General features: G+C 68.9%; 50 protein-coding genes, 1 tRNA gene, 2 pseudogenes and 1 riboswitch (1 of these 54 only partly in view). Of the genes and pseudogenes, 27 read left to right on the top strand and 26 right to left on the bottom strand.

Going from position 1 to position 56,460, the window contains the following annotated elements; translation table 11 throughout:
* The 3 genes from P1P75_RS02735 to P1P75_RS02725 form a co-directional block, all read right to left on the bottom strand.
* Positions 1–328: the 5' portion of an alanine racemase gene (locus P1P75_RS02735; RefSeq protein WP_150471842.1), read on the bottom strand. It extends 704 nt beyond the left edge of the window; the window shows 328 of its 1,032 coding nt (coding positions 1–328); its start codon is at positions 326–328; the stop codon falls past the left edge of the window.
* A 92-nt stretch (positions 329–420) separates the two neighbouring features.
* Positions 421–1,542: a peptidoglycan bridge formation glycyltransferase FemX gene (femX, locus tag P1P75_RS02730; RefSeq protein ID WP_073491227.1), complete on the bottom strand. Its 1,122-nt coding sequence runs from the start codon at positions 1,540–1,542 to the stop codon at positions 421–423.
* A gap of 211 nt (positions 1,543–1,753) precedes the next feature.
* A complete protein-coding gene (locus P1P75_RS02725; RefSeq protein WP_150471841.1) occupies positions 1,754–2,065 on the bottom strand; it encodes a hypothetical protein in 312 nt (103 codons plus the stop codon).
* Between the two features lie 288 nt (positions 2,066–2,353).
* Here P1P75_RS02725 and rpsF point away from each other — a divergent pair, with 288 nt between their 5' ends.
* The 4 genes from rpsF (at position 2,354) to rplI (ending at position 4,120) form a co-directional block, all read left to right on the top strand.
* Positions 2,354–2,644 carry a 30S ribosomal protein S6 gene (rpsF, locus tag P1P75_RS02720; RefSeq protein ID WP_006604399.1) on the top strand — a complete coding sequence of 97 codons (291 nt, stop codon included), beginning with the start codon at positions 2,354–2,356 and terminating at the stop codon, positions 2,642–2,644.
* 80 nt (positions 2,645–2,724) lie between these two features.
* Complete coding sequence (locus tag P1P75_RS02715; protein ID WP_319251421.1) at positions 2,725–3,339, top strand: single-stranded DNA-binding protein; 615 nt, start codon at positions 2,725–2,727, stop codon at positions 3,337–3,339.
* A gap of 79 nt (positions 3,340–3,418) precedes the next feature.
* Positions 3,419–3,655: a 30S ribosomal protein S18 gene (gene rpsR / locus P1P75_RS02710; protein WP_020130672.1), complete on the top strand. Its 237-nt coding sequence runs from the start codon at positions 3,419–3,421 to the stop codon at positions 3,653–3,655.
* An 18-nt stretch (positions 3,656–3,673) separates the two neighbouring features.
* Positions 3,674–4,120, top strand: coding sequence for a 50S ribosomal protein L9 (gene rplI / locus P1P75_RS02705; protein ID WP_086767017.1), 447 nt, complete (start codon positions 3,674–3,676; stop codon positions 4,118–4,120).
* 166 nt (positions 4,121–4,286) lie between these two features.
* On the opposite strand, the gene P1P75_RS02700 is transcribed toward rplI, so the two are convergent.
* Positions 4,287–5,624, bottom strand: a complete 1,338-nt coding sequence (locus tag P1P75_RS02700) for an MATE family efflux transporter (protein ID WP_319251419.1) — start codon at positions 5,622–5,624, stop codon at positions 4,287–4,289.
* 460 nt (positions 5,625–6,084) lie between these two features.
* Between P1P75_RS02700 and dnaB the strand changes: the two genes are divergently transcribed.
* Positions 6,085–7,560, top strand: coding sequence for a replicative DNA helicase (gene dnaB / locus P1P75_RS02695; RefSeq protein ID WP_150471836.1), 1,476 nt, complete (start codon positions 6,085–6,087; stop codon positions 7,558–7,560).
* A 110-nt stretch (positions 7,561–7,670) separates the two neighbouring features.
* On the opposite strand, the gene P1P75_RS02690 is transcribed toward dnaB, so the two are convergent.
* Positions 7,671–8,234, bottom strand: coding sequence for a dihydrofolate reductase family protein (locus P1P75_RS02690; protein WP_319251417.1), 564 nt, complete (start codon positions 8,232–8,234; stop codon positions 7,671–7,673).
* Between the two features lie 293 nt (positions 8,235–8,527).
* Here P1P75_RS02690 and P1P75_RS02685 point away from each other — a divergent pair, with 293 nt between their 5' ends.
* Positions 8,528–9,913 (top strand): serine hydrolase domain-containing protein, encoded by a 1,386-nt coding sequence (locus P1P75_RS02685; protein WP_319251415.1) that lies wholly within the window; start codon positions 8,528–8,530, stop codon positions 9,911–9,913.
* Positions 9,914–10,006: 93 nt separating this feature from the next.
* Here P1P75_RS02685 and P1P75_RS02680 read toward each other — a convergent pair whose 3' ends face one another.
* Together P1P75_RS02680 and P1P75_RS02675 are read right to left on the bottom strand one after the other, a co-directional pair.
* A complete protein-coding gene (locus P1P75_RS02680) occupies positions 10,007–10,459 on the bottom strand; it encodes a GNAT family N-acetyltransferase (protein WP_319251413.1) in 453 nt (150 codons plus the stop codon).
* Positions 10,460–10,468: 9 nt separating this feature from the next.
* Positions 10,469–10,933, bottom strand: a complete 465-nt coding sequence (locus tag P1P75_RS02675; RefSeq protein WP_086771883.1) for a MarR family winged helix-turn-helix transcriptional regulator — start codon at positions 10,931–10,933, stop codon at positions 10,469–10,471.
* Positions 10,934–11,076: 143 nt separating this feature from the next.
* Between P1P75_RS02675 and P1P75_RS02670 the strand changes: the two genes are divergently transcribed.
* Together P1P75_RS02670 and P1P75_RS02665 are read left to right on the top strand one after the other, a co-directional pair.
* Positions 11,077–12,285 carry an MFS transporter gene (locus tag P1P75_RS02670; protein ID WP_319251410.1) on the top strand — a complete coding sequence of 403 codons (1,209 nt, stop codon included), beginning with the start codon at positions 11,077–11,079 and terminating at the stop codon, positions 12,283–12,285.
* 97 nt (positions 12,286–12,382) lie between these two features.
* Complete coding sequence (locus P1P75_RS02665) at positions 12,383–12,808, top strand: heme-binding protein (protein WP_319251408.1); 426 nt, start codon at positions 12,383–12,385, stop codon at positions 12,806–12,808.
* Between the two features lie 71 nt (positions 12,809–12,879).
* Here the strand turns inward: P1P75_RS02665 and P1P75_RS02660 are convergent, their stop codons facing one another.
* Entirely contained in the window at positions 12,880–13,746 is an 867-nt protein-coding gene (locus P1P75_RS02660) for a GNAT family N-acetyltransferase (RefSeq protein ID WP_319251406.1), read from the bottom strand.
* Between the two features lie 176 nt (positions 13,747–13,922).
* Between P1P75_RS02660 and P1P75_RS02655 the strand changes: the two genes are divergently transcribed.
* A complete protein-coding gene (locus P1P75_RS02655) occupies positions 13,923–14,555 on the top strand; it encodes a haloacid dehalogenase-like hydrolase (protein ID WP_319251404.1) in 633 nt (210 codons plus the stop codon).
* Between the two features lie 1,168 nt (positions 14,556–15,723).
* On the opposite strand, the gene P1P75_RS02650 is transcribed toward P1P75_RS02655, so the two are convergent.
* The 5 genes from P1P75_RS02650 to P1P75_RS02630 form a co-directional block, all read right to left on the bottom strand.
* Complete coding sequence (locus P1P75_RS02650; RefSeq protein WP_150471826.1) at positions 15,724–16,206, bottom strand: NUDIX domain-containing protein; 483 nt, start codon at positions 16,204–16,206, stop codon at positions 15,724–15,726.
* A gap of 88 nt (positions 16,207–16,294) precedes the next feature.
* Positions 16,295–17,203, bottom strand: a complete 909-nt coding sequence (locus P1P75_RS02645; protein ID WP_319251402.1) for a LysR family transcriptional regulator — start codon at positions 17,201–17,203, stop codon at positions 16,295–16,297.
* A 228-nt stretch (positions 17,204–17,431) separates the two neighbouring features.
* A complete protein-coding gene (locus P1P75_RS02640; RefSeq protein WP_319251400.1) occupies positions 17,432–18,577 on the bottom strand; it encodes a cystathionine gamma-lyase in 1,146 nt (381 codons plus the stop codon).
* Positions 18,574–19,065, bottom strand: coding sequence for a low molecular weight protein-tyrosine-phosphatase (locus tag P1P75_RS02635; RefSeq protein WP_319251398.1), 492 nt, complete (start codon positions 19,063–19,065; stop codon positions 18,574–18,576). The genes P1P75_RS02640 and P1P75_RS02635 overlap by 4 nt, the downstream gene beginning before the upstream one ends.
* Positions 19,066–19,072: 7 nt before the next feature.
* Entirely contained in the window at positions 19,073–19,450 is a 378-nt protein-coding gene (locus P1P75_RS02630; protein WP_319251396.1) for a phage holin family protein, read from the bottom strand.
* Positions 19,451–19,498: 48 nt separating this feature from the next.
* On the opposite strand from P1P75_RS02630, the gene P1P75_RS02625 reads away from it, so the two are divergent.
* From P1P75_RS02625 to P1P75_RS02610, 4 genes are all read left to right on the top strand, one after another.
* Entirely contained in the window at positions 19,499–19,816 is a 318-nt protein-coding gene (locus P1P75_RS02625) for a cupin domain-containing protein (RefSeq protein ID WP_086771894.1), read from the top strand.
* Positions 19,817–19,989: 173 nt separating this feature from the next.
* On the top strand, positions 19,990–20,202 hold the full coding sequence (locus P1P75_RS02620; protein ID WP_086771895.1) for a DUF5326 family protein: 213 nt from the start codon (positions 19,990–19,992) through the stop codon (positions 20,200–20,202).
* Between the two features lie 192 nt (positions 20,203–20,394).
* A complete protein-coding gene (locus P1P75_RS02615; RefSeq protein ID WP_319251394.1) occupies positions 20,395–21,261 on the top strand; it encodes an IclR family transcriptional regulator C-terminal domain-containing protein in 867 nt (288 codons plus the stop codon).
* Between the two features lie 98 nt (positions 21,262–21,359).
* On the top strand, positions 21,360–21,806 hold the full coding sequence (locus P1P75_RS02610) for an SsgA family sporulation/cell division regulator (protein ID WP_073491265.1): 447 nt from the start codon (positions 21,360–21,362) through the stop codon (positions 21,804–21,806).
* Positions 21,807–21,972: 166 nt separating this feature from the next.
* Here the strand turns inward: P1P75_RS02610 and P1P75_RS02605 are convergent, their stop codons facing one another.
* A complete protein-coding gene (locus P1P75_RS02605) occupies positions 21,973–23,739 on the bottom strand; it encodes a YibE/F family protein (protein WP_319251392.1) in 1,767 nt (588 codons plus the stop codon).
* A 71-nt stretch (positions 23,740–23,810) separates the two neighbouring features.
* Positions 23,811–24,000, top strand: a riboswitch (TPP riboswitch).
* Between P1P75_RS02605 and thiC the strand changes: the two genes are divergently transcribed.
* From thiC to P1P75_RS02590, 3 genes are all read left to right on the top strand, one after another.
* Positions 23,993–25,807, top strand: a complete 1,815-nt coding sequence (gene thiC, locus P1P75_RS02600) for a phosphomethylpyrimidine synthase ThiC (RefSeq protein WP_319251390.1) — start codon at positions 23,993–23,995, stop codon at positions 25,805–25,807. (Overlaps the previous riboswitch by 8 nt.)
* Before the next feature lie 143 nt (positions 25,808–25,950).
* Positions 25,951–27,054, top strand: a complete 1,104-nt coding sequence (locus P1P75_RS02595) for a hypothetical protein (protein ID WP_319251388.1) — start codon at positions 25,951–25,953, stop codon at positions 27,052–27,054.
* 351 nt (positions 27,055–27,405) lie between these two features.
* Positions 27,406–28,821, top strand: coding sequence for a VWA domain-containing protein (locus tag P1P75_RS02590; protein WP_319251386.1), 1,416 nt, complete (start codon positions 27,406–27,408; stop codon positions 28,819–28,821).
* Positions 28,822–28,909: 88 nt separating this feature from the next.
* Here P1P75_RS02590 and P1P75_RS02585 read toward each other — a convergent pair whose 3' ends face one another.
* The 3 genes from P1P75_RS02585 to P1P75_RS02575 form a co-directional block, all read right to left on the bottom strand.
* Complete coding sequence (locus P1P75_RS02585; protein ID WP_319251384.1) at positions 28,910–29,785, bottom strand: hypothetical protein; 876 nt, start codon at positions 29,783–29,785, stop codon at positions 28,910–28,912.
* A 193-nt stretch (positions 29,786–29,978) separates the two neighbouring features.
* Complete coding sequence (locus tag P1P75_RS02580) at positions 29,979–31,061, bottom strand: metallophosphoesterase (protein ID WP_319251382.1); 1,083 nt, start codon at positions 31,059–31,061, stop codon at positions 29,979–29,981.
* A gap of 648 nt (positions 31,062–31,709) precedes the next feature.
* Positions 31,710–32,822, bottom strand: a complete 1,113-nt coding sequence (locus P1P75_RS02575; RefSeq protein ID WP_319251380.1) for a LacI family DNA-binding transcriptional regulator — start codon at positions 32,820–32,822, stop codon at positions 31,710–31,712.
* Between the two features lie 437 nt (positions 32,823–33,259).
* Here P1P75_RS02575 and hisC point away from each other — a divergent pair, with 437 nt between their 5' ends.
* The 5 genes from hisC (at position 33,260) to P1P75_RS02550 (ending at position 41,854) form a co-directional block, all read left to right on the top strand.
* Positions 33,260–34,339, top strand: coding sequence for a histidinol-phosphate transaminase (gene hisC, locus P1P75_RS02570; protein ID WP_319251378.1), 1,080 nt, complete (start codon positions 33,260–33,262; stop codon positions 34,337–34,339).
* A gap of 200 nt (positions 34,340–34,539) precedes the next feature.
* Entirely contained in the window at positions 34,540–36,045 is a 1,506-nt protein-coding gene (locus tag P1P75_RS02565) for a cytochrome ubiquinol oxidase subunit I (RefSeq protein WP_319251376.1), read from the top strand.
* 21 nt (positions 36,046–36,066) lie between these two features.
* Positions 36,067–37,071: a cytochrome d ubiquinol oxidase subunit II gene (gene cydB / locus P1P75_RS02560; protein WP_319251374.1), complete on the top strand. Its 1,005-nt coding sequence runs from the start codon at positions 36,067–36,069 to the stop codon at positions 37,069–37,071.
* Positions 37,072–37,130: 59 nt separating this feature from the next.
* Complete coding sequence (gene cydD, locus P1P75_RS02555) at positions 37,131–40,628, top strand: thiol reductant ABC exporter subunit CydD (RefSeq protein WP_319251372.1); 3,498 nt, start codon at positions 37,131–37,133, stop codon at positions 40,626–40,628.
* A gap of 155 nt (positions 40,629–40,783) precedes the next feature.
* Positions 40,784–41,854, top strand: coding sequence for a M23 family metallopeptidase (locus tag P1P75_RS02550; RefSeq protein ID WP_319251370.1), 1,071 nt, complete (start codon positions 40,784–40,786; stop codon positions 41,852–41,854).
* A gap of 7 nt (positions 41,855–41,861) precedes the next feature.
* On the opposite strand, the gene P1P75_RS02545 is transcribed toward P1P75_RS02550, so the two are convergent.
* From P1P75_RS02545 to P1P75_RS02525, 5 genes and pseudogenes are all read right to left on the bottom strand, one after another.
* Positions 41,862–42,743 (bottom strand): HAD hydrolase family protein, encoded by an 882-nt coding sequence (locus tag P1P75_RS02545; RefSeq protein WP_319251368.1) that lies wholly within the window; start codon positions 42,741–42,743, stop codon positions 41,862–41,864.
* A 102-nt stretch (positions 42,744–42,845) separates the two neighbouring features.
* The gene (locus P1P75_RS02540) at positions 42,846–43,748 is read right to left on the bottom strand and encodes an LLM class flavin-dependent oxidoreductase (RefSeq protein ID WP_319251366.1); all 903 of its coding nucleotides are present in this window, start codon (positions 43,746–43,748) and stop codon (positions 42,846–42,848) included.
* Positions 43,749–43,857: 109 nt separating this feature from the next.
* Entirely contained in the window at positions 43,858–44,406 is a 549-nt protein-coding gene (locus P1P75_RS02535; protein ID WP_319251364.1) for an RNA 2'-phosphotransferase, read from the bottom strand.
* 235 nt (positions 44,407–44,641) lie between these two features.
* The gene (locus tag P1P75_RS02530) at positions 44,642–46,423 is read right to left on the bottom strand and encodes an SDR family oxidoreductase (RefSeq protein ID WP_319251362.1); all 1,782 of its coding nucleotides are present in this window, start codon (positions 46,421–46,423) and stop codon (positions 44,642–44,644) included.
* A gap of 2 nt (positions 46,424–46,425) precedes the next feature.
* Positions 46,426–47,274 (bottom strand): annotated as a pseudogene (locus P1P75_RS02525) (M24 family metallopeptidase).
* A 237-nt stretch (positions 47,275–47,511) separates the two neighbouring features.
* Here P1P75_RS02525 and P1P75_RS02520 point away from each other — a divergent pair.
* From P1P75_RS02520 to P1P75_RS02495, 6 genes are all read left to right on the top strand, one after another.
* Positions 47,512–48,477, top strand: a complete 966-nt coding sequence (locus P1P75_RS02520) for an ABC transporter ATP-binding protein (RefSeq protein ID WP_319251468.1) — start codon at positions 47,512–47,514, stop codon at positions 48,475–48,477.
* Entirely contained in the window at positions 48,467–49,375 is a 909-nt protein-coding gene (locus P1P75_RS02515; protein WP_319251360.1) for an ABC transporter permease, read from the top strand. Before P1P75_RS02520 ends, P1P75_RS02515 begins: the two co-directional genes overlap by 11 nt.
* Positions 49,372–50,283 carry an ABC transporter ATP-binding protein gene (locus tag P1P75_RS02510; RefSeq protein WP_319251358.1) on the top strand — a complete coding sequence of 304 codons (912 nt, stop codon included), beginning with the start codon at positions 49,372–49,374 and terminating at the stop codon, positions 50,281–50,283. Before P1P75_RS02515 ends, P1P75_RS02510 begins: the two co-directional genes overlap by 4 nt.
* Positions 50,284–50,293: 10 nt before the next feature.
* The gene (locus tag P1P75_RS02505) at positions 50,294–51,013 is read left to right on the top strand and encodes an ABC transporter permease (protein ID WP_319251357.1); all 720 of its coding nucleotides are present in this window, start codon (positions 50,294–50,296) and stop codon (positions 51,011–51,013) included.
* A gap of 125 nt (positions 51,014–51,138) precedes the next feature.
* Positions 51,139–51,459 carry a hypothetical protein gene (locus P1P75_RS02500; protein ID WP_319251355.1) on the top strand — a complete coding sequence of 107 codons (321 nt, stop codon included), beginning with the start codon at positions 51,139–51,141 and terminating at the stop codon, positions 51,457–51,459.
* 327 nt (positions 51,460–51,786) lie between these two features.
* Positions 51,787–51,871: transfer RNA gene (locus P1P75_RS02495), tRNA-Ser, on the top strand.
* Positions 51,872–52,164: 293 nt separating this feature from the next.
* Here the strand turns inward: P1P75_RS02495 and P1P75_RS02490 are convergent.
* The 4 genes and pseudogenes from P1P75_RS02490 to P1P75_RS02475 all read right to left on the bottom strand — a co-directional run.
* Positions 52,165–52,980, bottom strand: coding sequence for an HAD family hydrolase (locus tag P1P75_RS02490; protein ID WP_319251353.1), 816 nt, complete (start codon positions 52,978–52,980; stop codon positions 52,165–52,167).
* Positions 52,977–54,254, bottom strand: coding sequence for a serine--tRNA ligase (serS, locus tag P1P75_RS02485; RefSeq protein ID WP_319251351.1), 1,278 nt, complete (start codon positions 54,252–54,254; stop codon positions 52,977–52,979). The genes P1P75_RS02490 and serS overlap by 4 nt, the downstream gene beginning before the upstream one ends.
* 601 nt (positions 54,255–54,855) lie before the next feature.
* A complete protein-coding gene (pheA, locus tag P1P75_RS02480; protein WP_319251349.1) occupies positions 54,856–55,788 on the bottom strand; it encodes a prephenate dehydratase in 933 nt (310 codons plus the stop codon).
* A gap of 94 nt (positions 55,789–55,882) precedes the next feature.
* Positions 55,883–56,377 (bottom strand): annotated as a pseudogene (locus P1P75_RS02475) (Dyp-type peroxidase); the annotation flags it as partial.
* Positions 56,378–56,460: the final 83 nt, after the last annotated feature.

The raw sequence follows: 56,460 nt of genomic DNA, 5'->3' as shown, positions 1-56,460 counted from the left end.
CACGCGCACCCACGAGGCCGTAGACGCCGTCGATGGACGACACCGACCGCACGACCCGGTCGGGCAGCGGGACGGGCTCCTCACCGCGCCGGTACGGCGTCAGCACCAGCAGATCACCGCCGAAGAAGTCCTTGATGCGCGCGGCCTCGTAGGTCGTGCCGACCGCGAGGATGTCCGAGCCCAGCCGGGTGGCCTCCTCGGCCAGTCGCTCGTGCCCGAAGCCGTAGCCGTTGCCCTTGCAGACCGGGACGAGGCCCGGGAACTGCTCCTGCACGTGCTTGTGGTGCGCCCGCCAGCGCGCGGTGTCGACGTAGAGCGTGAGCGCCATGGCCGGACCTGGAACCTTTCTCGTGGCTGCGGTGATTCAGAGGTGGGGAAGCTGTCGAGACGTATGACGCCATCGAAGCAGCTGACGGGTGCTCAGCGACGGGACATGTAAATGTCGAGCGCCTTGTGGAGCAGCTTGTTCAGCGGGAAGTCCCACTCGCCCAGGTACTCGGCGGCCTGTCCACCCGTGCCGACCTTGAACTGGATCAGGCCGAACAGATGGTCCGACTCGTCCAGGGAGTCGGAGATGCCGCGCAGGTCGTAGACGGACGCGCCGAGTGCGTAGGCGTCGCGCAGCATCCGCCACTGCATGGCGTTCGAGGGGCGGAACTCGCGGCCGATGTTGTCGGAAGCGCCGTAGGAGTACCAGACGTGCCCGCCGACGATGAGCATCGTCGCCGCCGAAAGGTTCACGCCATTGTGGCGGGCGAAGTACAGGCGCATCCGGTTGGGGTCCTCGGTGTTGAGGGCCGTCCACATGCGCTGGAAGTACGACAGCGGGCGGGGCCGGAAGTGGTCGCGCACCGCCGTGATCTCGTAGAGCCGCTGCCACTCCTCGAGGTCGTGGTAACCGCCCTGGACGACCTCGACACCGGCCTTCTCGGCCTTCTTGATGTTGCGACGCCAGAGCTGGTTGAAGTTCCGGTGGACCTCTTCGAGGGAACGGTTCGCCAGCGGCACCTGGTAGACGTAACGCGGCTGGACGTCGCCGAAGCCGGCGCCACCGTCCTCGCCCTGCTGCCAGCCCATCCGGCGCAGCTTGTCGGCCACCTCGAAGGCCCGCGGCTCGATGAAGTCGGCCTCGATGTCTCGAAGTCGCTTCACATCCGGGTTCTGGATGCCCGCCTTGATGGAGACGGCCTCCCAGCGCCGGATGATCACCGGCGGTCCCATCTTCACCGAAAAAGCGCCCTGCTGCTTGAGGTGCGCGAGCATCGGTTCCAGCCACTCGGTCAGATTCGGGGCGTACCAGTTGATGACCGGGCCCTCGGGCAGATACGCGAGGTAGCGCTTGATCTTGGGAAGCTGGCGGTAGAGGACGAGGCCCGCACCGACGAGCTCGCCGGTCCTGCCGTCGAACCAGCCGAGGCTCTCCGACCGCCACTCGGCCTTGACATCGGCCCAGGCCGGAACCTGCATGTGGCTCGCCGACGGCAGGCTCTGGATGTATGCCAGATGCTGCTCGCGGCTGATCGTCCTCAGGGTCAGGCTCATTCGGGGCGCTCCTCGGGCTGGTGTGTCCCCATGGGTACAGGGGCTCCGGCTCTCGCGCCGAAGCCTACTGCGCCTAGCGAGCGCCCTGACTGGGCCTACGGCACCTTCGCCCCGGCCGTGAGGACGGCCGGGGCGTTCCGACGGGGCGGAGCCGGTGCGGTGCGGCTCCTTCCGCCGACGATGCCGGTGACGCCGGACCGGCTTCGTCAGGTCACCAGAGGCCGCCGAAGAGGCCGCCGTGCGCCATGCCGAGGAAGAAGCCGATGCCGGAGGCACCGAGGCCCAGGATCAGGCCGAAGCGTTCACGGGTGGTCTCGGAGATCCACTGTCCGTAAGCGCCGGTGAAGATCCCTACCAGGCCGGCCCACGAGCTGAGCAGGTGGAGGCTGTGGAACATCGCCGTGATGAAGGCCACCGCCCCCAGGACCAGGGTGACGGCCATGAGGGTGTCCTGGAGCGGGTGGGGCCTGTCGTCGGTGGCGAAGAGAGAGCCGGCGGTGTTGGGTCGCAATGCCTGTGCCATGAGGCACCTCCTGCGGAGAGTGGCGCATCGTAGCGCCATACACACCCGATGGGTACAGATTGACGCCCTCCCCGGCCGGATTTCAACCGGAAGCCGGTGTGCAGGTAGTCTGTACCCTCTGCACCGGTGTCTGCCCAGGCAACTGCCAGGGAATCCGCCCACCTGAGAGCGGGAGCGTCGCGACGCGACCTCCGATTGTCAGTGGCGGCCGATACCGTTGCGCACGCATCACAACCCTCCTGCCACGGAACGACCGTGGCCGCTGAGTCCAAAGGAGGTGGGTTCCACATGCGTCACTACGAAGTGATGGTCATCCTCGACCCCGATCTCGAGGAGCGCGCTGTCTCCCCGCTGATCGAGAACTTCCTCTCCGTTGTCCGTGAGGGCAACGGAAAGGTGGAGAAGGTCGACACCTGGGGCCGTCGTCGTCTCTCGTACGAGATCAAGAAGAAGCCCGAGGGCATCTACTCGGTCATCGACCTTCAGGCTGAGCCTGCGGTCGTCAAGGAGCTCGACCGCCAGATGAACCTGAACGAGTCGGTCCTCCGGACCAAGGTCCTCCGCCCCGAGACCCACTGAGCTTTCCCGCTCAACTGGTCTCGGGATTCGAGTAGCAGCACTAGCAGCCAGCAGCAGCAAACCCGCCGAGAGGTTCCCCCATGGCAGGCGAGACCGTCATCACGGTCATCGGCAATCTTGTCGACGACCCCGAGCTGCGCTTCACCCCCTCAGGTGCGGCGGTCGCGAAGTTCCGTGTCGCGTCCACTCCCCGCACCTTCGACCGCCAGACGAACGAGTGGAAGGACGGCGAAAGCCTGTTCCTGACCTGCTCGGTCTGGCGTCAGGCGGCGGAGAACGTCGCTGAGTCGCTCCAGCGAGGCATGCGCGTCCTCGTGCAGGGCCGGCTGAAGCAGCGGTCCTACGAGGACCGCGAGGGTGTCAAGCGCACGGTCTACGAGCTGGACGTCGAAGAAGTCGGTCCCAGCCTGCGTAACGCCACGGCCAAGGTCACCAAGACCACCGGCCGCGGTGGTCAGGGTGGTGGCGGTGGCTTCGGCGGAGCCGGTGGTGGCGGCGCCCAGGGTGGCGGCAGCTGGGGTGGAAACTCCGGCGGCGGTCAGCAGGGCGGTGGCGCTCCCGCCGACGACCCGTGGGCGACCGGCGCTCCCGCCGGTGGCAACCAGGGCGGCGGCAGCGGTGGCGGCGGCTGGGGTGGAAGCTCCGGCGGCAGCGGCGGTGCTGGTGGCGGCTACTCGGACGAGCCCCCCTTCTAGGCCTCGGGCCCGGTTCTCCGGGCCTGTCGGGTCGAGGGCGGGTCGTATCCCAACTTCTTGATCACACAGGAGAATCACCATGGCGAAGCCGCCTGTGCGCAAGCCGAAGAAGAAGGTCTGCGCATTCTGCAAGGACAAGGTCACGTACGTGGACTACAAGGACACGAACATGCTGCGGAAGTTCATTTCCGACCGTGGCAAGATCCGTGCCCGCCGCGTGACCGGCAACTGCACGCAGCACCAGCGTGACGTCGCCACGGCCGTGAAGAACAGCCGTGAGATGGCGCTGCTGCCCTACACCGCCCAGGCGCGATAAGGGAAGGGTGACCGAAAAATGAAGATCATCCTCACCCACGAGGTCTCTGGCCTCGGTGCCGCCGGCGAAGTCGTCGACGTCAAGGACGGCTACGCTCGCAACTACCTGATCCCGCGGAACTTTGCGATCCGCTGGACCAAGGGCGGCGAGAAGGACGTCGAGCAGATCCGTCGTGCTCGCAAGATCCACGAGATCCAGACCATCGAGCAGGCCAACGCGGTGAAGGCCCAGCTCGAGGGCGTCAAGGTCCGCCTGGCGGTCCGCTCCGGCGACGCCGGCCGTCTCTTCGGTTCCGTCACCCCGGCCGACATCGCTTCGGCGATCAAGGCTTCCGGTGGCCCCGAGGTCGACAAGCGCCGCATCGAGCTCGGTTCGCCGATCAAGACCCTGGGCGCGCACGACGCGTCCGTGCGTCTGCACCCCGAGGTGGCCGCCAAGGTCAACCTCGAGGTCGTCGCGGCCTGATCGCTGCGTTCGGCTTGTAGAGCCGAGAAGGGGCCGCATCCTCCAAGGGTGCGGCCCTTTCCGTATGCCCGGCTCCATCGTGAGGGCATTGGATCCATCGGGTTGGCGCTGTGATGTTTCACGTGAAACACCGTTTTACATGACACACCGGTTTCACGTGAAACGGTCAGCGGCTCGCGCCGGTGACCAGCCAGCGTCCCGAACGGGTACGCAGCCAGAGAGTCAGCATGCGCACCACCATCATCAGCGTCATCGCTCCCCACAGCGCGGTGAGGCCTCCCCCGAGAGCGGGGACCAGTAGGGCCACCGGAGCGAAGACCGCCAGCGTGAGCACCATCGCCCAGGCGAGGTAGGGGCCGTCTCCCGCGCCCATCAATACGCCGTCCAGCACGAAGACGATGGCACAGACCGGCTGTGACAGGGCCACCACCAACAGGGCGGGCAGGGCGGCATCCATGACCCCTGGGTCCCCGGTGAAAAGCGGCAGGAACAGCGGCCGGGCCAGCACGACGAGCAGGGCCAGCACGACACCCACGGCAATGCCCCACTCGACCATACGGCGACAGACGACCCGGGCGCCCTGGGGGTCGTTGGCCCCGAGGTAGCGCCCGATGATCGCCTGTCCGGCGATGGCGATGGCATCGAGGGCGAAGGCCAACAGGCTCCACAGTGACAGGACGATCTGATGTGCCGCGATGTCCGTGTCGCCGAGGCGGGCGGCAACGGCGGTGGCGATCATCAGCACGGCCCGCAGGGACAGGGTGCGCACCAGCAGGGGCACTCCGGCCCGGGCCGAGGCCCGGATGCCGACGGCGTCCGGGCGCAACGAGGCGCCATGCCGGCGGGCACCTCGGATCACCACGAGGAGGTAGACGGCGGCCATGCCGCACTGGGCGATGACCGTGCCCCAGGCGGAGCCAGCGATGCCGAGATCCGCGCCGTAGACGAGACCGACATTCAGCAGGGCGTTGGCGAGGAAGCCACCAATAGCGACGTAGAGCGGGGTCCTGGTGTCCTGGAGTCCCCGGAGAACGCCGGTTGCGGCGAGGACGACCAGCATGGCCGGGATACCCAGAGCCGAGATGCGCAGATAGGTGATCGCATACGGGGCGGCCGTTTCGGAGGCGCCGAAGAGTTCCACGAGGGAGGGGGCGCTGGGCAGCACGAAGGTGATCACGGCAGCGCCGAGCAGCAGTGCCAGCCAGATGCCGTCCATGCCCTGGCGGATGGCTGCCGGGAGATCGCCGGCGCCCACGCGGCGTGCGACGGCTGCCGTGGTGGCGTAGGCGAGGAAGACGAAAATGCTGACGGCTGTGGTGAGGAGGGCGGAAGCCACACCGAGTCCGGCGAGTTGAGCGGTGCCGAGATGGCCCACGATGGCGCTGTCGGCCAGGACGAAGAGGGGCTCGGCGACGAGCGCGCCGAAGGCCGGGACGGCCAGTGCGACGATCTCTCGATCGTGCTGTCGCCGGGTGGCCTTGGGGATCGTGGGAGCCGGTGTCATGGCCACCAATCTAATCGTCCACAGGTAAGAGATGCAATCACCTAATGACCCTTACTTGGTGACTCCCTGTGTGTGCTCCCCTGCACCCTTCGCGGCGATCTTGGCCCGACTGGGAAAGTTTTTCTTCTGCACAGCCGGTGGACGAGAAACCTGCTGGTCAGTGAGTTAGAAGGAGAGCTGGAGAGTGCTTGTTCACAGGGCTGTCCACCGGGTCGTGCACAGGTTTTGCGCAGTTCTCCACAGCATCCGGGCCGTCGTCCACATGCCCTGTGGATAACCAGATTGGCTGACGTCCCTCGCGGGCCTACCGTGGTCCGGCGCCCGCTCCGTTCGTCGACCGTGAAAGTCTCACAAAACCGACGCGCCCGAACCGGAGTTGGGCCTCTTAGTTGTCAGTGCCGTGCCGTAGAAATATGGGGCGCGGCTAGGTCCGCTCCGCGGACGGGAGGAGGTGGCTCGGTTGAGCATTTCCGAGCCCTTGGACGATCCGTGGGCCGACAGCGGTCCCAGTGATCGTCTGCCCCCCTCACGTCGGCGCGACGGGGGCCGCGGGAGGGACGAACAGCACGACCGAGGCCGGGACAGCGGCGAGTGGGACGGGGGCGGGACGCCCTTCGAGCGAGTGCCGCCCCAGGACCTCGACGCCGAGCAGTCGGTACTCGGCGGCATGCTCCTGTCCAAGGACGCCATTGCCGACGTCGTCGAGATCCTCAAGGGCCACGACTTCTACAAACCGGCGCACGAGACGATCTACCAGGCTGTCCTCGACATCTATGCCAAGGGCGAACCGGCAGACCCCATCACGATCGCCGCCGAGCTCACCAAGCGCGGCGAGATCAACAAGGTCGGTGGCGCCTCGTATCTGCACACGCTCGTCCAGACCGTGCCGACGGCAGCGAACGCGGAGTACTACGCGGAGATCGTGCACGAGCGCGCGGTCCTGCGCCGCCTGGTCGAGGCCGGCACCCGCATCACCCAGATGGGATACGCGGGCGACGACGACGTCGACGAGATCGTCAACCGTGCCCAGGCCGAGATCTACGCTGTCACCGAGCAGCGCACCAGCGAGGACTACCTGCCGCTCGGCGACATCATGGAGGGCGCCCTCGACGAGATCGAGGCGATCGGCTCGCGCAGCGGCGAGATGACCGGCGTGCCCACAGGCTTCACGGACCTGGACTCGCTCACCAACGGGCTGCACCCCGGCCAGATGATCGTCATCGCGGCCCGGCCCGCCATGGGTAAGTCCACGCTCGCCCTGGACTTCGCCCGTGCGGCCTCCATCAAGCACAACCTGCCCAGCGTCATCTTCTCTCTGGAAATGGGGCGTAACGAGATCGCGATGCGCCTGCTGTCCGCCGAAGCGCGTGTCGCCCTGCACCACATGCGCTCCGGCACGATGACGGACGAGGACTGGACGCGACTGGCCCGCCGGATGCCTGAGGTGTCCTCCGCGCCGCTCTACATCGACGATTCGCCGAACCTGTCGATGATGGAGATCCGCGCGAAGTGCCGACGGCTCAAGCAGCGCAACGACATCAAGCTCGTGATCATCGACTACCTGCAGCTGATGCAGGCCGGTGGCTCCAAGCGCTCCGAGAGCCGTCAGCAGGAGGTCTCGGACATGTCCCGTAATCTCAAGCTCCTGGCCAAGGAGCTGGAGGTCCCGGTGATCGCGCTCTCCCAGCTGAACCGTGGTCCCGAGCAGCGCACGGACAAGAAGCCGATGGTGTCCGACCTGCGTGAGTCCGGCTCCATCGAGCAGGACGCCGACATGGTGATCCTGCTGCACCGCGAGGACGCGTACGAGAAGGAGTCGCCGCGCGCGGGCGAGGCGGACATCATCGTGGGCAAGCACCGTAACGGTCCTACGGCCACGATCACGGTGGCCTTCCAGGGCCACTACTCGCGCTTCGTGGACATGGCGCAGACCTGATCGGGCGCCTTGTAGGGCCTGGCGACTGATGTCGCAAGTGCACGGGCCGCGTCGTACCGATGTCGTCTACGACACAGAGACAGTCCCGGGCGTGCGCGGGGTGCTGCGGCTCAGCGCCGTGTCTCGTGCCTGGTCAGGACCACGCCGCCGGGAAACGTCCGCGTCTCCACCAGGTTCAGTTTCACCCAGCTGTCCAGCGCGGTGAAGAACGGCGTGCCGGCGCCCACCAGGACCGGGTGCGCGGCGATCACGTACTCGTCGATCAGCTCGGCGCGCATGGCAGCCCCGGCGAGGGTCGCGCCGCCGATGTACATCGGGCCGCCGTCCTCGGCCTTGAGCCGGGTGATCTCGGCGAGCGCGTCGCCGGTGACCAGGCGGGTGTTCCAGTCGACCTTGTCGATCGTCGAGGAGAACACCACTTTCGGTGTGTCCCGCCAGTTCCGCGCGAACTCGATGTCCGCCAGGGTGGCGTTGGGCTGCTGGTCGCCGGTCGGCCAGTAGGAGCTCATCGTCTGCCACAGCTTGCGCCCGTACAGCGACAGGTCGGTCGCCTGCAACTGGTCGGACCAGAACTGGAACAGCTCGTCGCTCGGCATGCTCCAGCCGATGTCGTCGCCGGGCGCGGCGATGTAGCCGTCCAGGGTCAGGTTCATGCCGTAGATCAATTTCCGCATGGCGCCAGCCTTCTCTGAATCGGTCTCACGCGTACAGACCGGCGCGGCGCGAGAAACTCATCGGTGCGCGATCTGAGCTCGCACGTAGTCCTCGTGGTCGGTGGTTCAGCCGCAGTTTCATTGTTCCGCCGAGGAGATGGCATCGGTCTGAGACTGATCTTGGGTGACATTGCGGTGAGACAGATGAGAACCAGCAGGCCACAGAAGATCGACATGTCATCGGCGGCGAGGCTCTGCAGCGCTTTCGGCGAAATGGGCTCGACTCCGGCCGTGGCGGCGGGTGGACTGGGCTCATGACGACACCTCTGGAAGAGCTGCTTCCCGGCACCCGGCGGGCGCTGCTGCACCGGATCGCCGTTGCCCAGTCCGAGGGACGGGCGCCCTCGCTCGTGGCCGCGGTGGTGCGCGACGGGCGGGCTGTGTGGCACGGGGCGCGGACCTGCGTCGACGGGCACGCGCCGGACGAGAACGTGCAGTACCGGATCGGCTCGATCACCAAGACGTTCACCGCGGTTCTCGTGCTGCGGCTGCGCGACGAAGGGGCGCTCGACCTTGAGGACCCGCTGGAGAAGCATCTGCCGGGCACTGGGGCCGGGGAGGCGACCATTGCCCAGCTTCTTGCGCACATGGGCGGATTGGCGGCCGAGTCACCCGGTCCGTGGTGGGAGCGGACTCCGGGTTCACTGCGTCCCGACCTTTCCGATGTCCTCGGTGACCAGCCCGCCCTGCATCGGCCGGGGCGTCGTTTCCACTACTCCAACCCCGGCTACAGCGTCCTCGGCGCCCTTGTCGAAGAACTCCGCGGGGCATCGTGGGAGGAAGTACTACGGCGGGAAGTGCTCGAACCTCTGGGCATGGGCCGTACGAGTGCGCGACCGTTGGCTCCCCAAGCAGGGGGCTGGGCGGTACACCCCTGGGCCGATGTGATGTTGCCCGAACCCACTGAACACTTCGGCAGGATGGCCGCAGCCGGACAACTCTGGTCGACGAGCGGTGATCTCGCGCGGTTCGCCGCCTTCCTGGTCCGAGGGGACGACCGCGTGCTGAGCGCGGAGAGCCTCATGGAGATGCGGACCCCCGCAGCGCCGGCCGAACTCACCGACTTGGCGGACGGCGGCACCTACGGGCTCGGGATGCGGATCGAGAACCTGGATGGCCGGGTGCTCGTGGGGCACTCCGGATCGGTGCCGGGGTTCCTGGCCGCGCTCACGATCAGTGCGGCCGACGATGTCGCCGCGGTGGTCCTCGCCAACTGCACGTCCGGTCCGATGGTGACGGAGGTGGCCGCCGACCTCGTACGCGTCGTGGCCGAGGCCGAGCCGCGGATTCCGGAGCCGTGGCGGCCGCTGCGGGAGGTCGATCAGTCCGCCTTGGTGCTGGCGGGTCAGTGGTATTGGGGGACCAGTCCGTTCGCCCTGCGGATCACGGCCGACGGCAATCTTTCCCTCGGACCGCTCTCCGGCGGTGGGCGACGCTCGCGGTTCCGGGCGAACGCAGAGGGCGCGTGGACAGGGCTGGAGGGCTACTTCGCCGGCGAGACCCTGCGGGCCGTACGTCGACCGGACGGCACCGTGGACCACCTCGACCTCGGGTCGTTCGTGTTCACACGTCAGCCGTACGACGAACGGGCCGATGTGCCCGGCGGTGTGGACGCGGAAGGGTGGCGGGGGATCGGCTAGGGCTTAGGTCGGGTGGGAAGAGCGCCGTGTTTCACGTGAAACACGGCGCCCGTTGACATCCTGATTCGGTGCGGCTGCCGACGTCCGGGTACTTCAGAGCTGGAGCTTGAAGCCGACGTGTGAGGCCTCGAAACCCAGGCGCTCGTAGAAGCGGTGAGCGTCTGTGCGTGTGCTGTCGGAAGTCAGCTGGACCAGTCGGCAGTTCTCCCGCCTGGACTCCTCGATCGCCCACTCGATGAACCGGGTGCCCAGGCCGCTGCTGCGTTCGTCGGCGTGGACGCGTACGCCCTCGATGATCGACCTGGTTGCCCCGCGCCGGGAGAGGCCGGGCACGATCGTCAGTTGGAGGGTGCCCACGACCCGGCCTTCGCGCACGGCGACGACCAGGCGCTGGTTCGGATCGGTGCTGATCCGCTCGAGCGCGCTCAGGTACGGTTCGAGGTCGTTCGGCGACTCACGCCGCGCACCCAGGGGGTCGTCCGCGAGCATGCCGACGATCGCGGGGGTGTCCTCGGCGACGGCTGCACGTATTTCAAGATCTTCCATGGCCGCACCCTATGCAGCGGCGGGTGCCTTCAGGGACTCCACGACCCGGACCAGCGGGGCCAGCTCCGGGTTCTTCGCCGCTTCGTCGAGGGCCTCACGAAGGGCCCCGTCATTGGTGGGGCGGGCCTCGTCGAGCAGCTTCAGGCCGGCCTCGGTGACGTTCGTGTAAATGCCACGGCGGTCGGTGGGGCACAGGTAGCGCTCCAAGAGACCACGGTCCTCGAGACGGGTGACCAGCCGCGTGGTCGCGCTCTGACTCAGGACGACGGCGTCGGCGACCTGCTTCATCTGCAGATGGCCCCCTTCGTCGTCGTGCTGGCGGCTGAGCACGTCGAGGAGGGAGTACTCCCGCACGCTCAGGTCGTGCCGGGCCTGGAGAGCGCGCTCGATGTGGGCCTCGATCCTGCCGTGCAGCAGGGAGAGGGCACACCAGCCCTGGGCGAGAGCGGTGAGCGCGGGGTCCGTCGCAGTCATGGGTGTTCTCCTCCGTCCCGGTGCGGCTGCGTCCCAGGATAGAGCAGTGCCGCGATAGCCCGCGCTTGCATATAGCCCGCGTGTGCAATTAGTGTGGACGACTGTAAGGCGCTCACGCAATCGTCTGGAAGGTCTACCTCACCATGCCTCTCGCGCTACTGGCCCTCGCGATCGGGGCCTTCGGAATCGGAACGACCGAGTTCGTGATCATGGGCTTGCTGCCCGAGGTCGCGGGCGACTTCGGAGTCTCCATCCCCACGGCCGGCCTTCTGGTGACCGGCTATGCGCTCGGCGTGGTGCTCGGTGCCCCGCTGATGACCGTCCTCGGTACCAAGGTGTCCCGCAAGCGGATGCTGATGCTGCTGATGGTCTTGTTCATCGTCGGCAACCTCCTGTCCGCGGTCGCCCCCGCCTTCGCCGTCATGCTGATCGGCCGGGTCGTCGCCTCGCTCGCGCACGGCGCGTTCTTCGGCATCGGCTCGGTCGTCGCGGCCGATCTGGTCGCCCCGCACAAGAAGGCCGGAGCCATCGCGATGATGTTCACCGGGCTCACGGTCGCCAACGTCGTCGGCGTCCCGCTGGGCACTCTCGTCGGGCAGACCGTCGGCTGGCGTGTGACCTTCGGCATCGTCGCCCTCCTCGGCGTCCTGGGGCTGGCGGGCATCGCCAAGCTCGTGCCCGAACTGCCCCACCCGGAAGGCGTACGCCTTCGTCACGAACTGGCCGCCTTCAAGAACACCCAGGTCCTGCTCGCCATGGCAATGACCGTGCTGGGCTTCGGCGGTGTCTTCGCGGCCATCACCTACATCGCGCCGATGATGACCCACGTGGCCGGCTTCGCCGAGGGCTCCGTCACCTGGCTGCTCGTCCTCTTCGGCCTCGGCATGGTCGTCGGCAACCTCGTCGGCGGCAGGTACGCCGACCGGGCCCTGATGCCTATGCTGTACGTCTCCCTGGGCAGCCTGGCGTTGGTCCTGGCCCTCTTCACCCTGACCGCGCACAACAAGGTCCTCGCGGCCGTCACGATCGTCCTGATCGGCGCCTTGGGCTTCGCCACGGTCCCGCCTCTCCAGAAGCGTGTCCTCGACCAGGCGCACGGCGCTCCGACGCTCGCCTCCGCGGTGAACATTGGCGCCTTCAACCTCGGCAACGCCCTCGCCGCCTGGCTCGGCGGCCTCGTCATCGCCGGCGGCCTCGGCTACACCGCCCCGAACTGGGTCGGCGCCGCTCTCGCCGCAGCGGCGCTCGTCCTCGCCCTCGTCTCGGCGACGCTGGAGCGCCGCGACGGCGCAGCCGGTGCCGTCGTCAGCGGGCGGACTCCGGTCCAACAGCCGGCAGCCGTCCAGCACTGAGCCACTTGAAGGCGCGGAGCCAGGAAGCTGCCGCGCTTTCCCGGTTCACGCACACACGGAACACCGCACAGGAAACACCCGCAAGGAGAAGACACCTATGAGCACGACCATCCTCACCGTCGCGCCCCTCACCACCCGTGACGCCGACCTCCTTCTGACGGCCGCCCGCCGCGCGGCCGAGGCCGCCGGGGTCACGGTCAGTGTCACCGTCCTGGACGCGGGTGGCCACCTGCTGGCCTTCCGCCGGGACGACCGCGCTGTGCTGATCTCCGGTGAGACAAGCACGCGCAAGGCCTACACGGCGCTCCAGCTGAACACCCCCACCGCCGACCTCGTCGACGCCGTCCAGCCCGGCGGCCTGTTCCACACCCTGCCCACCGCGCTCGACAGGCCGCTGCTGTTCATCGCCGGAGGCGTGCCGGTCCACCGCGACGGGCGGCTGATCGGGGCCGTCGGAGTGGGCGGCGGTGCGCCCGAGCAGGACCACGGCTTCGCCACCGCGGCAGTGGCGGCGCTGGCCTGAGCCAGGCGTTCGGATCCATCCCGGGTCGGTCCCCAGACTCTCGGGACCCGGCGTCCGCTTCGCCGAATGCCTCAGCCGGCCGCCACCGTCAGCGGAGCGAACCGCCGGGTCCAGTCGCCGGGCAGCTCTGTGATGCCGTAGGTCATGACGGTGTTGAAGGCGACGGATGCCAGGCCGCGCCCCTTGAGCCAGGCCAGCAGTTGCTCGTGACGGACGTCGATGTCGGTGCGCAGCGGACGATCGGAGTGTTCGGCCAGGGACGCCACGAGAGACTTCGCCGTCTCCGTGTCCCGGGCGATCAGCGGCCCCACGACATGGCTGTCCATATTGGGCCAGGCAGCCGCGTAGCCGACGATCCGGCCGCTGTCCTCGGCGACCCGCACATGGTCGGCGAACGCTGGAAGTCTGGCGATAACGGGCGTGCGGTCGGTGCCGAAAGCCTCCTCGTCCAAGCGGAGGATCATGGTGAGGTCCTCCGCTGTGGCCGCACGCGTCGGCACGCGGGGCGCCGGTCCGTCCGGCATGAAGCGACCGACCAACATCTCGGCACGTCCCGTCGTCTTGAATCCCAACTCCTCGTACAGCGGACGGCCGTTCGGTGTCGCGTGAAGGGTCAGCGGGGTCGTACCCATGACGGAGATGATGTGCCGCATGAGTCGACGGCCGACACCCTGCCGGGCATGCCGTCCGGCGACCAGCACCATGCCGATGGCCCCGAGAGAGGGACGGTCGTGCGGGCCGTATTCGGTGACCACGCAGGCGCTGACGAGGCCCCCGTCCGGGTCGTCGATGCCGTAACCCTTTCCAGCGGTAAGGAGGAGGCCCCACTTGTGTTCCTCGCGCAGCCACCCCCTGTCCTCGGACAAGTCGGCGCAGGCGATGAGGTCGCGATGCGTCAGGCGGCGGATGGGGAGAGCAGCGAGGGAAGGAGTCGGCACGCAGGTCAGGCTGTCCGACCGGTGCCTCCGGCGTCCACCTGTTTCCCCAGCGTCGCATGTGCTTTTGGCCAAGCCGTGGCCCACTGCACAGCAGGCCGACAACCAGGCGTCGTTTCACGTGAAACGTCGACGGGTGCGGCCCAAGATCGCCCGTGCGCCTGGTTAGCCTCGGCGTCATGACACGACTTCACCTCTTCGACCTCGACGGCACGCTGCTGCACGGAACGTCGGCGCCGGTTGAGATCTCGCGCCAGCTAGGGCTCGAGACTGAGACGGTAGCCCTGGACCGGGCGATCTCATCAGGCCTGATCGATCCGCCGGAGTACGCGGTGCAGGTCTATGAACTGTGGAGCGGGCTCACCGACGCCCATGTGACGACGGCGTTCGAGGGTGCGCCCTGGCTGGCGAGCATTCGCGAGGTCTGGTCGGAGATCAGGAGCAGCGGCGAGTACTGCGCTGTCATTTCGCTCTCGCCCTCGTTCTTCGTGGAGCGGCTGACCGGCTGGGGTGCGCATGCCGCCTACGGTTCGCGGTTTCCCGCTGTTCCTTTCACCGAGCGAGTGGATCCCGCGGGCGTACTCAATGCCGCGGCGAAGGTAATGATCGCCGACCGGCTCTGTGCTGAGTTCGGTGTGAGGCGGGCCGACTGCGTCGCCTATGGCGATTCGCTCTCCGACAAGGATCTGTTCGGGGTGGTGCCGCTCTCGGTCGCGGTCAATGCCGACCGTCATCTGACGGGCCTGGCGACCCACTCCTACGCGGGGAAGGATCTGTGGGATGCCTATGAACTGGTGCGCCGTGCCCGGTAATTGAGAGAACCGGCGGTTCGCACTCGAGCGCGGTCACGGGGAGGGAAGGGGGACTTGTGCGCGGACCGGCGCCCGGCATGGTCAACTCCGGTTCGTGTCCGGGACGTGATGCGCGAAATACGACGTACGCATTCCGTGCGGACCGGAAACAGGGCAATGCAGCCTAACGGGACGGAGAGATCGAAGACCCGCTGGTCCGATTGTACGACCGACGCGTTCGCGCAGTCGCGATGCTGCGGTGACCGGACCGTGGCCCAGTCGCTTTCTCCTTATGTCACCGAAGCAGCTGATTTCACGGGTGGGCAGTGGCCGGACCGACCGCGGAACGGAACGGCAGACCGTCTGCGGGGGAAGCAGGCACCTTCCGAACGTGGAAGTGCGCAGACCGACCGAAATATGTTCGAGGCGAGGCACACCATGGACGCTCCGGCCACCAGGTCGGCCGACAACGGCACGCTGGGCGGCGGGGACGGATGGTTCACGCCGCACAAGCAGCCGGCACCGGCTACTGAGGGCGAGCAGGGAACCTCCGACGACCGCCGACTGGCCGCCTTCCGCCCGGTTGGCAGGAAGACGAACGCCTCCGCCGGGGAGCCGCCCCCGGGCGAGGGCGCGGAAACCGCCACCCGAATACCCCGCTTTCCGCTGCACCGCCCGAACCGTCGACCGGCCGGCCCCCGGAACCCGTCGTAGAGCCACGGTCGTCCCTCCCCGCCGACGAGCCCGTCGCGGAGCCCCGGCCAGCCCTCGCGGCCGCCGAGCAGCCGGCCGCCGGCACTCCACCGGCGGCCGCCCGCACCCAGGCACCCACGGAGGTCGCGCAGTCCGGCGAGGCGCGGGCGGGGATCCCCCCCCGCAGACCTCGGCAGGGCTTCGGACAGTCACTGCCCTGTTGCCGCCCGGCCAGCAATGGGCTGATGCCCGCTCACAGGCCCCCGCGGGCCTCCAGGAAGCCCTCCAGCAGTCCCGGCGGCCCGCACCGCCTCCCACGCCTCCTGAGCCCCGAGCGCCCGCCCAGCGCCCCTCCCTCGTTGGGAATCCCTCCCCGGACGCATGATCCGCAGCGGCGTGGACGCCCTGCGCGGCGTCGGCCTCCCGGCGGAGCGCATACGCCACGACTCGGTCGAGGAACTGGTCGCCGCCGGCAGCTGATCCCGAGCCGGGGGGATCACCCCAGGTCGGGCGCGTGCATGGCCCGTACGCCCTCGATGTTGCCGTCGAGGTAGTGCCGCAGTGACAGTGGGACGAGATGGACGGAGGCGATCCCGACCCGGGTGAACGGCACGCGGACGATCTCGTACTCCCCGATGGGTTCGTCCATCTCGGGACCGTGTCGCAGACCAGGATCCATGGATCCCAGCCGGCAGACGAAGAAGTGCTGCACCTTCACGCCGGTCGCGCCGCCGTCCTCGCCGATGTGCTCGACCGTGTCGACGAAGCAGGGGACCACGTCGGTGATCTTGGCCCCGAGTTCCTCGTAGACCTCGCGATGCAGCGCGTCGACGACGGTGGTGTCCTCCGGCTCGACTCCACCACCGGGCGTGACCCAGTAGGGATCGAGGCCGGGCTTGGTTCGTTTGATCAGGATCAGGTCGTCGCCGTCCAGCAGAACGGCGCGCGCTGTGCGCTTGACCACAGGTCGGACGGTCATGGGAGGAATGTGGCCCGGCTGGTTCCACGTGAAACATCGCGAACCGTCACCGCGTGAGCCCGGTGCGTGAGGTGCCAGGGGAACCGGCTCAGCACCAGTCGGCCGCCGCTCTCAGCAGCCAGTCGTGCGCCCGTGCGATGTGCGGCATCGCCAGCGTGCCGGTGCGTACCACCAGGACGTAGGTCCGAAGGGGCGGCACCGGCGGTCGGTGCAGTTCGACGACGTCTCCGCGGTCCAGGGCGGTCATGCAGAGATAGCGGGGCAGCACCGCAAGTCCCGCACCCGCGGTCACACAGGCCAATACCGCCCGCAGGTCGGGGACGATGACGGCGCCCGATGCCGCCGGGCGGGCGTCGAAGACGGAGGCCCAGTAGCGGGAGACGAAGGGCAGCGACTCATGGACCTCCACGACGGGAAGGTCTTCCAGCGCGGACGCTCCGCCACGACGGCTCGGCTTCTCAGGGTCCGTCGGCCCGGCCCGGCTCGGCGCGGCGACCAGGACGTGCTCCTCGTCGCACAGCGGGGTGGCCGTGAGCAGGGCACCGCGCGGCCGGGCCGTGGTGACGACGAGGTCGTGGTGTCCGGCGGCCAGCCCGTCCAGGACCTCCTCAGCGGTCCCGAAGGAGGCGCGCAGGGCGAGCCCCTGTCCCTCCTCGCCGGTCAGTTCGGTGAGGGAGGGAAGGGCCCGTTCGGCGGTGAACTCGGGCGGTCCGGCAAGGTGCAGCGTCCGCACGGAGGACTCGTAGTCCAGGCCGGTCTCGGCGATCTCCACCAGGGCGTCGAGGTGTGGGGCAGCCTTGTGGGCGAGCTCGTCCCCGATGGTCGTCGGCGTCACACCGCGGGCCTGACGGAGGAAGAGGGGTCGGCCCAGCTGCCTCTCCAGCGTGCGGATCTGGGAGGTCACGGCTGGCTGGGACAGGCCCAGCAGGGCGGCGGCGCGGGTGAAGGAACCGGCCCGGTGCACGGTCACGAAGGTGCGCAGCAGGGCCAGGTCCATGAAACGCGCTCCCCCTTCCCCTGCATTTCTCCCGGGCTGGGACAGGCCCAACTATAAATAAGTCGATAGGTCTCTGTCGCCACTGTGATTGGACACTGACAGAGAGTCAACTAGCCTAGTGCGCGCGGTTCTTCGCGCGCAGAACCGCAGGACGGTCCGAGCCACGAGGGGGGAGGCTCGGACCGTCCGCCGTACGGAGAAGGACCCCGGAGGCATCACTCAAGCCGGTCACCGCGCCGACTCCTCCAGCGCGCGCAGGACGTCCGTCACCAGATCCTCCGGGTCCTCGGCGCCGACCGACAGCCGGATGAAGCCCTCCGGCACCGCGTCCCCGCCCCAGCGACCACGCCGCTCGGCCGTCGAACGCACCCCTCCGAAGCTCGTCGCGTCGTCCACGAGCCGCAGTTCCTCGAGAAAGCGCTCGGCACGCGCCCGCGTGGGCAACGTGAAGGAGACCACGCACCCATAGCGCCGCATCTGCCGGGAGGCCACCTGGTGCGACGGGTCGTCCGCCAGGCCCGGGTACCGCAGGCCGGTCACCTCCGGCCTCCCCCGCAGTGCCTGAGCGACGGCGAGGGCGGTGGCACTCTGCCGGTCCACACGCATCTGAAGGGTGGCGATCGACCGGTGCGCGAGCCAGGCCTCCATGGGCCCCGGGATCGCCCCCACGATCTTGCGCCAGCGGCGTACGGCCGTCATCGGCTCACCGGAGCGTCCGGCGACGTATCCGAGGAGAACGTCGCCGTGCCCGGTGAGCTGCTTGGTGCCGCTGGCCACCGAGAAGTCGGCGCCGAGTTGCAGCGGGCGCTGCCCGAGCGGCGTCGCCAGCGTGTTGTCGACGGCCACCAGTGCGCCACGTGCGTGCGCCGCCTCGACGAGACGCCGGATGTCGCATACGTCGAGGCCCGGGTTGGACGGTGACTCGATCCACAGCAGCTTCGCCCCGTCGAGAACGGCGAGCTGGGCGTCGCCGCCGGTCGGCGCGGTGCGCACCTCGATGCCGTACGCCTCCAACTGCGTGCGCACCAGAGCGAGCGCCTGGTAGCCGTCGTTGGGCAGGACAGCGGCGTCCCCGGCGCGCAGTTGGGAGAAGAGTACGGACGAGATCGCCGCCATGCCGGAGGCGAACACGAGCGTCTCGACGCCCTCATGTCCCGGCGCCTCCAGCTCACCCACGGCGCGTTCCAGATGCGTCCAGGTCGGGTTCTCGTCACGGCCGTAGGTGTACGGCCCCGTGGGCTCGCCGGGCAGGTGGAAGTGCGCTGCGAAGACCGGGCCCGGCAGGATCGGTTCGTGCTTCACAGGCTCCGGAAGACCGGCACGCACCGCGCGCGTGCCCTCGCCGGCGCCTCCGGCCGCGATCGGGTCGCTCATGCCACTCGTCCTTCCACGTTCGCGCGAACGGCGGCGAGCAGGCCGACGCTCGCCTCCTCCACCATGCGGAGGCACTCCTCGAAGCCGTCCCGGCCCCCGTAGTACGGGTCCGGAACGTCCAGATCGCCGTCCGCTGCCGGGGCGTACGCGCGCAGCGGGCGGACCTTCTGGGCGTCCTCATCGGTGGGCGCGAGGCGGCGCAGGGCCCTGACGTGGCCGGCGTCCAGGGCGATCACGAGATCCAGGCGGGAGAACCAGGACCGCTCGAACATGCGGGCCGTGTGCGCGACGGCGTAGCCGTTCTCCTCCAGGACGGAGACGGTGCGCGGGTCGGCGCCCTCGCCCACGTGCCAGTCACCCGTGCCGGCGCTGTCCACCTCGACCAGGCCTGCGAGGCCGGCCTCCGCGACGCGCGCGCGGAAGACGGCCTCGGCCATCGGGGAGCGGCAGATGTTGCCGGTGCAGACGAAGCAGACGCGGTAGCTCATCGCACGCTCAGTCCTCGTCGGGCAGGACGACGTTGAGCGCCCAGGAGACGACGGAGATGATCAGACCGCCCAGGACCGCGGTCCAGAAGCCGTCGACGTGGAAGCTGAGGTCGAGCTTGTCGGCCAGCCACGAGGTGAGCAACAGCATCAGCGCGTTCACCACCAGGGTGATCAGGCCGAGCGTGAGGATGAAGAGGGGAAAGGTCAGTACCTGCACTATGGGCTTGACCACGAAGTTGACCAGGCCGAACAGGAGCGCCACCACGATCAGGGTGCCGACCTTCTTGCCCGTGCCGGCACCGGTCAGCGTGATCTTGTCGAGCAGCCAGACGGCGACCGCCAGGGCGCCCGCGTTGGCGATCGTCTTGACTACGAAATTCTTCATGTGTCTGATCGTGGCAGAAGAGATCGGCTACGAGGGCGGACGAGGGCGATGAAGGCATTCCGGTTGGATGAACTGGAGGCGGAGAGAGCCGCCAACGATGGCGCCTACCTGCAATTTCTGCGAGAGCGGAACATGTCGGTCGGCCTCTACGCACTCGATGCCGGGGATCACGATCCACAGAACCCGCACAACCAGGACGAGGTCTACTTCGTCGTGAGCGGGCGCGCCTCCATCACGGTCGGTCTGGAGACCACCCAGGTCGCGCGCGGCAGCGTCGTGTACGTCCCCGCCGGAGTCGCCCACAAGTTCCACCACATCAGCGAGGATCTGCGGGTCATGGTCGTGTTCTCGCCGGCGGAGGGCTGAGCGTCTCCGCCTGGCAGGCTACGCCCGCCTCGGGGTTCCCTAAGGGATCGGTCAGGGGAGGACAAGGGGTGCGAGGCCTCCGCAGACACCCCCTCGGGCCCTAGCATCGACGGCAGGACATCGAAGATCCGGGCCGCCAGCGGCGCCGGACGGGACAGACGAGGACGAGGGCCATGCAAGAGATCTTCGCGGGACTGCCGTGGTGGGTGAAGTGGGTCGCGGTGCCGGTCATCGCGCTGGTCGTGTTCGGCGGCCTGATAGCGAGCGTCGTCGGCTTCGTGATCGGCCTTCTGTTCAAGCTGCTGGTCTTCGTCGCCGTGGTCGGCGGACTGGTCTACGTGGTCCGGAAGTTCATGGCAGGTTCCTCGTCACGCGGCGACTGGTGAGTGGCGCGGGGACCGGTGGCCGGTAACAGGATTCGCCGGTTCCCTCGGCCGGGGGAAGTTTTCCGGACAGCACGACCCTCTGGGGTGGAGGGCCGTTAAAGTCCGGAACCCCTCGCGGGGACGCACCCGCGATCGGCTCCCCCCTTCCGTGTTCCCCGCACGGACCGCCCTCTCGAGCTTCGGGAGTGACCCTTGGCCACGGTTGACACCGCAGCATTCGCGGAACCGCACTCACCCCCCACCCGCACGCGTCCCACCGCGCCCCCGCTGCAGCGGCCGGCGGGCATAGGTGTCCCTGAACAACCGCAGTCCGCGGCGACGCTCATCGGTTCCGTACAGCGCGCCATGCGACTGCTGGAATCCGTGGCCCGGCACGACGGCGGGGCCCCGGCCAAGCAACTGGCCCGTGAGGCCGGCCTGGCGTTGCCCACGGCGTACCACCTGCTGCGCACCCTCGTGCACGAGGGCTACCTGCGGCGCGACAAGGGGATGTTCTATTTCGGCGAGGCCGCAGAGCGCCTCGGCAGCAGCGGAGCCGCGCAGAAACGTCGCAGCACCGTGGTCGCCACCCTCGCGCACTGGCGCGATTCGATCGGCGTTCCGGTGTATTACGCCCGCTACCGGGACGGCGAGATCGAGGTCATGTGCGTATCCGACACCCCGGGCAATCCGGCGGTCGAGGAATGGGCCGACTTCCGCGAGACCGCGCACGCCCACGCCATCGGTCAGTGCCTGCTGTCCCAGCTGGACGACAAGGCCCGCCGCGATCACCTTGATCGCTACCCCGTGCAGTCGATCACCCCGTACACGGTGCGTGACGACCACACCCTGTTGCGGCGGCTTGCCCGGGTGCGGCGGATGGAGACGGTCGTCGAACGGCAGGAGTACGCGCTGGGCACGGTGTGCGCCGCTGTCCCGATCACCGTGGGCACCACCGCCGCGACGATGGCCATCTCCCTCCCCGCTCGCCAGGCCGACCGATTGCCCGCGGCCGTGCAGCAGTTGCAGAGCGAGATCGCGCGCATGCTGGGATCACTTGCTGTCTCTATCAGTATCTGAAAACTCACTCCTTGTGATCTGTTGTGTACGTTCAGCAAGATGCGTGCAGTGTCAGGGGTTGATTCCCAGCCAGTCGACGGCAATGACGGGGTAGGGCGATGCGCGAGTCCGTGCAGGCAGTTGAGGCAGAGGTCATGATGAGCTTTCTCGTCTCCGAGGAGCTCTCGTTCCGCATCCCGGTGGAACTGGGTTACGAGACCTGCGATCCGTACGCCGTCCGGCTCACCTTCCATCTGCCCGGTGACGCCCCGGTGACCTGGGCGTTCGGGCGTGAGCTGCTCATCGACGGGGTGGGCAGGCCGTGCGGCGAGGGAGATGTACGAGTCTCGCCGGCCGACCGGGAGGTGCTGGGCGAGGTGCTGATCCGGCTTCAGGTGGGCGGTGACCAGGCGGTGTTCCGCTCGTCGGCGGCTCCGCTCGTGGCCTTCCTCGACCGCACCGACAAGCTGGTTCCGCTGGGGCAGGAGGGCGCGTTCGCCGACTTCGACGCCCACCTCGACGAGGCCTTGGACCGGATCCTGGCGGAGGAACAGAGCGCCGGGTGAGCCCGGCGGGGCTGGTGGCGCAAGGCTGAAGGAACGCTTCTTCGCGGCTGAGCGAGGCGGGAGGTCGAAGACGGGATGCCAGGGCGGGCCACTCGGGCGTTCGAAGGGCGGAGGCACCCGCGATTCCCCTCGAACGCCCGCCCGCTGGGCCGCCCGTCCGCCCGCGTCAGTGCTTGCGTCGCCTGCCTTTGCCGCCCCGAGAGCTCGGAGAGGCGGGGCCTGCCGTTCCGGCCGACGCGGCCCCCGGCGTCGCCGGGGCCGACTCGGAGAGCGTGCCGGTTCCCGGCCGGTCCGCCGAGACCACGAGCGCGGCGAGCGCCGTGGTGACCGGAACAGAGGCGACCAGGCCGATGGAACCGATCAGCGTGCGCACGATCTCCGCCGCGACCAACTCGCTGTTGGCGACCGTGCCGACGCTGCTCTCCGCGATGGAGAACAACAGCAGAAGCGGCAGTGCGGCGCCGGCATAGGCGAGGACCAGCGTGTTGACCACGGACGCGATGTGATCGCGGCCGATCCGGATACCCGCCCGGTACAGCCCGCGCCAGCCCATCGAGGGGTTGGCCTCGTGGAGTTCCCAGACCGCCGACGTCTGGGTGACCGTCACATCGTCCAGGACACCGAGCGAACCGATGATGATGCCGGCCAGAAGCAGACCGCTCATGTCGATCGACGGATACAAACCGTGAATCAGACCGGTGTTGTCGTCCGTATTGCCGGTCAGCGCCGCCCAGTCGACGAACCAGGAACCGAGGACACCGATCAGCAGCAGGGAGATGAGCGTGCCCAGTACGGCCACGGAGGTGCGGGCCGAGAGGCCGTGACACAGATAGAGGGCGATCAGCATGATGGCGCTCGCCCCGACGATCGCCACAGCCAGCGGGTTCGAGCCTTGCAGGATCGCGGGGAGGACGAAGAAGTTCAGCACCATGAAACTGATGGCCAGCGCGACCAGTGCCATGACACCCCGCAGTCGCCCGACGACCACGACGGCGACAGCGAAGATGATGGCGAGCAGGCCCAGCGGCACACGGCGGTTCACGTCGGTGACCGAGTACTGAAGGTCTCTTGGCGCGGTAGGCTCGTAGGCGACCACGACCTTCTGGCCCTCGTGCAACTGCCGTGACTGGTCCGGCTGGACGATCTCGGTGAACGTACGGCCCTTGTCCGAACCGGTGTCCACGCGGATCGTGGCCTTCTTGCAGGTGCCGTCCGCCTGCTGCTGCGCGGAGGAGCCCTCGGCGGTCGAGGTGTCGCCGGTGGGGGTGCCCCCCGAGGCATTCGCCGACGAGCAACTGATGCTCTCGACCTTGGAGACCGTCGCCTGCTGTGTCTGGCGGTCGAAGCCGACGCCGGTGCGCTCGTGCGCCGGGGCACCGCCCGGCCACAGCACGACCAGGCCGACGAGCACGGCCACGCCGAAGGGGATGAGAACGGCCGCGATGACCTTGCGCAGATGCTGGGAGACGGGGGTGGCCGGACCGTGACTGTGGCTGTGCCCGTGGCCGCCGCCCGCACCGGGGCCATGCCCGCCGTGCCCGTCACCGCCGCCGTGCCCGCCGCTGTGCCCGTCATTGGGACCGCGCCCACTGCCGGGGCCGGGACCGTGGCCGCCGTCCCCGCCTCCACCAGGGTTTCCGCTGCCCTCACGGCCGCCGACGTGGCCACGACCGGGGCCGTGCGCTCCGTCGCCGGGCCCATGTCCGGGTCCGCCGCCAGAGCCTGGGCCCGCACCCTGTCCGTCGTCGGGCCCGAAACCGTAGCCGGTCTCGGGACGGGAAGCCGACCCGGAACCGGGTCGGTAAGAGGGACGGGGAGCGGAAGCGCCATCGGGGCCGTACCCCTGTCCTTGCCCGGGGCGTCCGCCGGGAGGAATGCCCGGCCCGCGGGGCTGTTCGGGCGGTGGGAACGGGGGATGGGGTGTCGTGGTCACCGCCCGATCATCGCAAGAACGCCAGAGGCCCACTGTTCACCGCGCCACAAAGGACGCTAGCGTGGAGGCACCTTTGCACACGCGGGAGCTCGGAGCACCGGGCTGAGAGGGCGCTGACCTCCGTTTTCGCGATGTTTCACGTGGAACGTCACCACAACCGAGTGATGTTTCACATGACACGTCGGCAGACGGAAGCCGCTGCGTCGACCGCTGAACCTGTTACCGGGTAATGCCGGCGTAGGGAGTAGGTCTCATGACCAACAAGGACGCACGCACGCCTGCCTCCGCGCAGATCTCTGACGAGGTCTCTGCCGACGGGGAGGCCGGGAAGTCCATCGGATGGCACAAGGCGTATGTCGCGGGCACCCGCTCCGACCTGCGCGTGCCGGTCCGTCAGGTGCATCTCACCAACGGTCGGGCGGTCACGCTGTACGACACCTCCGGCCCGTACACCGATCCGCTCGTCGAGACGGATGTCCGCAGGGGGTTGCCGCCTCTGCGGGAGAACTGGCTCATCGCCCGCGGTGACACGGAGGAGTACGCGGGCCGCCCCGTCCGTCCGGAGGACGACGGGATCAAGCACACCTCGCCGCGCGGCGGGCTGCGCAACCTCGACGCGGTCTTCCCAGGTCGGCCACGCCTGCCACGTCGGGGCCGTGAGGGCCAGGCGGTCACTCAACTCGCTTACGCGCGCCGGGGCGAGATCACGCCGGAGATGGAGTACGTGGCCATCCGGGAGAACGTGGAGCCCGAGGTCGTACGCGAGGAGATCGCGGCCGGACGTGCGGTGCTGCCGGCCAACATCAACCATCCGGAGATCGAGCCGATGATCATCGGCAAGCGGTTCCTGGTGAAGGTCAACGCCAACATCGGCAACTCGGCGGTGACCTCCTCCATCGAGGAGGAGGTCGAGAAGATGACCTGGGCGACCCGTTGGGGTGCCGACACGGTCATGGACCTGTCCACAGGCCGCAATATCCACACCACCCGCGAGTGGGTGCTGCGCAACTCCCCTGTACCCATCGGTACGGTGCCGCTCTATCAGGCGCTGGAGAAGGTCGACGGCCGGGCCGAGGAGCTGACCTGGGAGATCTACAAGGACACGGTGATCGAGCAGGCCGAGCAGGGCGTGGACTACATGACCGTCCACGCGGGCGTGCGCCTGCCGTACGTGCCGCTGACGGCCAACCGAAAGACGGGCATCGTCTCCCGTGGCGGCTCGATCATGGCCGCCTGGTGCCTGGCCCACCACAAGGAGTCGTTCCTCTACGAGAACTTCGAGGAACTCTGCGAGATCCTCGCGGCCTACGACGTCACGTACTCGCTGGGCGACGGCCTGCGGCCCGGTTCGATCGCGGACGCCAATGACGAGGCACAGTTCGCGGAGTTGCGCACACTTGGGGAACTCAACCGGATCGCGAAGCGTTTCCATGTTCAGACGATGATCGAAGGCCCGGGACATGTCCCGATGCACAAGATCAAGGAGAACATCGACCTTCAGCAGGAGATCTGCGACGAAGCTCCGTTCTATACGCTCGGCCCGCTGACGACGGACATCGCCCCGGCGTACGACCACATCACCTCCGGCATCGGTGCGGCGATGATCGCCTGGTGGGGGACGGCCATGCTCTGCTACGTCACGCCCAAGGAGCACCTGGGCCTGCCCAACCGTGACGACGTCAAGACCGGTGTCATCACCTACAAGATCGCCGCCCACGCGGCCGATCTCGCCAAGGGACACCCCGGTGCGCAGGAGTGGGACGACGCGCTGTCCGACGCCCGCTTCGAGTTCCGCTGGGAGGACCAGTTCAACCTGGCCCTCGACCCGGACACCGCCCGGGAGTTCCACGACGAGACACTGCCGGCGGAGCCGGCGAAGACGGCTCACTTCTGCTCGATGTGCGGGCCGAAGTTCTGCTCGATGAAGATCAGCCAAAGCATCACAGCGCAGTTCGGTGGTACGGCGGCCGCGGGCGCGACGGCTGATGAGGTCGCCGAGGGGATGCTCCAGAAGTCGAAGGAGTTCGCAGCGAGCGGGAACAGGGTGTACCTGCCGCTCGCCGACTGACCAGGCGCATGCGCTGACTCCCTCTCCAAGGCCCCGGTCACAACGGCTGGGGCCTCCCCGGGACGCAGGACGTCTTGATCCCGTGCCGTAACGGAAGAGCCAAGATCGCACGTGGCGTGATCAACATCCCTACCCTGCCTGTCATGGGTGGGATCGATGTGGCCAATGGAGTCGTCGGCGCTGTGCTCGGGATGCTGTTCGCGGTGTTGTTCCAACAACCCTTACAGAACAGTTGGTACAGGCTACGGACTCGTTCGACGAGTGCAGTACGCAGCCTCAGACAGCGGGAAGAGTCCAGTCCCGCATGGAGCACCTTCTCCATAGGCCCTCTTCACACTTCCGCCCTGATCGTTGAAGGAGACGGTGAATCCTCCATACCTGCCGAAGCCGTCTATATCCAAGTGCTCGACGAGGAGATCGAGTTGCCTTCGGACATGGTCGGCTGGCGGGCTGAAATCGAGGCAGAGAGTGCACGTTTGCGCGCAGAGGGCCGAACACCGTTGTGGAATGGTCCTCGCTACGCGGTCGAATCGTTCGACGTATCCCGGACCGCTCTGGACGAGCATCCCGAAGTCCACCTGAGACTGCGCCCGACGGATTACTACACCTTTCTCGCGGCTCAGCAACTCGATCGCCGAATGACCGACGGGACAACTCCGCGTTCCCGCTATCTCAATCCGGACGATCCGCTGCAGGCGCCTGTATTTCTGCATTGCAGTTTCGCCGTCAATATCGCAGTTGTGACCGCTGATGACATGTTGGTCGTCAGTCAGCGCAGTGGCCGGGTCCGCATGGCACCCAATGTCTGGAACTCCTCCGTCAACGAAGGAATGTCACGGCATATCGACTCGTCCGGGAGGAGCGCCCCGGACCTGTATGCGGTCGCCCGGCGCGGTATGCGGGAGGAACTGTCCATCGAACCGCTCGAGTACTCACTCGAGTTGCTTGCATTTGTACTGGACGTCGAGAAGCGCCACTGGAGCGCCCACTTCTACGCCAAGCTGAAGGAATTGACTCGGGAGGATTTGCAGGCACGTATGAGTAGGGGGGTCGCGGATCGCTGGGAACATCAGAATATCGATTACGTGCCTTTCCGCCCCGCGGCAGTGATCAAGTACATGCTGCGTTCCGATCGAATTCATCGGTGGGCTCCCCTCGCGCCGGCGCTCTTCCATCTCGCACTGGTTCATGTCTTCAGCCGCACACCGGTCGAGAGGGCACAGGCGCAAATTGTTCGACGTATGTAGGCGCAGCGGCACAGCATAAAGGCAGAATAGCCGTCGACTACGGTCGCTGTCAGAGGGTAGGAGGCTCCGCTGCACATGAAGGCTCAGATTTTCGTTGATGAAGATCAGTCAAAACATGAGACAGGAATTCTCCAAACGGCGGCTACAGGGGAAGCTTGGTCATCTTTGACTGCAGGAGGCACCGACTATCGGTTGGCGTGAGAAGTCCAGGGACTTTTGCGGCCGCTGGTAATCGCGTGTATCTGCCGATCGCGGACAGACCGCCGGGCGCCCGGGACTCATGTCGCGGACCGGCGCGCAGGGAATCGTCCCAGGGGGTGCTTCTGGGGTGGGGGTCGGCAGACTGGGGGCATGACAGCGCGATCCATGAGCAAGGGCGCCAATCTGCCGGTCGATGTGCCGTCCGTCCGCGTCGAGATCAGTTGGTCCGAGCGGGGTGGGGGGCCGGACGTGGATGTGTCGGCTCTGCTGCTGACCGCCGCCGGGAAGGTGCGTGACGACGCGGACTTCGTCTTCTACAACCAGCCCCGGCACGCTTCCGGCGCCGTCAACCACCTGGGGAAGCGGACCGCCGCCGGTGTCACCGCCGACACGGTGGAGGTGGATCTGCGTTCGCTGGAGAGTGCCGTCGCGCGTGTGGAGCTGTGCGCGTCCGCCGACGGCGGCACCTTCGGGCAGGTGGCCGGTCTGACGCTCAGGCTGCTCGATGCCGGGAGCCTGGCGGAGCTGGCGCGGTTCGAGATGCGGGGAGAGACGGAAACGGCTTTCATCGGAGGTGAGTTGTACCTGCGCGAGGGGCGGTGGAAGTTCCGCGCGGTCGGACAGGGCTATGCCTCCGGGCTCGCCGGGCTGGCCACCGACTTCGGGATCAGCGTCGACGAGGAGCCCGCCGGCACGGCTGCCGACCCCGCCGCATCGGCCGTACTCACGCCGCCCCCGCCGACTCTGCCCCCGCCGGCTGCGGCCGCCTCCGCCGTAACCGCGTCGCCGGCCGGGGCCCGGTTCGCCAAGGGGGAGGAGCAGCTTCCGGTTGATATGCGCAAGCGGTTGTCGCTACGGAAGGAGCAGGTCGCGGTCAGCCTGAGGAAGAGCGGGGCCGCAGGAGTCAGAGCGCGGGTCGTGCTCGTGCTCGACGCGTCGGGGTCCATGTCCTTTCTGTACTCCGGCGGGGTGGTGGCCGACGTGGTCGAGCGGATGGCCGCCGTGGCGGCCGAGCTTGATGACGACGGTGAGATGCAGGCCTGGACCTTCGCCTCCGATCCGGCCCGGCTGCCGGATCTGCGCCTGGGTGAGCTGCCCGAGTGGCTGCGGCTGCATGTGCGGGTGGGGGAGATGAGCCTGTTCCGGCGGAGCAAGAAGCCGCGGAAGGGGCTGCAACCGGGCCAGGTGGACATGCGCTCGGTCGGCATCCAGAACGAGGAACAGAAGGTGATTTCCCAGGTCAGAGACTATGTGCGGGCGAATCCGGCGGCGGTGCCCACGCTGGTGCTGTTCTTCTCCGACGGAGGCGTCTACCGCGACGCCGCGATCGAGAGGGAACTGCGCGCGGCGGCGGAGGAGCCGGTCTTCTGGCAGTTCGTCGGGCTCGGTCGCTCGAACTACGGCGTACTGGAGCGGTTCGACACACTGCCCGGCCGACGTGTGGACAACGTCGGCTTCTTCGCCGTCGACGACATCCGCACGGTCCCGGACCAAGAGCTCTACGACCGTCTCCTGTCCGAGTTCCCGAGTTGGCTCACGGCCGCGGGGCAGGCGGGCATCCTCTGACCGGTATGCCGGCTGATGCCCTCGCCCTTCCTTCCGCCGGACCGGCCTACGGCTTGCGCTCCCCGGGGTGGGGGCGCAAGCCGAGGGCCTATTCCGGCTGGTGTTCAGGCCCTCCGAAGTCCGGGCTGGAGTAGTCCGGGCTGCTGTAGCTCGGGCGGGAGCCGGCCGAGGTTCCTTCGTCGGGGCTGCTGAAGCCCGGACGGCCGTAGCCGATCTTCGGCAGGCGGCCGGTGGGCGCCGGCGGGGTGGGAGCGGGGTCGAGTGCGGCGCACGTGCCGGGGTCGGCGAGGGCCTCGCGCAGGAACGGCAGGATGCCCCGCTCCAGTAGGGCTTCCCGCCAGGCTTCCCTTGCGCGGTCCACCTCCTCGCTCAGTTCGCTGTACGGGCCGGCCTCCAGGGAGGGACGGTTGCGCAGGGCGGTGAGCAGGAGGCCGACGGTGGCGACCAGGATCGCGGCCGCGGCCACGGCTCCGAACGTCCATCCGGTGGTGAGCATCGTCCTGGCGAACGCCGGCTCGGGGTCGAGCATCCGCAGGATGTAGCCGACGAGCAGGAAGATCACCGCGGCGGTCCCGGCGAGGACCGGGGTGAGGACGGCGGCGACGGCGACGGCGCCCGCTCCCGCGGCCTCGGCGGCCTCCCCCATGGTGGCGGCGAGGCCCATCCCGCCCACGCCTGGCTCCCCGGTGCCGGACTCATGGCCGGCCGGGGACGGGGTGGACGGCGCGGGATGGCGCAGTTCGTCGCGGACCTTCACATAGTGCTGGTACTCGGTCGCCGCGGACGCCGTGATGAGCGCGGAGGCGTTGAGCGCCATGGTGCGCAGTTGTTCGGGGTTGAGCCGCTGTCCCACAGCGGCCGGTTCCGGGTGGTGTGGTGCGGAGCGCAGCGCCTCGTCGAGGATCCGCTCGTACTCCTGGCGGTCCTCGCTGTGCAGGTGCTGCGGAACGCTGTTCATGTGCATCCCCCGATGCTCCGTAGGGCTTGGGGCTCGCATGCCAACGAGCCGTCGGGCAGAAACGGAGGGGAGCCTGCTACGGATAAACCGATGGTAGAGCGGCGACGGCATGAGGTGACAGGGGGTTTGCTGAAATTGGCCCCTGGGCCGCGGCGCCGTCGGGCGGGTCCCGCGCGGCCTGCGACGGACCCGTGAACGGTCAGGGGGACAGCGGCAGTTGCTGGACCAGCAGCTTTCCGGCCATCGTCACGCCGCCATCCATCGCGATGGCCAGCCCGTCGGCGTAGACGTGCGGACCTTCGACGACCGGACCGGCCGAGTCCTCGTCCTCCTCGGAGCCGGCATCGCCCAGCAGATACGGAATCGGGCTGTGGCCGTGAACGATGCGGGTGCCACCGTACGTATCGAGGAGGGAGCGGACGGCGTCGGCGCCGCCCTCGTCGCGGAAGGAGAAGCGCTTGGTGAACTTGCGGAAGAGATCCCACACTTCGTCCGCGTCGTTACGGGTGATCGTCTCGCGGACGGTGTCGTTGACCGCCTCGATCGAGTCGCCGTAGTCGAGGTAGGCGGTGGTGTCGGAGTGCACGAGCAGGTGTCCGTCGACCTCCTCCATGGCGTCGAGGCGGGCCATCCACTGGAGGTGATGGTCCTGGAGGCGGTCCATGTCGGACTTCTGTCCGCCGTTGAGCAGCCAGGCCGCCTGGAAGGTGGCGGTACCCGCACCGGAGTTGACGGGGGTGTCGCCGAACCGCTTGGCGCCGAGCAGGAGCAGCTCGTGATTGCCCATGAGGGCCTTGCAGTAGCCGCCGGACGCAGCGGCCTCGGCGGACAGACGCATCACGAGGTCGATCACGCCGATGCCGTCCGGTCCCCGGTCGGTGAAGTCGCCGAGGAACCACAGCCGGGCGGTGCCCGCGCACCAGTTGCCGGCCGTGTCGATCAGGCCCTTCTCCTGGAGCGCGGCGATCAGCTCGTCCAGATAGCCGTGCACGTCGCCCACGACGAACAGCGGACCGGGACCGGTCGCGGCCTGCGGGGCCTGGGCGACGGCCGGGTCGACGGTCACCTGGAGGGTGTCGCCCCGGTTGATGACGGGCAGGTCCCGCTGGGTCGGCGTGTACCCGTCCGGGGGTTCGAGGGGGTCGGCGAGGGGCGGTGTCGCGTTGCCGGGGTGCGCGCTGTGGGCGTACGGACCGGTCTCGTGGACGTATGCGGGCACCCGGAAGTCGCGCACTGTCGCCGTACGCTCCACCTCGGGTCCCTGACCGGCCCCCTGAGTCATCAGACCCCTCCACCATCGCGCCGCAGCTGCACCACTTCGGACTGCCTGGTCGCAACGGTCCGCGGTGCCGTGCGCCCATCATAGGAATGCGGATCGTGCCGTGTGACGACCCAGGGGTGGTGAATCAGAGCAAGACTCCTGTTCACCGCGGCTTTCGCCCCGATTGGGCCGGGCTTCGGCAGTGCCCGCTCACCCAGTGCACACCGTGCTTACACCCTCGGCTCGCGCATGTCCGCCGTCGGAGGGGGATTCGGGGGCGTGTTGTGGAGTGGGCCGAGGCCGGAGTGCGGATGCCTGGCGGTGATCTTCGTCGGGCCCGGCTTCGGGTGCGGTCGGTCAGCTCCACCGAGCGCCCCGATCGTGGCGAGGGACGGCGACCGGTCCATGGGCGACTCCAGACCTGTCGAGCCGGAGCGGTGGACGCTCGCCGGGGCCGGTCGCTCCGGTGGGCCTCGGCGGGCGTCCACTTCTTCCGGTCCCCGTGGCCGTTCGGCCGGCCAGAGCTTCGGGGGCGCACGGTCCGGACGGCCGGGCTGCCACTCTCCCTCCGGCTTTCCGGCCCTCCGGCCCTTTGCCCGACCGTCATGCCCGACACCGGACGAGAAACCGCACTCCCAGCCCGATCGGCCTGCCGGCCGTCCGCCCCTCCTACTTCTCCTCCGGCACCCGCGGTGGACTGACCGTCGTGCGTGGTGAACGTCGCTGGGACGAGGTACGCACGATCAGTTCCGTCGGTATCACCTGCTCGACGGGCCGGTCCGATTCGACGCCCTCGATCGCGTCGATGAGGAGCTGGACCACCGCTGTGCCGATGCGCCGGGGCTTCAGCGACAGCGTGGTGATGGGTGGCTCGGTGTTGGCGTACACGGTGGACTCGCTGCAGCAGACGAGCAGCAGGTCCTCCGGGACGCGCAGGCCGTAGCGGCGGGCGGCGGCCAGCAGATCGGTGCCGTTGGGGTCGAACAGGCCGTAGACGGCGTCCGGCCGGTCGGGCCGGGCCAGCAGCCGGTCGGCGGCGACGGCGCCCGCACACGGATCGTGGGCGGGGTAGGACTCGTAGACCGGGTCCTGGCCGACGCGCTCGCACCAGTGCAGATACGCGCTGGTCGAGAGGTGGGTGTAGGTGTCGGTGGTGGTGCCGGTGAGGAGGCCGATACGGCGGGCGCCGGCGTCGGCCAGGTGGTCGAGGATGTCGAGGACGGCGGCTTCGTGGTCGTTGTCCACCCACGCGGTGACCGGGAGCGGCCCGGCCGGGCGGCCGTCGGAGACGACCGGTAATCCCTGCCGGACGAGTTCGCCGACCACCGGATCCTGGTCGGAGGGGTCGATGACGACCGTGCCGTCCAGGGCGACGTTCGACCATACGTCGTGGCGTGAGGTCGCGGGGAGGATGACGAGGGCGTAGCCGCGGGCGAGCGCGGCGGAGGTGGCGGCGCGCGCCATCTCGGCGAAGTACGCGAACTCGGTGAAGGTGAAAGGTTCATCCCCGTACGTGGTCACGGTCAGACCGATGAGGCCGGACTTGCCGGTACGGAGTGTTCGGGCCGCTGCCGAGGGGCGATAGCCCAGTCGGTCGGCGACCTCGCGGACATGGCGTCGGGTGGCGTCCGGGAGCCTGCCCTTGCCGTTGAGGGCATCGGAGACGGTCGTGATGGACACTCCGGCGGCGGCGGCCACGTCCCTGATGCCCGCTCGGCCCGGCCGGTTGCCTCGGCGTGAGGTTTCCGCGCGGCTCACCTGGTGCTTCCCTGCTGCTGTCATGGCGAGCCGATAGTAGGGCTCATCCGGTGGGGTAGGGCGGACGCATATGCACACATTGACAGGCACGTTTCTGCATGGCCATAGGTAGCCAAGTGCATGGGAAAGCAAGGCAGTTGGTGCATTTTGTGGCAGGACATGCGGTGTGAGCGCGGATGAGCCTGCCGAGCCCTCGATGTTTCGAAGAGGTCTCAACTCACCTGCACGAGGGACGCGCGCCACGGCGCGAGCCACCGGCGCATAGATATATGTACGGCGCGCCCCCTGGCGTGTACGCCTTCGTCCGCCTTCATACGGTGATGCCGCTCATGTGGGCGTGACGCGGCCGGCCCCGCTCGGGCCGGCCCGAGCGGAGGACGCTCCCCAGCTGTACGCAGGCACGCCGAATCCTCATAAGGTGAGCAGTATTGAAGCCGGTGGTGGTCATGAGGAGGACTGCGGTGAGCGAGACGAGCCCCAAGCTGCGCGCCGAGCTGGAGGGAATCCCCACCTACAAGCCGGGCAAGCCGGCCTCGGCGGGTGGGCCCGTGGCCTACAAGCTGTCCTCCAACGAGAACCCCTATCCGCCGCTGCCGGGCGTGCTGGAGCGCGTCACGGCCCTCGCCGCGTCGTTCAACCGTTACCCGGACATGGCGTGCTCGGGCCTGGTCGAGGAGCTGTCCCAGCGCTTCGGCGTGCCGGCCTCGCACATCGCCACGGGCACGGGCTCGGTCGGCGTCGCCCAGCAGCTGGTCCAGTCGACGGCGGGACCTGGCGACGAGGTCATCTACGCGTGGCGGTCCTTCGAGGCGTACCCGATCATCACGCAGATCAGCGGTGCGACCGCGGTGCAGGTGCCGCTGACGGCCGGTGATGTGCACGACCTGGACGCGATGGCGGACGCGATCACCGAGCGGACCCGGCTGATCTTCGTCTGCAACCCCAACAACCCCACGGGCACCGTGGTGCGGCGGGCCGAGCTGGAGCGGTTCCTGGACCGGGTGCCCGGTGACGTCCTGGTCGTGCTCGACGAGGCCTACCGGGAGTTCATCCGTGACGCCGAGGTGCCGGACGGCGTCACGCTGTACCGGGAGCGGCCGAACGTCTGTGTCCTGCGGACCTTCTCCAAGGCGTACGGGCTCGCCGGGCTGCGGGTCGGCTTCGCGATCGCCCATGAGCCGGTGGCCGCGGCGCTGCGCAAGACGGCGGTGCCGTTCGGCGTGAGCCAGATCGCACAGGAGGCGGCGATCGCCTCGCTGCGGGCCGAGGACGAGCTGCTCGGCCGGGTCGGTTCCCTGGTCTGCGAGCGCAACAGGGTGGTCGAAGGGCTGCGCGCCCAGGGCTGGACGGTGCCGGAGACGCAGGCCAACTTCGTGTGGCTGAGGCTCGGCGAGCAGACCGTCGCCTTCGCGGCGGCGTGCGAGCGGGCCGGCGTCGTGATCCGGCCCTTCCCAGGTGAGGGTGTGCGGGTGACGATCGGGGAGAACGAGGCGAACGACATCTTCCTGAAGGTGGCGGAGGGGTTCCACAAGGAGCTGTAGCGGTGAGAGATGGGTCACCCGGTCGACCGGACTGAGCGCGGTTTCCGCAGGTCAGGACCCATGATGTGGCGCATCGACCCGATGTCGCGAGGGGGTTCCCCGGAGTAATGGGGGACCCCCTTCATCTGTCGAAAGTTCGTGCGCCATAATTGCTTGTGAATGTGAACGCTTTCACAAGCGGCGGAGTAAGGAGCGGTGACGTGGACCTGGCTTTGGCGCCGGAGACCCTGGCGCGCTGGCAGTTCGGCATCACGACCGTCTACCACTTCCTGTTCGTTCCCCTGACGATCTCGCTGGCCGCGCTGACCGCCGGACTCCAGACCGCATGGGTGCGCACAGAGAAGGAGAAGTACCTCCGGGCGACAAAGTTCTGGGGCAAGCTCTTCCTGATCAACATCGCGATGGGTGTCGTCACCGGCATCGTGCAGGAGTTCCAGTTCGGCATGAACTGGTCGGACTACTCCCGCTTCGTCGGTGACGTCTTCGGTGCACCACTGGCCTTCGAGGCCCTCATCGCCTTCTTCTTCGAGTCCACCTTCATCGGCCTGTGGATCTTCGGCTGGGACAAGCTGCCCAAGAAGATCCACCTGGCCTGCATATGGATGGTCTCGATCGGCACGCTGCTCTCGGCGTACTTCATCCTCGCGGCCAACTCCTGGATGCAGCACCCCGTCGGCTACCGCATCAACGAGGCGAAAGGCCGTGCCGAACTGACCGATTTCTGGCGCGTCCTCACCCAGAACACCGCTCTCAACCAGGTCTTCCACAGCTTCTCGGCGGCCTTCCTGACGGGTGGCGCCTTCATGGTCGGCATCGCCGCCTTCCACCTGATGCGCAAGAGGCACATCCCGGAGATGCGGACCTCGCTGCGGCTCGGCCTGGTCACCCTGGCGGTCGGCGGCCTGCTCACCGCCGTCAGCGGCGACACCCTCGGCAAGGTCATGTACGAGCAGCAGCCGATGAAGATGGCCGCGGCCGAGGCGCTGTGGGACGGCGAGAAGCCGGCGCCGTTCTCGGTCTTCGCCTACGGCGATGTCGACCAGGGCCACAACAAGGTCGCCCTGGAGATCCCCGGCCTGCTGTCCTTCCTGGCGCACAGTGACTTCGAGTCGTACGTGCCCGGCATCAACGACACCAATGAGGCACTCCAGCAGAAGTTCGGCCCCGGTGACTACAAGCCCATCGTCCCCGTCGCCTACTGGGGCTTCCGCTGGATGATCGGCTTCGGCATGGCGTCGTTCTCCCTCGGCCTGGTCGGGCTGTGGCTCACACGCAAGAGGTTCCTCCTGCCGGCCGCCCTGCGGACCGGGGAGGACGAGGTGCCGCATCTGGTCCTGCTGAAGAAGCCCCTCGGCTCGAAGCTCACCCGGCTGTACTGGCTGCTCGCCCTGTGGACCATGGCGTTCCCGCTGATCGCCAATTCCTGGGGCTGGATCTTCACCGAGATGGGCCGCCAGCCCTGGGTCGTGTACGGCGTCATGCAGACGCGGGACGCGGTCTCCCCCGGCGTCTCCCAGGCCGAGATCCTGACCTCGATGATCACCTTCACGGTGCTGTACGCCATCCTCGCCGTCGTCGAGGTCAAGCTGCTCGTGAAGTACGTGAAGGCCGGCCCGCCCGAGCTGACCGAGGCCGACCTCAACCCGCCCACGAAGATCGGCGGCGACTCCCGTGACGCCGACAAGCCGATGGCCTTCTCCTACTAGGCCCGAGGGAGCTGCACAGTCATGGAACTGCACGACGTCTGGTTCGTCCTCATCGCCGTCCTGTGGATCGGCTACTTCTTCCTGGAGGGCTTCGACTTCGGGGTCGGCATCCTCACCAAACTGCTCGCCCGCGACCGGCCCGAGCGGCGGGTGCTCATCAACACCGTCGGACCCGTCTGGGACGGCAACGAGGTGTGGCTGCTCTCGGCCGGCGGCGCCACCTTCGCCGCCTTCCCGGAGTGGTACGCCACACTCTTCTCCGGCTTCTATCTGCCCCTGCTGCTCATCCTGGTCTGCCTCATCGTGCGGGGCGTCGCCTTCGAGTACCGGGCCAAGCGACCCGAGGAGAACTGGCAGCGCAACTGGGAGCACGCGATCTTCTGGACCTCGCTCCTCCCCGCGTTCCTGTGGGGTGTGGCCTTCGGCAACATCGTGCACGGCGTGAAGATCGACCAGGACTTCGAGTACGTCGGCACCGTCGGAGACCTGCTCAACCCGTACGCGCTGCTCGGCGGTCTGGTGACCCTGACGCTGTTCACCTTCCACGGTGCGGTGTTCACGGCACTCAAGACCGTCGGCGACATCCGGGAACGGGCACGGAAGCTGGCGACGAAGGTCGGCCTGGTGACCGCCGTGTGCGCGTTGGTCTTCCTGCTGTGGACGCAGGTCGACAGCGGTGACGGCAAGAGTCTCGTCGCCCTGTTCGTGGCCGTCGCCGCCCTCGTCGCGGCGCTGGTGGCGAACCTGGCGGGGCGTGAGGGCTGGTCGTTCGCGCTCTCCGGCCTCACCATCGTGGCCGCCGTCACGATGCTCTTCCTGACGCTCTTCCCGAACGTCATGCCGTCCTCGCTCAACGCGGAGTGGAACCTCACGGTGACCAACGCCTCGTCGAGCCCGTACACCCTGAAGATCATGACCTGGTGCGCGGCGATCGCCACGCCGGTCGTCATGGTCTACCAGGGGTGGACCTACTGGGTCTTCCGCAAGCGGATCGGTACGCAGCACCTCGCTGAGCCCGCGCACTGAGTCGAGCCGGGGCATGTTTCACGTGAAACACGCCCCCTTGAGAAGAGGGTGTGTTTCACGTGAAACCGATCGACCCGCGTCTCCTCCGCTACGCCCGTGCCACGCGCCGCTTCCTCATTGCGGTCGTCGGCCTGGGAGCCGTCGGAGCGGTGCTGGTGATCGCTCAGGCGATGCTCATCGCCGAGATGGTGGTCGGTGCCTTCGAGCAGGGCCGGCCGGTCGCGGAACTCCGCACACCCCTGCTGCTCCTGGTGGTTGTGGCGACCGGCCGTGCGCTGGTCGCCTGGCTCACCGAACTGTCCGCGCACCGGGCCAGTGCGGCCGTGAAGTCGGAGTTGCGGGGCCGTTTGCTGGAGCGGGCGGCCCTGCTGGGTCCGGGCTGGCTGACCGGGCAGCGGACCGGTTCGCTGATCGCGCTCGCGACCCGGGGTGTGGACGCTCTCGACGACTACTTCTCGCGCTATCTGCCGCAGCTGGGACTCGCGGTGGTCGTGCCGGTGGCGGTCCTGGCGCGGATCGTGACCGAGGACTGGGTGTCCGCCGCGATCATCGTCGGCACCCTGCCGCTGATCCCCGTCTTCATGGTGCTGATCGGCTGGGCCACACAGTCACGGATGGACCGTCAGTGGCGGTTGCTGTCCCGGCTGTCCGGTCACTTCCTGGACGTCGTCGCAGGACTGCCCACGCTCAAGGTGTTCGGGCGGGCCAAGGCGCAGGCCGAGTCGATCCGGCGGATCACCAGCGAGTACCGGCAGGCCACCATGCGGACGCTGCGGATCGCTTTCATCTCGTCGTTCGCGCTGGAGCTGCTGGCGACACTTTCGGTGGCTCTGGTCGCCGTGACGATCGGCATGCGGCTCGTGCACGGCGAGATGGACCTGTACACCGGACTGGTCATCCTCGTGCTCGCCCCGGAGGCGTATCTCCCGCTGCGGCAGGTCGGGGCGCAGTTCCACGCGGCGGCCGAGGGCCTTGCCGCGGCCGAGGAGATCTTCGAGGTGCTGGAGACACCGCTGCCGGTGTCCGGCACGGGCGCGGCGCCGAGGGGCGGCGTGGCTTTCGAGGGTATGACGGTCCGCTACCCCGGACGCTCCGACGACGCCGTTTCGGACGTGTCCTTCACCGTCGCGCCCGGGGAGACGGTGGCACTCGTCGGCCCGAGCGGCGTCGGCAAATCAACCCTGCTGAACGCCCTCCTGGGCTTTGTCCGGCCGACCGAGGGCCGGGTGAGCGTCGGGGGGACCGACCTGACGGACGTCGACCTGGAGCAGTGGCGTTCCCGGATCGCCTGGGTGCCGCAGCACCCGCACCTCTACGCCGGCACGATCGCCGAGAACGTACGGCTGGCCCGCCCCGACGCCGATGACGCCGCGGTACGCCGGGCGCTCGGGGACGCGGGAGCGCTGGAGTTCGTGAACGCGCTGCCGGCGGGCGCCGGGACGGTGCTCGGCGAGGACGGGGCCGGGCTGTCCGCCGGGCAGCGCCAGCGGCTCGCCCTGGCGCGGGCGTTCCTCGCCGACCGGCCCGTGCTGCTGCTGGACGAACCGACCGCCGCGCTCGACGGGGAGACCGAGGCGGAGGTCGTGGCCGCCGTACGACGGCTGTCGGCCGGCCGGACGGTCCTGCTGGTGGTCCACCGCCCGGCACTGCTGGCGGTGGCGGACCGTGTGGTGCGGCTGGAGGCCAAGGACACGGCGGCACGGGCGGAGGCACACGGACCCGCGGCGGCCCCACCGCAGCGCTCCGAGATCGTCACCGCAGGCGAAGCGGAGGACACCGTAGGGGAGACGCGGACCGTGCCTGCCGAGGGCGGTGTCCTCGGCAGGGTCCGGGGCATGGCAGGCGCCCGGCGGGGACGCCTCGGTCTCGCACTGCTTCTCAGCAGCCTGGCTCTGGGCAGCGCAATCGGCCTCATGGCCACCTCCGGCTGGCTCATCTCACGCGCCTCGCAACAGCCCCCGGTGCTCTATCTGATGGTCGCCGTGACCGCGACGCGGGCCTTCGGTATCGGACGGGCCGTCTTCCGGTACGCCGAGCGGCTCGTGTCGCACGACGCCGTGCTGCGGATGCTCGCCGACACCCGGGTCGCTGTCTACCGGCGTCTGGAACGGCTCGCGCCCGCCGGGCTGCGCACCACACGCCGCGGCGATCTCCTTACGCGGCTCGTCGCCGACGTGGACGCTCTCCAGGACTACTGGCTGCGCTGGCTGTTGCCCGCAGCGTCCGCCGTCGCCGTCTCCGCGGGGTCCGTGGCGTTCACGGCGTGGCTGCTGCCCGAGGCGGGGGCCGTCCTCGCCGTGGGGCTGCTCGCGGCCGGTGCGGGCGTACCACTGGTCACCGGTGCCGTGGCCCGCCGGGCCGAACGCCGTCTGGCCCCCGCGCGGGGCGTACTCGCCATCAGCGCCGCCGACCTGCTCACCGGCACCGCCGAACTGACGGTCGCGGGCGCCCTGCCCGTCCGTACGGCCGCGGTCCGGGGGGCGGACTCCGTGCTCACCAGGATCGCCTCGCGCGCCGCCACCGCCACCGCGCTCGGCGGCGGACTGACCGCGCTCGTCTCGGGACTGACCGTGGCCGCCGCCGCTCTCGTGGGTGCGCAGGCCGTCGATGCGGGACGGCTGAGCGGAGTGACCATGGCCGTGGTCGTCCTCACCCCGCTCGCCGCCTTCGAGGCCGTCCTCGGCCTGCCGCTCGCCGTCCAGTACCGCCAGCGCGTCCGCAGAAGCGCGGAGCGCGTGTACGAGGTCCTGGACTCCCCCGAGCCGGTGCGGGAGCCGGAGCGGCCTCGCCAGCCGCCCGCGTCGCCCTTCCCCCTCGTCCTCAAAGGCCTGTCGGCGCGGCATGCGGGACAGCACCGGGACGCGCTCGCAGGTGTCGATCTCACCGTGGAGCAGGGCCGCAGAATCGCCGTCGTGGGCTCCTCCGGTTCCGGCAAGACGACGCTCGCGCAGGTGCTGCTGCGGTTCCTGGACTGCGGTGCGGGCTCCTACACGCTCGGTGGGGTGGACGCCTACGCCCTGGACGGGGACGACGTGCGGCGGCTGGTCGGGCTGTGCGCCCAGGACGCGCACCTCTTCGACAGCTCGGTGCGCGAGAACCTGCTGCTGGCGAAGAAGGACGCGACCGAGGACGACCTGCGCGACGCGCTGGCGCGGGCTCGGCTGCTGGACTGGGCCGACGGCCTGCCCGACGGGCTCGACACCCTTGTTGGCGAGCACGGTGCCCGGCTGTCCGGCGGGCAGCGCCAGCGGCTCGCCCTCGCCCGCGCGCTCCTGGCCGACTTCCCCGTCCTGGTGCTCGACGAGCCGGCCGAGCATCTCGACCTGCCGACCGCCGACGCGCTCACCGCGGACCTGCTGGCCGCCACCGAGGGCCGTACGACGCTGCTCATCACCCACCGGCTCGCGGGGCTCGACGCGGTGGACGAGGTCCTCGTCCTGGACGAGGGCCGGGTCGTACAGCGCGGCACCTACGCGGCGTTGGCCGCGGGGGAGGGACCGTTGCGCGAGATGGTCGGGCGTGAGGAGGCGGCCGAGCTGCTGGTGGGGGCGCGGTGAAGCACGCTTCTCGACCTGTTCGGCGCGGCGGCTCCCGGCTCCTGTTCTGAGCGAGCGCCCGGTGCGGTCCGCGTTGGGCCGTTCGGGGGCGCTGGTCCCCCAGGCGTACGACAAGAACAGGACCGGGAGCGGGTGGCCGGGACAGGATCGCTGACATGCCCTCATATCGTCGTCTCCCGCTGGTGGTTCCGGTCCTGCTGTGTGCGGCCGTGGTGCTGGTGGCGCGGCCCACGGCCGCCGAGGGAGAGCCGGGCGGTGACGGTGCCGGCGGCGGGCCCGGCTCCGGTCTCAGCGCGCAAGTGGCGCGGTTGTACGAGGAAGCGGCCGTGGCCACCCAGCAGTACGAGGCGGGTCGCTTCGAGGCCGAGGCACACCGGGCGAAGGCCCAGCGGCTGGAGCAACTCCTCGACCGTGAGCGGCAGGAGATCACGGTGCTGCGCGAGGACATGGGCCGCATCGCGCGCGCCCAGTACCGCGGTGGCGGCGGGCTGCCCGTCGCCGCACAGCTCGTCCTGTCGAGCAGCCCCGACAAGCTGATGAGAGGTCAGCATGTCCTGTCACGGACGAACCTGACCGTCGTCAACGCGATCGGCAGGAGCCGGCGGGCCGAGACCCGGCTGGCCGCCGACGAGGCGAGAGCGGCGGGCGCCCGGCAGGCGCTGGAGCGGCACACCGCCGAACTGGCCGTGCTGAAGAAGGGGATCGAGCAGAAGTTGGAGCAGGCACGGTGGCAGTTGCAGGGGCAGGCCGACGCCTCGGTCGCGGCGGGTGCCTGCCGGGGTGCCGAGCGGCTCGACGGGTCACCGGCGTATGACCAGCGGAAGTGGACCGTACCGGTCGACGGCTACACCCTGTCCGCGGGTTTCGGTAGCGGCGGCGCCCGCTGGGCCAGCCGGCACACCGGGCAGGATTTCGCGGTGCCGATCGGCACGCCGGTGAAGGCGGTCGGTGTGGGCCGTGTGGTGCGGGTGTCGTGCGGCGGTGCCTTCGGTATCGAGATCGTTCTCCGGCACGAGGACGGCTACTACACGCAGTACGCCCACCTGGCGTCCGTCGCCGTGGACCAGGGAGAGAACGTGACGGCTGGCCAGTGGATCGGGCAGTCGGGCACCAGCGGCAACTCCACCGGCCCGCATCTGCACTTCGAGGTGCGGGTCACCCCGCAGCTGGGGTCGGCGGTCGACCCGGTGCCCTGGCTTGCGGCACGCGGGGCGCCCATCGGGTAGACGCGGCTCAGCCGGGGGCCTGGAGTCGCTCGGTGACCAGCCGCTCGATGACGACGGCCACCCCGTCGTCATTGTTGGCGACCGTCTGCCCGGAGGCCGCGGCGATCACGTCCGGGTGCGCGTTGCCCATGGCGTACGAACGGCCCGCCCAGGTGAGCATCTCGACGTCGTTCGGCATGTCCCCGAACGCGACGACCTCCTCGTGCGAGATGCCCCGCTCCGCGCAGCACAGGGCGAGCGTGCTGGCCTTGGAGACATCGGGGCCGCTGATCTCCAACAGCGCGCTGGGGCTGGAGCGGGTGACATTGGCGCGGTCGCCGATGGCCAGCCGCGCCAGGGTCAGGAAGGCGTCGGGGTCGAGCGTGGGGTGGTACGCGAGGATCTTCAGCACAGGTTCACCGGCCCCCGGAGCGTCCGGCGCGAGCAGCCGCTCGGCGGGCGCGAGGGAGTCGGGGACCTCCAGGTGCATTTTGGGATACTCCGGCTCCTGGTAGAAACCGTAGGTCTGCTCGACCGCGTACACGGTCCCGGGAGCCGCCTCGCGCAGAAGGCGTACGGCGTCCAGCGCGTTGTCCCGGGCCAGCTCGCGCACCTTCACGAACCGGTGGGTGCCAGGGCCGCCGTGCAGATCGACCACGGCGGCGCCGTTTCCGCAGATCGCCAGACCGTGCCCGTGGACATGTTCGCTGACGACGTCCATCCAGCGGGCGGGGCGGCCGGTGACGAAGAAGACCTCGATGCCCGCCTTCTCGGCGGCGGCAAGGGCCGCGACGGTACGCGGGGACACCGACTTGTCGTCGCGCAGCAGGGTCCCGTCGAGATCGGTGGCGATCAGCCGCGGCGGGGTGGTGGCGGCCGGGGTTTCGGGCTGTCGAGTCGCTGAGGTCACCCGGTCATTCTCCCGTATGGATCCGCACGGTCGTGCGAGAGGCCGCACGGACAAGGTGCGGTCTCTCACGTCACAGGCCGGTGCGGGTGTCAGTCGCCCAGGTCAGCGCAACTGCGAAGGGGCCTCCATGGCGATCTGCTCGAAGACCTTCTGGTCCGCGGCGAAGTCGGAGTCCGGGATGGGCCAGTGGATGACGATCTCGGTGAAGCCCAGCTCCTGGTGACGGCCCGCGAAGTCCACGAAGGCGTCGAGCGACTCCAGCGGCCGGCCGCGGTCCGGCGTGAAGCCGGTCAGCAGGACCTTCTCCACGGTGTGAACGTCCCGTCCGAGCGCCACACAGGCGTCCGTGAGCTTCTCGATCTGGCCGTGGAGGGCCCCGACCGACTGCTCGGGGGTGCCGTTCTCGAACAGCTTGGGGTCGCCGGTGGTCACCCAGGCCTGGCCATGGCGTGCGGTGAGCTTCAGTCCGCGCGGGCCGGTCGCGGCGACGGCGAAGGGCAGCCGGGGGCGCTGCACGCAGCCGGGGATGTTGCGCGCCTCATGCGCCGAGTAGAAGTCGCCCTCGTAGGACACCGAGTCCTCGGTGAGCAGGCGGTCCAGAAGCGGCACGAACTCGGCGAAGCGGTCCGCCCGCTCGCGTGGGGTCCACGGGTCCTGGCCGAGGGCGGTGGCGTCGAAGCCGGTGCCACCCGCGCCGATTCCGAGGGTGATCCGGCCGCCGGAGATGTCGTCCAGGGAGATCAGTTCCTTGGCGAGGTTCACCGGGTGCCGGAAGTTCGGCGAGGTCACGAGGGTGCCCAGGCGCAGTCGCTCGGTGGCGGTCGCGGCGGCGGTCAGCGTCGGGATCGCGCCGAACCAGGGGCCGTCGCGGAAGGTGCGCCAGGACAGGTGGTCGTAGGTGTAGCCGGTGTGGAAGCCGAGCTGCTCGGCACGTGTCCAGGCCGAACGGCCGCCTTCGTGCCAGCGGAGGTACGGGAGGATCACGGTGCTCAGTCGCAGACTCATGACATCGAGCGTATGCGGCCGACCGTGTTTCACGTGAAACGGTCACCGTGCGCGCCGGGCCGGCCACGGACCGCGGGGTGACGGTGGCCGCGGCGGCGCTCGGCCGGTGTCAGTGCGGCTCGGGAAAGCGCAGGTACCGCGGTGGTACGGCCTTCGTCAGCCATACCCCGTTGGCGCTCACGTGGAAGGCGTGGCCGTCGCGGTGCATGGCCCCCGCGTCCACGGAGAGCACCACCGGCCGTCCTCGGCGGGCGCCGACCCGGGTCGCGGTCTCCCGGTCGGCGGAGAGGTGCACGTCATGCCGGTTCATGGGCCGCAGTCCCTCGTTCCGGATCGCGTCCAGGTGCCGGGCCACGGTCCCGTGGTAGAGGTACGGCGGTGGCGTCGCCTCCGGAAGGCCGAGGTCCACGTCGATGCTGTGGCCCTGGCTCGCGCGGATGCGTGTGCCCTCGACCGCGAAGCGCTTCTTGTCGTTCGCGGCGACGACGTGGTCCAGCTCGTCACGGGTGAAGTGGAATCCATGAGCCGCGGCTGCCGCGATGAGCGTCTCGATCTCGACCCAGCCGGCCTCGTCGGGCCTGAGGCCGATGCGCTCGGGCCGGTGGCGCAGATGCTTGGAGAGGTACTTCGACACCTTCACGGTGCGTCTTTCGTCCATCTGGTCAGCATGACGGGCGAGACGGGGATCACGCATCGAGTTTTGGGACCGACGTTTGATCCACAAGCAACTGTAGTTGTACACAGGGGAATTGGGGCTCCTGTGGACAACCACCTGCCAGTTAGCGGTGCTTCGTCAAGGTCGGTTGAAGGTCAGTGGCTTGGGACGTGGTGGTCGAAGTCCGCGCTGCCAACGACCGCTTCGGATACTGCGCCGCCGCCTACTGCCAACCGTCCTACATGCGTGGCTCCATGCGCGCGAGTCGCCTCAATGTCCCCGGTGCGAACCGGGAGAGGGCATGCGAGACCTTCGCCTCGGGCGTGACCGGGACCACCGCCTCGTTGCGGGCCACGGCGCGCAGGATCGCGCTTGCGACCTTTTCCGGCGGGTAGTTGCGCAGCGCGTACAGGCGCGCCGAGCGCTTCTGTCGACGCCGCTCCTCCTCCGCGTCGACACCGACGAACGCGGCTGTGGAGGTGATGTTCGTGTTGACCAGTCCTGGACAGACGGCCGTAACACCGATGTCCCGGCCTGCCAGTTCGGCGCGCAGGCACTCGCTCAGCATCAGCACGGCGGCCTTGGACGCGCTGTAGGCGGGCAGCGACTTGGACGGCTGGAAGGCGGCGGCGGAAGCGGTGTTGACGATGTGGCCGCCTTGGCCGCGGTCCGCCATCTGTCTGCCGAAGAGGCGACAACCATGGATGACACCCCAGAGGTTGACGTCCAACACCTTGCGCCAGTCCTCCGGCGTGGTGTCCAGGAACGAACCGGACATTCCTATGCCCGCGTTGTTCACCAGCACGTCCACCACGCCGCGTTCGGCGAGTACCTTCGCCGCGAGCTTCTCCATCGCCTGCTCGTCGGAGACGTCCACCGTCTCCGCCCAGGCATCCGTCGCGCCGACGGCACGGGCCAGTTCGGCGGTGCGGGAGGCGCTTTTGGTGTCCCGGTCGACGGCGATGACCCGCGCTCCCGCCTCGGCGAACGCGAACGCCGTCGCCCGTCCGATGCCGCTGCCCGCCCCGGTGACCAGCACCAACTGCCCGCCGAACCGGTCGGCGTACGGACCGGTCGCCTTCGGCTCCCGCTCGGTCGCGGGGGTGCCCGCCTGGCTCTTCCCCTCGCCCTCCACGGAGTTCACGAACTCCGTGATCCATGAGGCCAGCTGATCGGGCCGGGTGCGCGGCACCCAGTGTTTCGCCGGGATCGTCCGGCGAGTCAGGCGCGGAGCCCACAGCTCCAGGTCGTCGTAGAGCTGCTCCGCCAGGAAAGCGTCCCCCAGGGGCGTGATGAGCTGAACCGGGGTGTGGGCGTGGGCGTCCAGGCGTGGTCGGCGCAGCCGGGACCGTACGTTGTCGCGGTAGAGCCAGGCACCGTGGGCCGCGTCGGAGGGCAGCGAGGACGTGGGGTAGTCGCCGCCGGGGACCTTCTCCAGCCGGCGCAGGATGCCGGGCCAGCGCTTGCCGAGGGGGCCGCGCCAGGCGAGTTCGGGCAGCACGGGAGTGTGGAGCAGGTACACGTACCAGGACTTCGCGCCCTGGCCGAGGAGTTGGCCGAGGCGGCGCGGAGTGGGCCGGGTGAGACGCTTGTTGATCCAGTGGCCGAAGTGGTCGAGGGACGGGCCGGACATCGAGGTGAACGACGCGACCCTGCCCTTGGTCCGCTCGACCGTGACGAACTCCCAGGACTGCACCGAGCCCCAGTCGTGCCCGACCAGATGCACCGGACGGCCGGGGCTGACCGCGTCCGCGACCGCGAGAAAGTCGTCCGTGAGCTTCTCCAGGGTGAATCCGCCCCGCAGCGGGCGCGGCGCGCTGGAACGGCCATGCCCCCGGACGTCGTACAGGACGACGTGGAAGCGGTCGGCCAGCCGGGACGCGACCTCGGACCACACCTCCTTGCTGTCCGGATAGCCGTGGACCAGGACGACCGTCGGCCGCCCGGCCTCCCCCAGTTCGGCCACGCACAGTTCGATCCCGCCGGTCCGCACCCGGCGCTCACGCGCACCCTTCAGCATCGTCACTTCTCCTCCGCCTTCCCCCGCGCCCAGCGCCGCACATGCGGCAGATCGTCGTCCAGCCAGAAGGCGCTCTCCGCGGGATCTTGGGAATCGGTCACCACCAGGATCTCCTCGAATTTCGCGCCCGCACCCCGGAATCCGAGATGTGGTTCGACCGCCCACAGGCCAGGCCGCGGCGGATGGTCGGAGAAACGGTACGGCGACCACAGCGGTGACCAGCCCTCACGGTGGCCGTGCAGCGCGTCCGACGCCAGCCCCTTCAGAGCCTGGGTACCGAACCCGAACAGCCGGGGCGACCAGCGGCGTTCCCGCACCCGGTCCACCTTGTGGGCGATCATGCCGAAGGGGTACGCGCGATGCCGGTTGGCGTAACCCTGTCGGACCATGAGGCGGTCGACGTCCTGGTGGATCTCACGCAGCGACCGCCGCTCGCGCACCTCGCGCAGGATCAGCTTCCGGTGCGACTCCAGGTCGTCCATCAGCATCTCCTGGAGCGGGTGACCGCCGAGCGCGCCCGAGTAGCCGATGTCCGCCGTGAAGCCCTCGAAGACCGGGGCCATGTCCAGGTGAACGGCATGCCGGGCTGCAGCCGGCGGTCGGTCGGGAAGAACTGGAGAGGCACCCGGAACCCCACGAACGTCGTGCGGTCCCCGAACCAGGCGAACGGGAGGTGGAACCAGTCCCGCACGCCCCACGCGCGCAGCCACTCGCGCTGCATGCGCGCGGCCTCGCGTTCCGTGACCCCGGGCTCCAGCCGGGCCGCCACCTCCTGAGCACACTCGTAGACGCTGCACCCGCTGGAACCCCCGCAGGCCGGAGATGAGTTCGCGTGTCCCTGCCGTCGTCATGCACCTCGTCCCACCGGTCCGCGCCGATTGCGGTACGTGTCCGTAACGTGACTACGCCGAATCTGGCACTTGTTAGAGAAGGCGTCAATAGGGTGGACGGGACACCTGATACCCGCGTTCCGTAGCTCTCAGGATGGGGAACCCCTACGGGCCCGTACATCTCGAGGCTGAGACGAGGACAGCTCTGCGGTCTGACGACTTGGCGTGGTCCGCGTCACTATCGTCGAGGACGTGACTGTGATCGCGACCGAAAGCCTGAGCAAGCGGTTCCCCCGGGTAACCGCTCTTGACCGGCTCTCCGTGGACGTCGGGCCCGGTGTGACCGGACTCGTCGGTGCCAACGGGGCCGGCAAGTCCACACTGATCAAGATCCTTCTGGGTCTGTCCCCCGCCACCGAAGGCCGCGCCGAAGTGCTCGGACTCGACGTCGCGACGAAGGGTGCCGCCATCCGGGAGCGCGTCGGCTACATGCCGGAGCACGACTGCCTGCCGCCCGACGTCTCGGCCACCGAGTTCGTCGTGCACATGGCGCGCATGTCCGGCCTGCCGCCTACCGCCGCGCGCGAGCGCACCGCCGACACCCTGCGCCACGTCGGGCTGTACGAGGAGCGCTACCGCCCCATCGGCGGCTACTCCACGGGCATGAAACAGCGCGTGAAACTCGCCCAGGCCCTGGTCCACGACCCGCAACTGGTCCTCCTCGACGAGCCGACCAACGGCCTCGACCCGGTCGGCCGCGACGAGATGCTCGGCCTGATCCGCCGTATCCACACCGACTTCGGCATCTCGGTCCTCGTCACCTCCCACCTGCTGGGCGAACTCGAGCGGACCTGCGACCACGTCGTGGTCGTCGACGGCGGCAAGCTCCTGCGCTCCAGCGCCACCACCGACTTCACCCAGACCACCACCACCCTCGCCATCGAGGTCACCGACACCGACGAGCACCCGGACGGCACCCGCGCGGTCCGTGAGGCGCTCCACGCGCGCGGGGTCGACGTCCTTGACGCCGACAGCGGCCTGCCCGGCGCGGGCCACGTCCTGCTGCTGACCGCACAGGGCGAGGACACCTACGACGTCGTACGGGACCTGGTCGCCGACCTGGGCCTCGGCCTGGTGCGCATGGAACAGCGCAGGCACCACATCTCCGAGGTCTTCCACGACAGTGACGAGCAGCGGAAGGAGGCCGTCGGCCATGGCAGTTGAGCACCCGGTGACCACCCCCTCGGGCGACCAGACCCGCATCCACAACATCGGCTACCGCAGTTACGACGGTCCACGCCTTGGCCGCGCCTACGCCCGCCGGTCCCTCTACTCGCAGTCCCTGCGCGGCGCCTACGGCCTCGGCCGCTCGGTGAAGTCCAAGGTGCTGCCCATGCTCCTGTTCGTGGTGATGTGCGTGCCCGCGGCCATCATGGTCGCCGTCGCCGTCGCCACGAAGGCCAAGGAACTTCCGCTGGACTACACCCGCTACGCGATCGTCATGCAGGCCGTCATCAGCCTCTACGTCGCCTCGCAGGCTCCCCAGTCCGTCTCACGCGACCTGCGCTTCAAGACCGTGCCGCTGTACTTCTCCCGGCCGATCGAGACCGCGGACTACGTCCGAGCCAAGTTCGCGGCGCTCGCCTCCGCCCTGTTCATCCTCACCGCCGCACCCCTGCTCGTGCTCTACGTGGGTGCCCTGCTGGCCAAGCTCGACTTCGCCGACCAGACCGAGGGATTCGCCCAGGGACTCGTGTCCGTGGCGCTGCTCTCGCTGCTCTTCGCCGGCCTCGGCCTGGTCATCGCGGCGGTCACGCCACGCCGCGGCTTCGGCATCGCGGCGGTCATCGCCGTACTGACCATCTCCTACGGCGCCGTCTCGACGCTGCAGGCCATCGCCGAGGCACAGGACAGCACCGGAGCCATCCCGTGGATCGGGCTGTTCTCGCCGGTCACCCTCATCGACGGTGTGCAGTCGGCGTTCCTCGGCGCGAGTTCCGCCGCTCCGGGCGGGATCAGCCCGTCCAACGGGGAGGGCGTCGTTTACGTCCTCGTCTGCCTGGGCCTGATCGCCGCGTGCTACGGCCTCCTGATGCGCCGCTACAAGAAGGTGGGCCTGTGACCACGCTCTCCCTCGACCACGTCTCCCGCTGGTTCGGCAACGTGGTCGCCGTCAACGACATCACCATGACCGTCGGCCCCGGTGTCACGGGCCTGCTGGGCCCCAACGGCGCCGGAAAGTCCACCCTCATCAACATGATGGGCGGCTTCCTCGCCCCCTCCACCGGCACCGTCACCCTCGACGGCCAGCAGGTGTGGCGCAACGAGGACATCTACCGGCACATCGGCATCGTTCCCGAGCGTGAGGCGATGTACGACTTCCTCACCGGCCGCGAGTTCGTCGTCGCCAACGCCGAGCTGCACGGCCTCGGCGCCAAGGCCGCCCAGAAGGCCCTGGCCACGGTCGAGATGGAGTACGCGCAGGACCGCAAGATCGAGACGTACTCCAAGGGCATGCGCCAGCGCGTGAAGATGGCCAGCGCCCTCGTGCACGACCCGTCGCTGCTGCTCTTGGACGAGCCCTTCAACGGCATGGATCCGCGCCAGCGGATGCAGCTCATGGACCTGCTGCGACGCATGGGCGACGAAGGCCGCACCGTGCTGTTCTCCTCGCACATCCTCGAAGAGGTCGAGCAACTGGCCTGGCACATCGAGGTCGTCGTCGCCGGGCGCCACGCGGCCAGCGGCGACTTCCGCAAGATCCGCCGGCTGATGACCGACCGCCCGCACTGCTACCTCGTGCGCTCCAGCGACGACCGCGCCCTCGCGGCCGCGCTGATCGCCGACCCGTCGACCTCCGGCATCGAGGTCGACCTCGCCGAGGGAGCGCTGCGCATCCAGGCCGTCGACTTCGGCCGCTTCACCTCACTGCTGCCACGGGTCGCCAGGGACCACGGCATCAGACTGCTCACGGTCTCGCCGTCCGACGAGTCCCTCGAGTCCGTGTTCTCGTACCTGGTCGCGGCGTAGGAGGCCGAAGATGTACGACCCCACAGTCGCCCGACTCACGTACCGCGCCCTGCTCGGCCGGCGCCGGGCCCTTATCCTCGGCGCGCTGCCGCTGTTGCTGATCGCGATCTCGGTGGTGGTGCGCGGCCTCGCCGGTGCCGACGACCAGACCGCGTCCGACCTGCTCGGCGGGCTCGCGCTCGCCACCATGGTGCCGATCATCGGCGTCATCGCCGGCACGGGCGCGATCGGGCCCGAGATCGACGACGGTTCCGTGGTCTATCTGCTGTCCAAGCCGCTGAAGCGGCCGACGATCATCTTCACCAAGCTCATCGTCGCCATCGCGGTGACGATGGTGTTCTCGGCGCTGCCCACCCTGATCGCCGGATTCATCCTCAACGGCAACGGCCAGCAGATCGCCGTCGCCTACACGATCGCCGCGCTGGTCTCCTCCATCGCCTACGCGGCGCTGTTCCTGCTGCTCGGCACGGTGTCCCGGCACGCGGTGGTCTTCGGCCTCGTCTACGCCCTGGTCTGGGAGGCCCTGTTCGGTTCGCTGGTGCCGGGTGCGCGCACGCTTAGCGTCCAGCAGTGGTCGCTGGCCGTGGCCGACAAGGTCGCCGGTGGTGACCTCATCACCTCGGACGTGGGACTGACCACGGCGACCGTCCTGTTGGTCGGGGTGACGGTGCTCGCGACCTGGTACGCGGGACAGAAGCTGCGGTCGCTGACGCTGGCAGGGGAGGAGTAGGGGCGGGCTCCCGTGCGGGCTCGCTCGCACGGGCTCTTGACGGGGGCTTCATCTCCGCCTGGCCACACTGGGCGAACGGAAACGGCCGTGAGGACGGGACGGCAGGAGGACGACAGGAGGACGGGATGGCGGACGAGGTGGTGCGGTCCGGCGGAAGTGAGCGCGGTGACGACCGCGGTGACGACCGCGGGCGCGCGGAGGGCGGGATACCTGACCGGGCTGCCGGTCGGGCCCCGGAGCACGGCTCGGACGAGGGCTGGAGCGATCTCGTTCTCGACGAGGACTTCATACGGGCCGCCGACACCTCCGAGCCGTCCGCCCGGGCGCGGATGCTTGCCGCGCGCTGGCGCGCGGAGGAGCCCGAGCCTCAGCCATGGCGCTCGGACGAGCCGCCCGCGGGGTGGTTCTTCAGCAAGGCGCGGCGGCGCAGGTGGCGCCGTCGGTAGGGCGCTGCGGCGTCCCGACGAGGTGGCTTCGGCAGGCTGTCGGAGCTGCTGAATCCCGCTGCTCGCACAGCTGTTTTATTCGGTGGCGCTCAACTCGGCGTGTGGGCAGGATGGTTGTTGTCCGCAGCGCCGGGAAGCCCGGCGCCACACGCTGGGAGAGGAGCGGGGCGATGTCCATGCACGGCAGTACGCCCAGCTCCCTACAGGGCAGCCGGCGGCGGTCTCCGGAGTAGTTACCCCTCCATGGAGTCCGCCGCACACACGGGGAGCTGCCCGGGGCGGCCGCTTCGAGCACGCGATGTCGCTCTCGCGTGAGGCCGCCCACCCGGAGGATTGGCCGAGAGGTAAGGCACCGGCTTGCTAAGCCGTGGTCGGGGGGAACCCCGCGCACGTTCGATTCGTGCATCCTCCGCGGGATGTTGTCACTTTGACTGGGCTGGAGATTTGGCCTGGGTGGGTTGAGCAGGCTCGGGTTGGCTGTTGCGCCGGGCGGGTTGTCGGTTGGGTTCGAGTGCGGGTGCTTGGGGGCTGGGCGCGCAGTTCCCCGCGCCCCTGATCGCCTGCGGCGGCCCCGGGCGCCTTCGATCGCCGCGGTGATCGTTGTGCTGCGTGCTGCGTAGGCCCGTGCCGTGGCCCCGCCCCGCCGGCCCGTTGCCATAGGAGCCTTCCCGGTCGGGTGCCCTGTGGGGGGACCCGGCTGCCGGGCTAGCTCAGCAGTCTCTCCAGTACTGCCGCGATACCGTCCTCCTCGTTGGAGGTGGTCAGTTCGTCGGCTACTGCTTTCAGGTCGGGGTGGGCGTTGGCCATGGCCACGCTTTTCGCGGACCAGGCGAACATGGGGATGTCGTTGGGCATGTCGCCGAAGGCGATGGTGTCGGCGGCCTTCAGGCCCAGGCGGCGGGCCGCCAGGGAGAGGCCGGTGGCCTTGGACAGGCCGAGGGGAAGCAGTTCCACGATTCCCGCGCCGGCCATCGCGACCGTGACGAAGCCGCCCGCGGCCTGGCGGGCCGCCTCGGCCAGCTCGTCGTCCGACAGCTCGGGATGCTGGATGTAGATCTTGTTCAGCGGGGCCGACCACAGGTCCGACGCGTCGGTGAACGGAGTCGAGGGGAGCCTCCCGGTGACCGAGTAACCGGGACCGACCAGCACCTCTCCCTCCAGTCCGTCCCGGCTCGCCGCAAGGTACAGCGGGCCGACCTCCGCCTCGATCTTGGCCAGTGCCACCGCGGCCAGCTGCCGGTCCAGGGTCACCGAGGTCAGCAGGCGATGCGCGCCGACGTCGTAGACCTGGGCGCCCTGACCGCAGACCGCGAGACCCTCGTAGCCGAGATCGTCGAGGATGTGCCGGGTCCACGGGACGCCGCGGCCGGTCACCACGATGTGGGCCGCGCCCGCCGCGGTGGCCGCGGCGAGGGCGTCACGGGTGCGCCGGGAGACCGACTCGTCGGAACGCAGCAGTGTCCCGTCGAGGTCGGTCGCGATCAGCCGGTACGGGAAGACCGGGGCGGCGGCCTCGCTCACCTGGCCACCGGCTCCAGGACTTCCCGGCCGCCGAGGTAGGGCCGCAGCACCTCGGGCACGCGCACGGAGCCGTCGGCCTGCTGGTGGTTCTCCAGGATCGCCACGATGGTGCGCGGTACGGCGCACAGTGTGCCGTTGAGGGTGGCCAGCGGGCGGACCTGCTTGCCCTCGCGGACGCGGATCGACAGCCGGCGGGACTGGTACTCCGTGCAGTCCGAGGTCGACGTCAGCTCGCGGTACTTGCCCTGGGTCGGGATCCAGGCCTCGCAGTCGAACTTGCGGGCCGCCGAGGAGCCGAGGTCACCGGTGGCGACGTCGATCACGCGGAACGGCAGCTCCAGCGAGGTCAGCCACTGCTTCTCCCACTCCAGCAGGCGCTGGTGCTCGGCCTGCGAGTCCTCGGGAGTGACGTAGGTGAACATCTCCACCTTGTCGAACTGGTGGACGCGGAAGATGCCCTTGGTGTCCTTGCCGTGCGAACCGGCCTCGCGGCGGAAGCAGGGGGAGAAGCCCGCGTAGCGCAGTGGCAGACGATCGGCGTCGATGATCTCGTCCATGTGGTACGCGGCGAGGGCGACCTCGGAGGTGCCGACGAGGTAGAGGTCGTCCTTCTCGAGGTGGTAGACGTCCTGGGCCGCCTGGCCGAGGAAGCCGGTGCCCGCCATGGACTGGGGGCGGACCAGGGCCGGGGTCAGCATCGGCGTGAAGCCGGCCGCCGTGGCCTGCGCGATCGCCGCGTTCACCAGGGCCAGCTCCAGCAGGGCGCCGATGCCGGTGAGGAAGTAGAACCGCGAGCCGGAGACCTTCGCGCCCCGCTCGACGTCGATGGCGCCGAGCAGCTGGCCGAGTTCCAGGTGGTCCTTGGGTTCGAACCCCTCGGCGCCGAAGTCGCGGATGTCTCCGTGCGTCTCCAGCGTGACGAAGTCCTCCTCGCCGCCGACGGGCACGTCGGGGTGGACGAGGTTGCCGAGCTGGAGCAGCAGTTCCCGGGTCTCGGTGTCGGCGGCGTCGCGCTCGGCGTCGGCCACCTTCACGTCGGCGGCGAGCTGGCTGGCCTTCTTCAGCAGCTCGGCCTTCTCGTCCGCGGACGCCTTGGGGATGAGCTTGCCGAGCGACCTCTGCTCGGCACGCAGCTCGTCGAAGCGGACGCCGGACGACCTGCGCCGCTCGTCGGCGGACAGGAGAGAGTCGACGAGCGCGACGTCCTCTCCACGGGCGCGCTGGGACGCACGCACACGGTCGGGGTCCTCACGGAGCAGGCGAAGGTCAATCACGAGGTCAAGGCTACCGGTGCATGGTGACGCCTCACGACTCACTATTGCGAGACACGTCTTACGGACCGTTATGAGGGAATTGCCCTAGGCGCCCGCTGGTCTGTCTGCCGCGTCAGTGACCATCGTCCGGCTCGCTGGAGGGGGCGGCCTTGCGGCAGTGTGTTGACTCGATTTCCTTGTGCGGAGCGGCACTTGGGGGGCCGGTTGTCCACAGGAATCCACTCGTCGGGAAAGTTATCCACAGGCTGTGCGAAAGATCTGTGGACATCGGAATCGATCATTCCGAAGGAGCCCTCCGGTGGGGCGAATTCCTTGGTCAAACCCCTCCTGCACTCACTTTCGTGTGGAAATGGGTCGCTCTAAAGGATTGATCCAAGGAAACAGGTGGACGAAGAGTGACCTGCCGAGCCGAGGGGCGAGCGGGGTGCTGGAGGGCGATTTGTCGACCGACTACCGCTTCCGTGTCGACTTGTCCCCAGGTCGAGATGCCAGCCTGTGGATAACTCCTGTGGATAACAAAGATATGCAGGTAGGACCGGCCGAAAGGCGCGCGTAAGAAGCTCGTCACGCGTGCGACAGGCCGGCGTAAGCCGGGCGCCTTCTAGAACCGGCCGTCCTGGCAGCGCGTGACCCACTCCGCCGCCGCCATGAACTCACCCTCCGACGTTCCCGGCAGTGGCGTCCGCACCTGCGCCGCGGTCACGTCCGCGCGCGGATACGAACCGAGGAAACGCACATCGCGACAGATGCGCTTGAGACCCATGAGCGCCTCGGCCATCCGGCGCTCCGAGATATGCCCGGCCGCGTCGATGCAGAAGCAGTAGTTGCCGATGCCGGCGCCGGTCGGCCGCGACTGGAGCACCATGAGGTTGATGCCTCGGGTGGCGAACTCGCCCAGCAGGTCACGCAGCCCACCGGGATGGTCGTCGCGCTGCCACAGCACCACGGACGTCTTGTCGGCGCCGGTCGGCGCGGCGGGCCGGGCCGGGCGGCCCACCAGCACGAAGCGCGTCTGCGCGTTCTCCGCGTCGTGGATCTCGGTCTCCAGCGCTTCGAGGCCGTACCGGGCGGCCGCGAACTCGCCCGCGAAGGCGGCGTCGTAACGGCCCTCCTGGACCAGGCGTGCGGCGTCCGCGTTGGAGGCGGCCGACTCCCACACGGCGTCCGGGAGATTGGCCTTGAGCCAGTTGCGCACCTGCGGCTGTGCGGCCGGGTGGGCCGAGACCGTCTTGACGTCGGACAGCTTCGTGCCCGGCCTGACCAGCAGCGCGAAGGTGATCGACAGCAGCACCTCGCGGTAGATCATCAGCGGGGTGCCCGCGACCAGCTCGTCGAGGGTCGTGGTGATCCCGCCCTCGACCGAGTTCTCGATCGGCACGAACGCGGCCTCGGCCTCGCCGGTGCGGACCGCGTCGAGGGCGGACTGCACGGACACGTACGGGATCAGCTGCCGGGTGGCCGCCTCCGGAAGCGTGCGCAGGGCGACCTCCGTGAAGGTGCCCTCGGGGCCGAGATACGCATAGCTCGCTGGCATGACCTCACCCTAATGGGCCTTGCGAAACGAGGAGCGCACGTCTCACAGGCACCCCTCACGCGAGTGAACCGGCGTGACCCGCGCCCGGCGTGTCTCACCCCTCCAGCAACCGCTGCCCCACGTACTCACCCTCCGCCGCTCCGCCCGGCACCGCGAACAGGCCGCTCGACTCGTGGCGGACGTACTTCGACAGGGCGTCCCCGCGGTCCAGCTTGCGCTGCACGGTGACGAAACCGCGCAGCGGATCGGCCTGCCAGCAGACGAACAGCAGGCCCGCGTCCGGTACCCCGTCGGCGTCGATGCCGTCGTGGTAGGAGAACGGCCGGCGCAGCATCGCCGCGCCGCCGTTCTGGTCGGGGCGCGTGATCCGGGCGTGGGCGTTGACAGGGACGACGAGATCGCCGTTCGCGTCGGTCTTCTCCAGGTCCATCTCGGTCGTCTCGCCGCCTCCGGTCAGCGGCGCCCCGTCGGACTTGCGCCGCCCGATGACCTGCTCCTGGGCGTGGGCCGAGAGCTGCTCCCAGTCGTCGAGAAGCATGCGGATACGGCGTACGACGGCGTAGGAGCCGTTGGCCATCCAGGCAGGGTCGTCCCTTTAAAAACTCCCCCGGCCCCCCAGACAGGGAAAAAACCCTATTGCCCTCTTTGTTTTAAAAAAAAAAAAAAACAAAA

This window comes from Streptomyces sp. ID05-39B (assembly GCF_033794725.1).
Lineage (GTDB): Bacteria > Actinomycetota > Actinomycetes > Streptomycetales > Streptomycetaceae > Streptomyces > Streptomyces bobili.
The sequence above is the reverse complement of the archived record's forward strand: the minus strand, read 5'-3'. Positions and strand labels throughout refer to the sequence as shown.

What these genes read in the sequence shown, in the direction of transcription:
- P1P75_RS02700 (WP_319251419.1), bottom strand. Translation starts at nt 5,624, where the DNA reads ATGACACCGGCTCCCACGATCCCCAAGGCCACCCGGCGACAGCACGAT.
- P1P75_RS02645 (WP_319251402.1), bottom strand. Translation starts at nt 17,203, where the DNA reads ATGGACCTGGCCCTGCTGCGCACCTTCGTGACCGTGCACCGGGCCGGT.
- thiC (WP_319251390.1), top strand. Translation starts at nt 23,993, where the DNA reads ATGACCAACAAGGACGCACGCACGCCTGCCTCCGCGCAGATCTCTGAC.
- P1P75_RS02640 (WP_319251400.1), bottom strand. Translation starts at nt 18,577, where the DNA reads ATGAGCGACCCGATCGCGGCCGGAGGCGCCGGCGAGGGCACGCGCGCG.
- P1P75_RS02575 (WP_319251380.1), bottom strand. Translation starts at nt 32,822, where the DNA reads ATGACAGCAGCAGGGAAGCACCAGGTGAGCCGCGCGGAAACCTCACGC.
- P1P75_RS02500 (WP_319251355.1), top strand. Translation starts at nt 51,139, where the DNA reads ATGGCGGACGAGGTGGTGCGGTCCGGCGGAAGTGAGCGCGGTGACGAC.
- P1P75_RS02550 (WP_319251370.1), top strand. Translation starts at nt 40,784, where the DNA reads ATGCCCTCATATCGTCGTCTCCCGCTGGTGGTTCCGGTCCTGCTGTGT.
- P1P75_RS02505 (WP_319251357.1), top strand. Translation starts at nt 50,294, where the DNA reads ATGTACGACCCCACAGTCGCCCGACTCACGTACCGCGCCCTGCTCGGC.
- P1P75_RS02635 (WP_319251398.1), bottom strand. Translation starts at nt 19,065, where the DNA reads ATGAGCTACCGCGTCTGCTTCGTCTGCACCGGCAACATCTGCCGCTCC.
- femX (WP_073491227.1), bottom strand. Translation starts at nt 1,542, where the DNA reads ATGAGCCTGACCCTGAGGACGATCAGCCGCGAGCAGCATCTGGCATAC.
- pheA (WP_319251349.1), bottom strand. Translation starts at nt 55,788, where the DNA reads ATGCCAGCGAGCTATGCGTATCTCGGCCCCGAGGGCACCTTCACGGAG.
- P1P75_RS02625 (WP_086771894.1), top strand. Translation starts at nt 19,499, where the DNA reads ATGAAGGCATTCCGGTTGGATGAACTGGAGGCGGAGAGAGCCGCCAAC.
- P1P75_RS02655 (WP_319251404.1), top strand. Translation starts at nt 13,923, where the DNA reads ATGACACGACTTCACCTCTTCGACCTCGACGGCACGCTGCTGCACGGA.
- P1P75_RS02595 (WP_319251388.1), top strand. Translation starts at nt 25,951, where the DNA reads ATGGGTGGGATCGATGTGGCCAATGGAGTCGTCGGCGCTGTGCTCGGG.
- P1P75_RS02630 (WP_319251396.1), bottom strand. Translation starts at nt 19,450, where the DNA reads ATGAAGAATTTCGTAGTCAAGACGATCGCCAACGCGGGCGCCCTGGCG.
- cydB (WP_319251374.1), top strand. Translation starts at nt 36,067, where the DNA reads ATGGAACTGCACGACGTCTGGTTCGTCCTCATCGCCGTCCTGTGGATC.
- P1P75_RS02590 (WP_319251386.1), top strand. Translation starts at nt 27,406, where the DNA reads ATGACAGCGCGATCCATGAGCAAGGGCGCCAATCTGCCGGTCGATGTG.
- P1P75_RS02670 (WP_319251410.1), top strand. Translation starts at nt 11,077, where the DNA reads ATGCCTCTCGCGCTACTGGCCCTCGCGATCGGGGCCTTCGGAATCGGA.
- P1P75_RS02540 (WP_319251366.1), bottom strand. Translation starts at nt 43,748, where the DNA reads ATGAGTCTGCGACTGAGCACCGTGATCCTCCCGTACCTCCGCTGGCAC.
- P1P75_RS02580 (WP_319251382.1), bottom strand. Translation starts at nt 31,061, where the DNA reads ATGACTCAGGGGGCCGGTCAGGGACCCGAGGTGGAGCGTACGGCGACA.
- P1P75_RS02515 (WP_319251360.1), top strand. Translation starts at nt 48,467, where the DNA reads ATGGCAGTTGAGCACCCGGTGACCACCCCCTCGGGCGACCAGACCCGC.
- P1P75_RS02725 (WP_150471841.1), bottom strand. Translation starts at nt 2,065, where the DNA reads ATGGCACAGGCATTGCGACCCAACACCGCCGGCTCTCTCTTCGCCACC.
- rpsF (WP_006604399.1), top strand. Translation starts at nt 2,354, where the DNA reads ATGCGTCACTACGAAGTGATGGTCATCCTCGACCCCGATCTCGAGGAG.
- P1P75_RS02690 (WP_319251417.1), bottom strand. Translation starts at nt 8,234, where the DNA reads ATGCGGAAATTGATCTACGGCATGAACCTGACCCTGGACGGCTACATC.
- P1P75_RS02530 (WP_319251362.1), bottom strand. Translation starts at nt 46,423, where the DNA reads ATGCTGAAGGGTGCGCGTGAGCGCCGGGTGCGGACCGGCGGGATCGAA.
- P1P75_RS02685 (WP_319251415.1), top strand. Translation starts at nt 8,528, where the DNA reads ATGACGACACCTCTGGAAGAGCTGCTTCCCGGCACCCGGCGGGCGCTG.
- P1P75_RS02675 (WP_086771883.1), bottom strand. Translation starts at nt 10,933, where the DNA reads ATGACTGCGACGGACCCCGCGCTCACCGCTCTCGCCCAGGGCTGGTGT.
- P1P75_RS02650 (WP_150471826.1), bottom strand. Translation starts at nt 16,206, where the DNA reads ATGACCGTCCGACCTGTGGTCAAGCGCACAGCGCGCGCCGTTCTGCTG.
- P1P75_RS02715 (WP_319251421.1), top strand. Translation starts at nt 2,725, where the DNA reads ATGGCAGGCGAGACCGTCATCACGGTCATCGGCAATCTTGTCGACGAC.
- P1P75_RS02585 (WP_319251384.1), bottom strand. Translation starts at nt 29,785, where the DNA reads ATGCACATGAACAGCGTTCCGCAGCACCTGCACAGCGAGGACCGCCAG.
- P1P75_RS02680 (WP_319251413.1), bottom strand. Translation starts at nt 10,459, where the DNA reads ATGGAAGATCTTGAAATACGTGCAGCCGTCGCCGAGGACACCCCCGCG.
- P1P75_RS02610 (WP_073491265.1), top strand. Translation starts at nt 21,360, where the DNA reads ATGCGCGAGTCCGTGCAGGCAGTTGAGGCAGAGGTCATGATGAGCTTT.
- P1P75_RS02665 (WP_319251408.1), top strand. Translation starts at nt 12,383, where the DNA reads ATGAGCACGACCATCCTCACCGTCGCGCCCCTCACCACCCGTGACGCC.
- rplI (WP_086767017.1), top strand. Translation starts at nt 3,674, where the DNA reads ATGAAGATCATCCTCACCCACGAGGTCTCTGGCCTCGGTGCCGCCGGC.
- rpsR (WP_020130672.1), top strand. Translation starts at nt 3,419, where the DNA reads ATGGCGAAGCCGCCTGTGCGCAAGCCGAAGAAGAAGGTCTGCGCATTC.
- P1P75_RS02535 (WP_319251364.1), bottom strand. Translation starts at nt 44,406, where the DNA reads ATGGACGAAAGACGCACCGTGAAGGTGTCGAAGTACCTCTCCAAGCAT.
- P1P75_RS02620 (WP_086771895.1), top strand. Translation starts at nt 19,990, where the DNA reads ATGCAAGAGATCTTCGCGGGACTGCCGTGGTGGGTGAAGTGGGTCGCG.